43 protein-coding genes, 3 tRNA genes and 1 pseudogene (1 of these 47 running past the window's edge) are annotated in these 57,671 nt (G+C 49.6%); 18 read left to right on the top strand and 29 right to left on the bottom strand.

Translation table 11 applies throughout. The features are described from left to right. From sppA to COW20_11500, 3 genes are all read right to left on the bottom strand, one after another. Window positions 1-282 carry the 5' end (the start) of a signal peptide peptidase SppA gene (gene sppA, locus COW20_11510; protein PIW47813.1) on the bottom strand. The gene continues 621 nt to the left of window position 1, outside the view, so only the first 282 of its 903 coding nucleotides appear in the window; the start codon lies at window positions 280-282; the stop codon falls past the left edge of the window. Between the two features lie 295 nt (window positions 283-577). Beyond that, window positions 578-1,546 (bottom strand): hypothetical protein, encoded by a 969-nt coding sequence (locus COW20_11505; protein ID PIW47794.1) that lies wholly within the window; start codon window positions 1,544-1,546, stop codon window positions 578-580. Between the two features lie 226 nt (window positions 1,547-1,772). Then, window positions 1,773-1,844 (bottom strand) — tRNA-Val (locus COW20_11500). A 224-nt stretch (window positions 1,845-2,068) separates the two neighbouring features. Between COW20_11500 and COW20_11495 the strand changes: the two genes are divergently transcribed. Together COW20_11495 and COW20_11490 are read left to right on the top strand one after the other, a co-directional pair. Then, a complete protein-coding gene (locus COW20_11495; protein ID PIW47793.1) occupies window positions 2,069-2,959 on the top strand; it encodes a hypothetical protein in 891 nt (296 codons plus the stop codon). Window positions 2,960-3,042: 83 nt separating this feature from the next. Continuing rightward, window positions 3,043-3,115, top strand: a tRNA-Arg gene (locus tag COW20_11490). A gap of 117 nt (window positions 3,116-3,232) precedes the next feature. Here COW20_11490 and COW20_11485 read toward each other — a convergent pair. Genes COW20_11485 through COW20_11475 form a run of 3 tightly spaced genes read right to left on the bottom strand, consistent with a single transcriptional unit; the run spans window position 3,233 to window position 7,094 of the window. Beyond that, window positions 3,233-3,808, bottom strand: a complete 576-nt coding sequence (locus tag COW20_11485) for a hypothetical protein (protein PIW47792.1) — start codon at window positions 3,806-3,808, stop codon at window positions 3,233-3,235. A gap of 51 nt (window positions 3,809-3,859) precedes the next feature. Next, on the bottom strand, window positions 3,860-6,316 hold the full coding sequence (locus COW20_11480) for a glycogen phosphorylase (protein ID PIW47791.1): 2,457 nt from the start codon (window positions 6,314-6,316) through the stop codon (window positions 3,860-3,862). Between the two features lie 40 nt (window positions 6,317-6,356). Beyond that, window positions 6,357-7,094 (bottom strand): DNA-binding response regulator, encoded by a 738-nt coding sequence (locus COW20_11475; GenBank protein PIW47790.1) that lies wholly within the window; start codon window positions 7,092-7,094, stop codon window positions 6,357-6,359. A 188-nt stretch (window positions 7,095-7,282) separates the two neighbouring features. Here COW20_11475 and acnA point away from each other — a divergent pair, with 188 nt between their 5' ends. Then, the gene (acnA, locus tag COW20_11470; GenBank protein ID PIW47789.1) at window positions 7,283-9,985 is read left to right on the top strand and encodes an aconitate hydratase AcnA; all 2,703 of its coding nucleotides are present in this window, start codon (window positions 7,283-7,285) and stop codon (window positions 9,983-9,985) included. Window positions 9,986-10,058: 73 nt separating this feature from the next. Here acnA and COW20_11465 read toward each other — a convergent pair whose 3' ends face one another. From COW20_11465 to COW20_11440, 6 genes and pseudogenes are all read right to left on the bottom strand, one after another. After that, complete coding sequence (locus COW20_11465; GenBank protein PIW47788.1) at window positions 10,059-10,517, bottom strand: DUF188 domain-containing protein; 459 nt, start codon at window positions 10,515-10,517, stop codon at window positions 10,059-10,061. A gap of 245 nt (window positions 10,518-10,762) precedes the next feature. Continuing rightward, window positions 10,763-11,143 (bottom strand): annotated as a pseudogene (locus tag COW20_11460) (transporter). A gap of 2 nt (window positions 11,144-11,145) precedes the next feature. Continuing rightward, window positions 11,146-11,592 (bottom strand): hypothetical protein, encoded by a 447-nt coding sequence (locus tag COW20_11455; protein PIW47787.1) that lies wholly within the window; start codon window positions 11,590-11,592, stop codon window positions 11,146-11,148. A 170-nt stretch (window positions 11,593-11,762) separates the two neighbouring features. Next, the gene (locus COW20_11450; GenBank protein ID PIW47786.1) at window positions 11,763-12,083 is read right to left on the bottom strand and encodes a hypothetical protein; all 321 of its coding nucleotides are present in this window, start codon (window positions 12,081-12,083) and stop codon (window positions 11,763-11,765) included. 40 nt (window positions 12,084-12,123) lie between these two features. Next, window positions 12,124-12,825: a Zn-dependent hydrolase gene (locus COW20_11445; protein PIW47785.1), complete on the bottom strand. Its 702-nt coding sequence runs from the start codon at window positions 12,823-12,825 to the stop codon at window positions 12,124-12,126. Window positions 12,826-12,935: 110 nt separating this feature from the next. Further along, entirely contained in the window at window positions 12,936-13,757 is an 822-nt protein-coding gene (locus tag COW20_11440) for a permease (GenBank protein PIW47784.1), read from the bottom strand. A gap of 213 nt (window positions 13,758-13,970) precedes the next feature. On the opposite strand from COW20_11440, the gene COW20_11435 reads away from it, so the two are divergent. After that, window positions 13,971-14,243: a metal-sensitive transcriptional repressor gene (locus COW20_11435; protein PIW47783.1), complete on the top strand. Its 273-nt coding sequence runs from the start codon at window positions 13,971-13,973 to the stop codon at window positions 14,241-14,243. Here COW20_11435 and COW20_11430 read toward each other — a convergent pair. Beyond that, window positions 14,233-14,421, bottom strand: a complete 189-nt coding sequence (locus COW20_11430) for a hypothetical protein (GenBank protein ID PIW47782.1) — start codon at window positions 14,419-14,421, stop codon at window positions 14,233-14,235. The two genes, COW20_11435 and COW20_11430, sit on opposite strands and share 11 nt — an antisense overlap. On the opposite strand from COW20_11430, the gene COW20_11425 reads away from it, so the two are divergent. After that, window positions 14,392-15,690: an asparagine--tRNA ligase gene (locus COW20_11425; protein ID PIW47781.1), complete on the top strand. Its 1,299-nt coding sequence runs from the start codon at window positions 14,392-14,394 to the stop codon at window positions 15,688-15,690. The genes COW20_11430 and COW20_11425 overlap by 30 nt on opposite strands. A gap of 56 nt (window positions 15,691-15,746) precedes the next feature. Here COW20_11425 and COW20_11420 read toward each other — a convergent pair whose 3' ends face one another. Beyond that, window positions 15,747-16,535 carry a bacitracin ABC transporter permease gene (locus tag COW20_11420; GenBank protein ID PIW47780.1) on the bottom strand — a complete coding sequence of 263 codons (789 nt, stop codon included), beginning with the start codon at window positions 16,533-16,535 and terminating at the stop codon, window positions 15,747-15,749. Beyond that, window positions 16,532-17,452 carry a bacitracin ABC transporter ATP-binding protein gene (locus tag COW20_11415; GenBank protein ID PIW47779.1) on the bottom strand — a complete coding sequence of 307 codons (921 nt, stop codon included), beginning with the start codon at window positions 17,450-17,452 and terminating at the stop codon, window positions 16,532-16,534. Before COW20_11415 ends, COW20_11420 begins: the two co-directional genes overlap by 4 nt. Before the next feature lie 118 nt (window positions 17,453-17,570). Between COW20_11415 and COW20_11410 the strand changes: the two genes are divergently transcribed. Beyond that, entirely contained in the window at window positions 17,571-18,695 is a 1,125-nt protein-coding gene (locus tag COW20_11410) for an alkane 1-monooxygenase (GenBank protein ID PIW47778.1), read from the top strand. Here the strand turns inward: COW20_11410 and COW20_11405 are convergent. Continuing rightward, the gene (locus COW20_11405; protein ID PIW47777.1) at window positions 18,619-19,884 is read right to left on the bottom strand and encodes a hypothetical protein; all 1,266 of its coding nucleotides are present in this window, start codon (window positions 19,882-19,884) and stop codon (window positions 18,619-18,621) included. The two genes, COW20_11410 and COW20_11405, sit on opposite strands and share 77 nt — an antisense overlap. A gap of 105 nt (window positions 19,885-19,989) precedes the next feature. Between COW20_11405 and COW20_11400 the strand changes: the two genes are divergently transcribed. Both COW20_11400 and COW20_11395 read left to right on the top strand, forming a co-directional pair. Then, entirely contained in the window at window positions 19,990-21,249 is a 1,260-nt protein-coding gene (locus COW20_11400) for a cell surface protein (protein ID PIW47776.1), read from the top strand. Continuing rightward, entirely contained in the window at window positions 21,137-23,185 is a 2,049-nt protein-coding gene (locus tag COW20_11395) for a hypothetical protein (protein PIW47775.1), read from the top strand. The genes COW20_11400 and COW20_11395 overlap by 113 nt, the downstream gene beginning before the upstream one ends. Here COW20_11395 and COW20_11390 read toward each other — a convergent pair. The 3 genes from COW20_11390 to COW20_11380 all read right to left on the bottom strand — a co-directional run bounded on the left by COW20_11390 (window position 23,182) and on the right by COW20_11380 (window position 25,319). Beyond that, entirely contained in the window at window positions 23,182-24,951 is a 1,770-nt protein-coding gene (locus tag COW20_11390) for a hypothetical protein (protein PIW47774.1), read from the bottom strand. The genes COW20_11395 and COW20_11390 overlap by 4 nt on opposite strands. 14 nt (window positions 24,952-24,965) lie before the next feature. Beyond that, a tRNA-Leu gene (locus tag COW20_11385) sits at window positions 24,966-25,049 on the bottom strand. Further along, a complete protein-coding gene (locus COW20_11380; GenBank protein PIW47773.1) occupies window positions 25,050-25,319 on the bottom strand; it encodes a hypothetical protein in 270 nt (89 codons plus the stop codon). Between the two features lie 756 nt (window positions 25,320-26,075). Here COW20_11380 and COW20_11375 point away from each other — a divergent pair. Beyond that, window positions 26,076-27,488, top strand: a complete 1,413-nt coding sequence (locus COW20_11375; protein PIW47812.1) for a hypothetical protein — start codon at window positions 26,076-26,078, stop codon at window positions 27,486-27,488. Here COW20_11375 and COW20_11370 read toward each other — a convergent pair. Then, window positions 27,477-30,851, bottom strand: a complete 3,375-nt coding sequence (locus COW20_11370) for a hypothetical protein (protein ID PIW47772.1) — start codon at window positions 30,849-30,851, stop codon at window positions 27,477-27,479. The genes COW20_11375 and COW20_11370 overlap by 12 nt on opposite strands. 5 nt (window positions 30,852-30,856) lie before the next feature. Beyond that, window positions 30,857-37,045 (bottom strand): hypothetical protein, encoded by a 6,189-nt coding sequence (locus tag COW20_11365; protein ID PIW47771.1) that lies wholly within the window; start codon window positions 37,043-37,045, stop codon window positions 30,857-30,859. Between the two features lie 353 nt (window positions 37,046-37,398). Here COW20_11365 and COW20_11360 point away from each other — a divergent pair, with 353 nt between their 5' ends. Further along, entirely contained in the window at window positions 37,399-38,265 is an 867-nt protein-coding gene (locus tag COW20_11360; protein ID PIW47770.1) for a hypothetical protein, read from the top strand. 30 nt (window positions 38,266-38,295) lie between these two features. Beyond that, window positions 38,296-39,189, top strand: coding sequence for a hypothetical protein (locus tag COW20_11355; GenBank protein PIW47769.1), 894 nt, complete (start codon window positions 38,296-38,298; stop codon window positions 39,187-39,189). Here COW20_11355 and COW20_11350 read toward each other — a convergent pair. The 3 genes from COW20_11350 to COW20_11340 form a co-directional block, all read right to left on the bottom strand. After that, entirely contained in the window at window positions 39,152-39,514 is a 363-nt protein-coding gene (locus COW20_11350) for a hypothetical protein (protein ID PIW47768.1), read from the bottom strand. The genes COW20_11355 and COW20_11350 overlap by 38 nt on opposite strands. 51 nt (window positions 39,515-39,565) lie before the next feature. Next, on the bottom strand, window positions 39,566-40,150 hold the full coding sequence (locus tag COW20_11345) for a hypothetical protein (protein ID PIW47767.1): 585 nt from the start codon (window positions 40,148-40,150) through the stop codon (window positions 39,566-39,568). Window positions 40,151-40,232: 82 nt separating this feature from the next. Continuing rightward, window positions 40,233-41,447 carry a hypothetical protein gene (locus COW20_11340; GenBank protein PIW47766.1) on the bottom strand — a complete coding sequence of 405 codons (1,215 nt, stop codon included), beginning with the start codon at window positions 41,445-41,447 and terminating at the stop codon, window positions 40,233-40,235. A 148-nt stretch (window positions 41,448-41,595) separates the two neighbouring features. On the opposite strand from COW20_11340, the gene COW20_11335 reads away from it, so the two are divergent. After that, complete coding sequence (locus COW20_11335) at window positions 41,596-42,960, top strand: peptidase S8 (GenBank protein PIW47765.1); 1,365 nt, start codon at window positions 41,596-41,598, stop codon at window positions 42,958-42,960. Between the two features lie 56 nt (window positions 42,961-43,016). Here COW20_11335 and COW20_11330 read toward each other — a convergent pair whose 3' ends face one another. Next, the gene (locus tag COW20_11330) at window positions 43,017-43,547 is read right to left on the bottom strand and encodes a hypothetical protein (protein ID PIW47764.1); all 531 of its coding nucleotides are present in this window, start codon (window positions 43,545-43,547) and stop codon (window positions 43,017-43,019) included. Between the two features lie 78 nt (window positions 43,548-43,625). Between COW20_11330 and COW20_11325 the strand changes: the two genes are divergently transcribed. After that, window positions 43,626-45,050, top strand: a complete 1,425-nt coding sequence (locus COW20_11325; protein ID PIW47811.1) for a 30S ribosomal protein S12 methylthiotransferase RimO — start codon at window positions 43,626-43,628, stop codon at window positions 45,048-45,050. Between the two features lie 17 nt (window positions 45,051-45,067). Here the strand turns inward: COW20_11325 and COW20_11320 are convergent, their stop codons facing one another. Then, window positions 45,068-47,692: a peptidase M43 gene (locus COW20_11320; GenBank protein PIW47763.1), complete on the bottom strand. Its 2,625-nt coding sequence runs from the start codon at window positions 47,690-47,692 to the stop codon at window positions 45,068-45,070. Between the two features lie 168 nt (window positions 47,693-47,860). On the opposite strand from COW20_11320, the gene COW20_11315 reads away from it, so the two are divergent. Both COW20_11315 and COW20_11310 read left to right on the top strand, forming a co-directional pair. Then, window positions 47,861-48,667, top strand: coding sequence for a peptidoglycan editing factor PgeF (locus COW20_11315; GenBank protein PIW47762.1), 807 nt, complete (start codon window positions 47,861-47,863; stop codon window positions 48,665-48,667). Window positions 48,668-48,731: 64 nt separating this feature from the next. Continuing rightward, window positions 48,732-49,286 carry a hypothetical protein gene (locus COW20_11310; GenBank protein ID PIW47761.1) on the top strand — a complete coding sequence of 185 codons (555 nt, stop codon included), beginning with the start codon at window positions 48,732-48,734 and terminating at the stop codon, window positions 49,284-49,286. A 68-nt stretch (window positions 49,287-49,354) separates the two neighbouring features. Here COW20_11310 and COW20_11305 read toward each other — a convergent pair whose 3' ends face one another. Next, entirely contained in the window at window positions 49,355-50,935 is a 1,581-nt protein-coding gene (locus COW20_11305) for a hypothetical protein (protein PIW47760.1), read from the bottom strand. Between the two features lie 162 nt (window positions 50,936-51,097). Between COW20_11305 and COW20_11300 the strand changes: the two genes are divergently transcribed. From COW20_11300 to COW20_11290, 3 genes are all read left to right on the top strand, one after another. Then, entirely contained in the window at window positions 51,098-52,357 is a 1,260-nt protein-coding gene (locus COW20_11300) for an imidazolonepropionase (protein ID PIW47759.1), read from the top strand. A 77-nt stretch (window positions 52,358-52,434) separates the two neighbouring features. Next, complete coding sequence (gene glmS / locus COW20_11295; GenBank protein ID PIW47758.1) at window positions 52,435-54,270, top strand: glutamine--fructose-6-phosphate transaminase (isomerizing); 1,836 nt, start codon at window positions 52,435-52,437, stop codon at window positions 54,268-54,270. Between the two features lie 3 nt (window positions 54,271-54,273). Further along, on the top strand, window positions 54,274-54,822 hold the full coding sequence (locus COW20_11290; protein ID PIW47757.1) for a hypothetical protein: 549 nt from the start codon (window positions 54,274-54,276) through the stop codon (window positions 54,820-54,822). A 9-nt stretch (window positions 54,823-54,831) separates the two neighbouring features. Here the strand turns inward: COW20_11290 and COW20_11285 are convergent, their stop codons facing one another. Further along, window positions 54,832-56,592, bottom strand: coding sequence for a hypothetical protein (locus COW20_11285; GenBank protein ID PIW47756.1), 1,761 nt, complete (start codon window positions 56,590-56,592; stop codon window positions 54,832-54,834). 100 nt (window positions 56,593-56,692) lie between these two features. After that, the gene (locus tag COW20_11280; GenBank protein PIW47755.1) at window positions 56,693-57,631 is read right to left on the bottom strand and encodes a molecular chaperone DnaJ; all 939 of its coding nucleotides are present in this window, start codon (window positions 57,629-57,631) and stop codon (window positions 56,693-56,695) included. Window positions 57,632-57,671: the final 40 nt, after the last annotated feature.

The raw sequence follows: 57,671 nt of genomic DNA, 5'->3' as shown, positions 1-57,671 counted from the left end.
ATCCTGCAAACGCTGGTAAATGGCCTGTGAAGCAGCAGCCGTTCCGCCTGGGCTGTTGATTTTGACCAAGAGACCTTTGACTCCATCTTTTTCGGCCTGTTGAATGGCTGCGACCAGCTTTTCGCCAGACGCTCCCTTGCCGCCTCCGAAGCCACCTTCACTTTGGTGCATAATGGCGCCTTCTACGGTCAGAATACCAATATCCACTTTCTCTGAAAGCAGTTGTTCGGCCAGTTTACTGCCACTTTCAGCTTGGGATTGTGAATGGCTGGGTTTGCGCATGCCAAAGACCCAGTTGCCCACTGCGGTTAGCAGGCAAAATAAAAGCAGGGAAAGCATCATCAGCTTTTCCTGTTTGCGATTTTCAGGTGGCGGGGCGAGAGGGGTTTCAGGAAGTTCAGCATCCACGGCAGATTACGATCCTTTCAAGGGTGTATCATTATACCTTGATTTGAGGAACGAAGAATTTTAGTGTTTTTTTGCTTGGCTTTTTCTGGGGCTGAGTAAAGTTTGTGAGCCCTTGCGAATAAAAAATGCCGAATCTTAAGTGATTCGGCATTTTTAGATCAATGGCTATTTAACGCTGTTTGGCTTCAAGTTTGAGATCCAGCAGCAGGGCGTCGAGCAATTTTTGCGCACGGTAATCGCTATTGTTTTGAATGGCGGCCTGTACCAGTTTCTCGGTGTCTTTCAACTGAGTGGCGTTGAGACTGCGAAGAGCGACCCGGAAACCCGCTTCAGCTGTGCGGTAATTGGCTTCTGTGGGACTGCTGTTCAATTGTTTGAGGGTATTGGCCACAATGCTCTGGGGTTCATTGCCAGGAACAGGGGGCATGGTGGGTTCAGGAAAACCGGGTTGGCCTCCTTTGCGGGCAATTTCAAGTTTGACATCGAGCATCAGACCGCTCAGCAGTTTTTGGGTGCGGTAGGAGCTGCTGCCATCCATGGCCTGGGCCACCAAGGCTTCTGTCGCTTTGAGCTGATCCAGGCTCAAATCACGGATAGCGACCCGGAAACCTGCTTGGCTGGTACGGAAATTGGCTTCAGAAGGATGGCAATCCAGTTGTTTGAGCGAGTTTTGCACAATACTCTGGGGTTCATTGCCGGGAAGAGGGGGCATGGTGGGCTCAGGAAAATTGGGTTTTCCGCCTTTGGTATAGATTTCCATGCGGGTATCTACCAAGGCGCGATCCAGAAATACCTGTGAACGGTAATCGCGGGTCTGGTTGATTTGGTCTTCGAGTTGGGCGACCAGCGCTTCCAGTTCTGAAACGGAAAGGCTGCGAAGGGTGACACGGAAAGCGGCTTGGGTGTCTTTAAAATTGGCTTCGCTGGGGTGGCTGTTTAATTTTTGTAAAGCCCGATCGATGGGGCTGCTGGCTGCAAAAAGAGACATGCTGGCGGGAATTGCACCACGCAGGGGGCTGATTTGCAGGCTGTCTTTGATGGGCAGCGTTTGTGCTGGCTGCGCAATGGGAGCTTGGGGAGCTGTGCTGGTAGGAAGTACCCGGCCCAAAACGGGTGAAGAAACACTTTGAATTTGCATATGAGTTAACCTAGTTTTAAATCTGATCTTAATGTTATTTTAACATTAATTTTATAAAGATCAAGTCCCTAAAAATGACTGAATTCAGGTAAACGGTGGCAAATTTAGCCTGGAAAGTGTTTTTGTGCAAGCAAAAAAGAGCTGAAAATGGCAGAATAAGTGGGTTTTAAAGAGGGGAGTGAATTAATCAGAAAATGGAAAAAAAAGATCAAAAATAAGAGAGAAGTGGGCGATAGAGGACTCGAACCTCTAACCTCCTCGGTGTAAACGAGATGCTCTACCATTGAGCTAACCGCCCAGATAACCAAGTGAAAATCATTTTACCTGTTTCAGATCTCGGGGGCAAGGGTATTGCATTCAGAATCTAGAGAGCGGGCTCACATTTTTGTTGTGGTTTGGGCCCTGTGTTTAAAATCTTTTCCCTCCTATAATGAACGAGAAGTCTGAATCTGAGCATCGTAAAAAGGATGCCGATGCAGAGAGGCTCAACTCAAAAACAACAAAAGAAGTAAGGGACAGGAAATGAAAAAAGGGTTTCAATTTGCTTTATTTACTTGTTTGATGACGGGCAGTCTGGCCGCACCTGCTTTGGCACAGTTTCAACTGCCGATCAAATTGCCTGCGAATTCTCCTCAAGACACCCGCAAAATGGCGAGCATGGATCGCAATATTCAAGAGACCCGCGATAAGCTTCAGAAATGGGATGACTATCTCACGGCGGTGGCAGCCCAACCGCGTAAGGTGCTGGAACGCGTAGGCAATCCTCCCAGCTATGATGATCTGCGGCGCTGGACCTTTACTCCACCCTGGCCTGAAATGAAGGCCCATCCCCAATATGCGGAAGTGTCTCAAAAGATCCGGGATTTGCGCCCGCGCGTGGCCCGTCTTGGGCTTTATGTCGGGGAATGGAAGCGCTGGGAATACGATGGTCAGCAGGTGGGTGAGGCCCAGCTGAAATTTATCAGCTCGATTGAGGATAAATTTAACAGCATGCGCAGCAGCAGTGGGGTTTCAGATAAGCTGGAGAAAAACCTCAAATTTGTGGCCGATACGCTGAAACGCCCGGAAATGGAAAGTGATCCGGTTTTGAAGGTCTTTCGGGATCAGGTGGCCAAACCCCAGTTAGAGGGATTGGTCTGGCACAATGCCGTGGTCAAGATCCATTATCTGGAAGGGGCTCAGAAAAGTCTGCGCGATGATTTCGCCCGCTCCTGGAAAAATTGTGCCAAGCCCTGTAAAGAGCGTATTTGGGGGGAAACCAAACGCCTGGTTCAATATATTGATGAAGTCAAGGCCGCAGGCTTTGATCTCAAGGCCCATCAGATTATGTCTGACCCCCGGGAGCCCTTGTCGCCCACTTGGAATCTGGAGCAGCTCAAGGCTGAATTGAGTAAAATTCTCAAGGCAAAATAAGCGGCCGAAAAGGCATTTTGCTTGTGGACACAGCAGGGCGAGGCTGTGCTAGAATGGGAAACGTACAGGTTTTCCTGTCAAACGTGCTTGTAGCTCAGTGGATAGAGCACCGGTCTCCGGAGCCGGGTGTCGCAGGTTCGACTCCTGCCAGGCACGCTTTTTCATTTTTTGGCGTCCAGCCTCTCCCTTCTGACCCAGCTACGGCTCAGGGCATTTCTTTTTCTGGGTAGCTGAGGGTTTTTTCTGAACAGCTTCAATGGGCCTTACCCCTGCTCAATCAGGTGTTTTAATCGGGTGGGTCTGGGCTGCGATTTCGGCAAAGTGATCATAATGGCTTGGCAGATCAGGGGCCTGGCAGAGAAAGGTCAAAAGATAGGCCTGTTCACTTGTATAAAAAAGAAAGACCTGTACCATTCCCAACTCCATTTCTCCTTTGCGCAAATATCCGGCAATCAGGTACTGATCTTGGCGCCCGAAGGGCTGTGGGCTTGTGGTGTAAAGCTTCCAGTCGGGATAAATCTGGGCATAGGCTGAGGGCAGGTGCTCTGGCAGGAGCGCGAGGGGGGCCCCGATCATGTTTTCCTGACTGATGATCAATTCGGGCAGACCTTGGGATGTTTCTGGCGGGGCAAAGCGGGCCATTTCTGTTTGGCTTCCCCACCACGGGCTGGCTTCTGTTTGCAAACGCCAACCGGCAGGAAGTCTTAAGCTCAGTACCGGTTGCTGAAGCGGAACAAGGGTTTCCTGGGGTTGGGAGCTGGCTTGAGCCCTTGGCGGCTGCGCCAGTGCTGGCAGCAGCAAAAGCAAACCCAGTGGGTAAACGAGAAATTTTCTGAAAAATAGAGACATCAAAAAATACCTTTGTTGGCACAGGGGTTTGAAAGCTGCACTGGAAAAGCTTCAGACGGTGGGCTGAATGTTCCAAACCTCTTTGGCGTATTCTGAAATCGTGCGGTCACTTGAAAATTTGCCCACCCGAGCCACGTTCAGAATGGCCTTTTGGGCCCAGTCACTGCGCTGAAGGTAGTTTTGACCCACCTTTTCCTGGGCGGCGATATACGAGGGGAAATCGGCAAGATGGAAATAGGTGTCCTGGGTAACCAGGGATTCAAACAGCCACTCAAACAGACCGGGTTCTTCAGCACAGAAACGGGTGGAATTAAAGGTGTCCACCACGCGCTGAACCTCGGGCTTTTGGTACCAGCTCCAGGGGTCATAGCTGTTTTGATCACGTAGGGCCTGAATTTCTTCGGCTTTCAGGCCAAAGATAAAGATATTGTCTTCGCCCACTTCTTCGCCAATTTCAATATTGGCACCGTCCAGGGTGCCAATCGTGAGGGCCCCGTTGAGCGCAAATTTCATATTGCCCGTGCCCGAGGCCTCTTTGCCAGCGGTGGAGATTTGCTCACTTAAATCGGCGGCGGGAATAATTTTTTCAGCCAGTGAAACGCGGTAATCGGGAATAAAAACCAGTTTGAGCTGATCGCCCACGCGTTTATCTGTATTGACCACTTCGGCTACCTGGTTGATCAGGCGGATGATCTGTTTGGCGGCCCAATAGCCAGGAGCGGCTTTGCCCGCGAAAATATACGTGCGGGGTACGGTCAGGTCTTTGCCTTCTTCGGTAATGGTCAGGTATTCGTGAATGACATGCATCAGGCAGAGCAGCTGGCGCTTGTATTCGTGCATGCGTTTGATTTGAATATCAAAGAGGGAATCAGGATCCACCAGATAATGTGTGGTATCTTCAATCACGCGGGCCAAACGGCTTTTATTGGCGCGTTTAATCCGCATGAATTCTTCCTGAAAACCGTTGTCAGCCGCATAGGGTTCAAGCTGGCGCAGTTGATCCAGATTTTGAATCCAGCCCTTGCCGATTTTTTCAGTAATCAGGGTGGAGAGCAGGGGGTTGGCCTTGAGCAGCCAGCGACGGGGGGTGACGCCATTGGTTTTATTATTGAATTTTTCAGGCCAAAGCTCATAAAACTCAGGCACCAGCTGGGATTTGATCAGCTCGGTATGCAGGGCCGAGACCCCGTTGACAGAATGAGAACCCAGAATGGCGAGATGGGCCATGCGCACCTGGCGGTAATCGCCTTCGCCTTCAAAGAGCGAAACCTTTTGCCATTTGAGTGGGTTTTCGGGCCACTGTAAATGAATTTGGGTTAAAAAGCGGCGTTCGATTTCCTGAATCAATTGCAAATGGCGGGGCAAAACTTTGGCCATCAGCGAAACCGGCCATTTTTCAAGGGCTTCGGGCATGAGCGTGTGGTTGGTATAGGCCAGGGTGCGGGTGGTGATTTCCCAGGCTTTGTCCCAGGGAATTTGCTGTTCATCGACCAGCAAACGCATCAGTTCGGCTACGGCCAGGGCAGGATGGGTATCATTGAGCTGAATCGCGGCTTTTTCATGCAGGTGAATCAGGCTGCTGTGCTGACGCAGGTGGTTGTTGACAATATCCCGCAGCGCACAGGCCACCAGGAAATATTCCTGCAGCAGACGCAGCTCTTTGCCCGCTTCAATGGAGTCAGAGGGGTAGAGTACCTTGGTGATGGTTTCGCTTGAGATTTTTTGTTCCACGGCCCGGATATAATCGCCCTGGTTGAAGATTTTCATATCAAATTCATGCGAAGAGCGGGCGCTGAAGAGACGCAGGAAATTAACCGTCTGGCCGCCATAGCCCACAATCGGAATATCGTGGGGAACGCCAATCAAGACGCGCCAGTTGACCCACATGGGGTTATAATCGCCATTGCGATCGGCAGCGTGTTCTACCCGGCCATAAACCGGAATAATACAGGCTTCACTGCGGCGCTCGATTTCCCAGGGGGTGCCTTCTTCCATCCAGTGATCGGGTCTTTCTTCCTGGCAGTGGTTGTGAATTTCCTGTTTAAATAGCCCAAACTCATAATTGATGCCGTAGCCATAGCCTGGCAGATTGAGACTGGCCAAAGAATCGAGAAAACAAGCGGCCAGACGCCCCAAGCCCCCGTTGCCCAGGGCCGCATCGGGCTCATAATCGCAAATTTCGCGCAGATCTACGCCCAGATTGCTCAAAGCTGCACGGGTGGGTTCGAGAATATCCAGATTGTAGAGATTGTTCTCAAGAAACTGGCCCATCAAAAATTCCATTGAAAGATAATAGAGCCGTTTGGCTTGTTTTTCCTGGTTGCGGTCTTCGGTGTCCAGCATGCGTTCCACCAGACGATCGCGTACGGCCAGAGACAGGGCCTGGTAAAGATCTCCCCGCGAGAGATTTTTCATGCGGCTGGCAAGTTGATAGCGCACATGGTGGCAAATCGCGGTTTCAAGGGCCTCCGCCGTGTTTTCAAGGGGAGAGCAATCAAGTTTTTTCATCGGGGTATTCCTTGCTGTATCAATGCTGGTTTCGCTGGGCTTAGGGTTCTGCGTGCCACCCGGCACCTTGAGATGAGTTCAGGCGATAGCCAATGCCATAGAGGGTTTCCAGATTGGGAAAACTTTCGCCTTGGGCCTGAACAAGGGTTTGTAGTTTTTTGCGTACCCGCATAATAAAATTATCCACGGTACGGGTAGAACTGTTTTCTTCGTAATCCCAGACATGGTTGAGCAGATACTGTCGTTCAATCACCGTATCTGGGTTTTCACAGAAGACGCGTAAAAGTTTGAATTCGGTACGCGAGAGTTTGATCGGGGTATGGTTGTATTCGGCCTGCCAGGTATTCAGGTAGAGATCCAAAAGATCAATCGAAACTTTTTCGGGGGATGGACTTTCCTGTTTGCCTTCAATCGCCTGTTGACGGCGCAAAGCACTCTGAATTCGCGCGAGCAGTTCATGGCGGTCAAAGGGTTTGGTGATATAGTCATCCGCGCCGCTTTCAAGGCCCGCTACTTTATTTTCGATCTGTTGCTTGGCCGTGAGCAGCAGAATGGGGATCAAGGCATTCTGCTCACGAATTTCGCGGCAGACATCCAGTCCATTTTTTTTGGGCATCATCACGTCTAAGAGTACCAGATCAGGGGCGCATTCATAGTATTTGCGCAGTGCCTCTTCACCATTTTGTACCAAAATGGTTTCGTATTCAGAGCTGTGCAGAATTTTATCTATAAACTGAAGAATAAAGATATCATCATCTGCGACCAGGATTCGAGCCATCTTTTACCACATTCCCCTTGGATTAACCCAAACTATAAATATTATTATATCCTTATTAAGTTCCTTCGGCGTGCTTTTATATTTTAAACCCCTTTCCAGTCGCTTGAATTTCCTACTATTTCGGCCGGATCAGGTCAGATTTGTGTATCATGAATCTGTATTCAGAATCACCAGAAAGGATCCCTCTCATGAGCACACACGATCTCTTGGGAACCCGCACAGCCCTGGAAACGGGCGCCGGAATCTCCTATTATTACAGCCTGTCCAAACTGGCTGACCAAGGCTATTCAGCCATTCATTCCCTGCCCTTTTCAATCAAGGTTTTGCTGGAGTCTGTCCTGCGCAATTGTGATGACTATGTGGTCAGCCGTGAAGATGTCAAAAAACTGGCCACCTACAATGCCGCCCAACCTGTTCAGGAAGAAATTCCCTTTAAACCCGCCCGCGTCATTTTGCAAGATTTTACAGGCGTTCCTGCCGTTGTCGATTTGGCCGCGATGCGTGCCGCCATGGCCCGTATGGGGGGAGATCCTAAAAAAATTAACCCGATTTGCCCCGTGGATCTGGTGATTGACCACTCTGTTCAGGTCGATTATTTTGGTCAAAGCGATTCTTTCAGCAAGAATATTGAAAAAGAAATGGAACGTAACCGCGAGCGCTATGAGTTTTTGCGCTGGGGCCAGCAGGCCCTCGATAATTTTGGCGTGGTGCCGCCTGGTCGCGGGATTGTACACCAGGTGAACCTGGAGTATCTGGCCCGTGGGGTTTGGTCTTCAGCCGAAGGCGACGATACCGTGGCCTATCCCGATTCTCTCGTGGGCACCGATTCTCATACCACCATGATCAATGGTCTGGGCGTTGTGGGTTGGGGGGTCGGCGGGATTGAAGCCGAAGCCGTGATGCTGGGTCAGCCGATTTATATGCTGATTCCTGAAGTGATTGGCTTTAAACTCACAGGCAGTTTGCCTGAGGGCGTGACCGCTACCGATTTGACCTTAACGATTACCCAAATGCTGCGCAAAAAAGGGGTGGTGGGTAAATTTGTTGAGTTTTACGGTTCCGGCTTGAGCAATATTTCTTTGCCTGATCGCGCTACGATTGCCAATATGGCACCTGAATATGGTGCCACCATGGGCTTTTTCCCCATCGATGCTGAAAGCCTGCGCTATCTCTCGCGCAGTGGTCGCAGTGCAGATCTGGTCAGTCTGGTTGAAGCCTATTCCAAGGCCCAGGGGCTTTTCCGTACCGATGAAACCGCAGACCCTGTTTTCACCGATACCCTTGAATTGGATATGTCCACTGTTCAGCCCTCTCTGGCGGGCCCCAAGCGTCCTCAGGACCGTGTGCCCCTCAATCAGATGCAGGAAACCTTCCGTTCGGCCCTGACTTCTACTGTGGCCACCAGTGGTTTCTCACTGAGCGAGGACAAACTGGGCAATACCGGAGTATATGCGGATCAAGGCCAAGAAATCACCATGAAGCATGGCGATGTGGTGATTGCTGCGATTACCAGCTGTACCAATACCTCCAATCCGTCTGTGCTGCTCGCTGCCGGTCTGGTCGCGAAAAAAGCCGTAGCCAAAGGCCTGAAGGTGAAGCCCTATGTGAAAACTTCGCTGGCTCCGGGCTCACGCGTGGTGACAGAATATCTCGACAAAGCCGGTTTGAGCCCCTATCTCAATCAATTGGGCTTTAACCTGGTGGGCTATGGCTGTACGACCTGTATTGGCAATTCTGGCCCCCTGCCCGATGCGGTTGAAAAAGCGATTAAAGACGGTGATTTGATTGCTGCCAGTGTCCTCTCAGGCAACCGTAATTTTGAGGGCCGTGTGCACCAGAGCGTCAAGGCCAATTTCCTGGCTTCTCCTCCTTTGGTGGTGGCCTATGCTTTGGCGGGTACGGTGGATATTGACCTGGTCAAAGAAGCCTTGGGAACCGACAGTGAAGGTCAGCCGGTTTATCTCAAGGATATCTGGCCCAGCAATGCTGAAATTGCGGCCCTTTTGGATGATGCCTTGAATCCTGAGTTGTTTAACCAGATGTACAACGGCATCGCCCAATCCAATCAAGAGTGGAATGCTATTCCTGTCACACCGGGTGATTTATACGCCTGGAACGACAGTTCAACCTATATCCAGGAACCGCCCTTCTTTGTGGGCATGGCGCAAGAGCCAGGGACGATTCAGCCCATCAACGAAGCACGGGTGCTGGTCAAGGTCGGCGATTCGATTACCACCGATCATATCTCTCCTGCTGGTGCAATCAAGGTGGGCACACCTGCTGCCCAATATCTGGTCGGCAACAGTGTTCAGCCCGGTGATTTCAATTCCTACGGCTCGCGCCGTGGCAATGACCGGGTCATGACCCGGGGCACCTTTGCCAATGTTCGTCTGAAAAACCAGATGGCTCCTGGCACAGAAGGGGGTTATACCACCTATCTGCCCAGCAATGAGCAGATGTTTATTTACGAGGCCTCTGAAAAATACCAGCAGGCGGGTACACCCCTGGTGATTCTGGCGGGCAAAGAATATGGCACGGGCTCTTCCCGTGACTGGGCTGCCAAAGGCACTTTCCTGCTCGGTGTGCGGGCCGTGATTGCGGAGTCCTTTGAACGGATTCACCGCTCCAATTTGGTGGGCATGGGTGTGCTGCCCTTGCAGTTCAAAGAGGGTGAAAACCCCAGCAGCCTGGGCCTGGATGGTTCTGAGTTTTTCTCAATTGTGGTTGATGATCAGCTCAAACCCCAGCAGATGGTTCAGGTGACGGCACGTAAAGCCAATGGCGAGAGCGTGAATTTTGACGCCCGCTGCCGGATTGATACCCCTGTGGAAGTCGATTATTATCGCAATGGGGGCATTCTTCAGACGGTTCTGCGTCAGTTTATGAAGTAAACGAATTTTGACTGAAAAGCCGGCCTTCGGGTCGGCTTTTTGTGTGTCCGAAAACCATCAAAACCGCCAAGCACTAGCGGCGCAGGACTTTTTCCAATTGATTGGCAAAGGCCATGCGGTCTTTGTGACTGAAGGGTTTGGGGCCTCCCCGAATTTCTTCGCTGCTGCGCAATTCATCAAAGAGATTGCGCATACTGAGAAAATGGTGAATATTATCGCGGGTATAAAGCGTACCGCGTGGGTTCAGGCAAAGGGCGCCTTTGGCGACCACGTCAGCAGCCAGCGGGATATCTGCACTGATCACCAGCTCCCCAGCCTGCACCCGTTCAGCAATCGCATTGTCTGCAACATCTACTCCGGCTTCGACCTGAAGCGTAGAAATCCAGGGGCTTTGGGGAGTATTGAGGGGCATATTGGCGACCAGAATCAAGGGCCTGCGGTGCCGTTGACAGGCCCGGTAGAGAATTTCTTTCACAGGTTTGGGACAGGCATCGGCGTCTACCCAGATCGGGGGCGCTGAATCTTCAGACATGCTTGGGCTGTTTTCCTTCGAAATGATTCTCTATTTTATCTGTTCAGCCTTGATCTGAATACCTTTCATGGCAAAAGCCCAACACAGACGACCCATCTGTGCTGGGCTTTTGGGGTTCTGATCGGATCGTATTACTCGACCAGGCATTCCTCCTGGCAGAGTTCTTCGGTTTTGTGTTTCTTTTCTACTTCTGAGATTTTTTCGTGTTTGATTTCAAAGAGTGAAATGCGCTGATAGAGCACAAAACCGATCAGCATGGTGACCACAAAGGCCAAGACTGCGGGGTTGAAACTGCCCAGATTGGCCAGGGCAGGGCCAGGACACAGGCCTGCAATCGCCCAACCCGATCCAAAGAGAGCGGCGCCAGCAATCAACTTAAAATCTATTTTATTGCCGCTGGGCAGTGAAAAACTTTCGCTGAGAATGGGATGTTTGCGCTTAAAAATCAGGGGGTAGGTCACAAAGGTCACGGCCAAAGCGCCGCCCATGACCAACGCCAGACTGGGGTCCCAGCGGCCTGCCAGATCCAGGAATCCCTGGACTTTTTGTGGATTCATCATGCCTGAGATGCCCAGGCCAATTGCCAGAACCAAGCCTGAAACAAAGGCGCTTAAATAGATTTTCATGTTTAGAATCTCCCCACTCCGAATACATGTGTCAATAAAAACATCGTGACAAATCCGATTCCCATAAAGGTTGTCACCGAGGCCAGTGAACGGGGAGAACGTCGTGCCAGACCGCAGACACCGTGACCGCTTGTGCAGCCATTGCCCATGGCGGTACCGACCCCGACCAGGAGCCCCCCAATGGCCAGTTGAATCGGATTCAAGCTGAGTACTTTTGCGGTGGCGGCAGGTAGAAACTGTACCATGGCAAAACCGCCGACAATCAGTCCCAGGACAAAGGCAATACGCCAGAAGCGCTCTTGGGGAGTGGGGCATTCTGCTAAGATTCCTTTGGTTATCCCACTGATCCCTGCAATTTTGCCATTAAACAACATTAGCAACGCAGCTGCGCTGCCCACAAGTCCTCCCCCAATCAGGGCCGAAACGGGTGTAAAGTTTTCAATCACCATTGCAGTTTAAACTCCTGTTTTTACTATACCCAGTATAGTATATTTTAAGACCCAACGCAAGCCTTTTGACTTGCTCTAAATTCAGTATATCCAAGCTTTGAGAAAAGGGGAAAAACCTAAAGGGGCGGTAATTACCGCCCCCTTTTTACTTTGAGTTAAATACTCAAAAACTATTTTTCAAGCTCATGGCCGGCGGCATACCAACTGAGCATGCCCCCTTCAAAATTGATCAGATTTTTAAAACCGTTCTCTGCCATGTGATGACAGGCTCTGCCACTGCGTCCACCGCTGCGGCAGATCATGATATATGTGCGGGATTTGTCCATTTTGTCGAAATGATCGGGCAAATCATCCAGCACAATGCGTTGTACACCGGGAATGGTTCCGATTTCCCATTCATCGGGGCGGCGTACGTCGATCCACTCATAATCAGACTTTTTTTCCTGATAGAGTTCGTAAATATCCTTGAGAAACATTTGATGAAAAGACATTGCAGTGATACTCCTGTTTATTTCTGTAACTGGGTGAGCGCTAAGTATTCAATGCAGCCAGATTGCCGCATTTCAGATTGGCGGGAACCGATTCCATAATTTTAGCAGGCTGGGGAAGTTTAAGATTGTTCATAATTTCAATGAACTCTTCGCGGCTTTTCTTGGCCAAACGGGGGTTCAGGCGTTTTTCTTCGCCGATACTGCTTACTTCCAGACCAATATAATTGTGGGCAGGATAGACCAGGGTTTCATCGGGCAGACTGAAGAGTTTTTGAGTAACGGAATCATAGAGTTTGCCCGCATCGCCCTGTTGAAAGTCGGTGCGTCCGCAGCCCCGGATCAGAAGGGTGTCTCCGGTAAACACTTTTCCATCCACCAGGTAGGAAACACAGCCATCAGTATGTCCGGGGGTTGAAATGACCTTAATTTCAGACTTTCCGAGCTGTAAAACATAGCCATCATCCGCTTGAATATCCGCACAGGGAGCGCCGCCATACTGTGAAACCACAGATTGTGCACCTGGAAAGGTCTGCTTGAGATCGGTGACTCCTGTGATATGGTCGGCGTGCACATGGGTTTCCAGCAGGTATTTGAGTTTGAGTCCCAATTCCTGCAGAACCTTGGCATCGCGTTCTGATTTTTCATGCACGCTGTCGATCAAGGCCGCTTCGCGGGTCTCTTCATCGGCAATCAGATAAGTATAGGTCCAGCTTTCAGCATCAAACATTTGTCTGAATATCATCTTCACTTACTCCTCATGTATTTAATTTAAGACGCATTGCAGTTGGAATCATTTTACAGAACTATGAGGCGGAAAAATTAATTTTTTCCGCCCCTACTCGGCCTTGTGATTTAATGGCCGCCGCTTATGCCGGTATTGAGCAGAACGAAAATACCCATCACCAGTACAAACCAACCAAAGGCAGGTTTGAGTTTCTCACTGGAGACAAATTTTGAAACCCAGGTTCCCAGCAAGGCACCTACTATGGTAAAGACTGAGAAGCCTCCCAGGAACATCCAATCGAGCTGACGATCTCCGCCCAGGTCTCCCATGAAACCGAACAAAGATTTAATACTGATCACGAGCAGAGAGGTGGCGACTGCTTCTTTCATATCCAGCCCAGCGAAGATCACCAGGACTGGAATGACCAGAAAACCGCCGCCTGCGCCGACCAGACCAGTGAGAATCCCGACGATCAGGCCTTCGGCAGAAACCATCACGATTTTCTTCAGCTCTGAAACTTCGCCATGACCCGTATCTTCTTTTTCTTTTTTGGATTTGATCATGGAGAAAGAGGCCAGTACCATCATGATGGCGAAGAGGCCCATAATGGCCATATCCTTGGTAATGTCCACTGAACCCAAATGAAAGAGATGTTTGGGGATGGCGGGTACGATAAATTTACGGGAACTGAAAACCCCAATCATGGCGGGAATGGAGAAGATAATTCCGACTTTAAAATTGACGAGGCGGGCTTTGATATACCCTGCCATGCCAAAAATACTGGTTAAACCGACAATAAAGAGTGAATAGGCGGTCGCTAGAACGGGGGGCGTTTTGAAGAGATAGACCAAAATCGGGACGGTTAAAATTGAGCCGCCTCCGCCAATCAGACCGAGCACGCCGCCCATGAAAACGGCGGCTACATAGCCAAAGATTTGTATGAGTTCCACGCTGATATTCCTTTTCTTGAGAAGTTATAAAACACAGAAAATTAAGTGTTTGTGTTTTTGGATTTGATTATATTATACCCCGTATGGTATGTAAGATCAATTCTTTTTTAGAATATTACTGCAGCTATTTTTAAAACAATAATTTTTAAAACAATTGTGATACCCTGTATCGTATGCTTTAATTAAAGTTATTCCTTGAGAGAAAGGCTGGCCGTGCTGAATATGGATAACCCCAATATTGAACTGATTCATCGCCTAAATCGCGCCCAAGGGCAAATTGAAGCGATTAAAAAAACCCTGGCTTCTGGTGATGATAAGGATTGTCTGAAAACTTTACGTTTGCTGAAAGCGGCCAATAATGCCCTGAAAAAATTTGGTGAAGCCTATGTCGCTCAGCATTTACATGAGTGTATCCGCTCCAAGGTTTCGCCTGAAGAAATGGAAAAAGGCCTGCAAGAAGTCGTCTATTCGGCATTCACGCTTTAAAAGCTTTCTTTTCGAGACCCCTTTCTGCCTGGAAAGGGGTCTTTTTTTTATGGGCAAGCATTGGGTTCTTGATTGATAAGATGGCCTGAATACCGGCTTTCACGGTATGATGATCTGTGCTTAAATTTGAAATTCTGAGGAGCATACCATGACGGTCACCACGATCGACCAAATTCATAAATACCCTGACCAGACGGTCACCCTGCGGGGTTGGCTCTATAATAAACGCGAGAGCGGTAAACTCGTCTTTTTGATTCTACGTGATGGCACTGGTTTTATTCAGTGTGTTGCCTTTAAAAAAGAGTTAGATGAAGCTGTTTGGGAAGCCGCAAAAACTGCGACCCAGGAATCTTCTCTGATCATTACGGGTTCTGTTCGCCAGGATGACCGTGCCCCCTATTGTGGTTATGAAATGGGCATTCAAGGCATTGAAATCGTCAGCAAGGTAGAAGGTGAATACCCGATCAGTCTGAAAGAACATGGCCCTGATTTTCTTTTGGAACATCGCCATCTCTGGCTGCGTACACCGTCTCAAATGGCTGTCATGCGGATTCGTGCTGAAGTTTTGTCTGCCAGTCGTGATTTCTTTGATGAGCGTGGCTTTACCAGTGTGGATGCGCCAATCATTACGGCCAATGCCTGTGAAGGGACAACCAATCTCTTTGAAATTGATTATTTTGAGGATAAGGCCTATCTTTCGCAAACCGGACAATTGTATATGGAAGCCGCTGCCTTGGCTTTGGGCAAGGTCTATTGTCTGGGGCCAGCTTTTCGGGCTGAAAAATCCAAAACCCGTAAGCATTTGACTGAATTCTGGATGATTGAGCCTGAAGTGGCTTATCTGACCTTTGAAGAGAATTTGGCCATGCAGGAAGAATACGTGGCCTATGTGGTGCAACGTGTTTTGCAGAAGCGAGGTCAGGAACTGAAAATTCTGGAGCGCGATCTTTCAAAACTTGAAAGTATTACCGCCCCTTTTCCCAAAATCTCCTATGACGATGCCGTGAAACTGTTGCAGGAAAAGGGTTCTGAAATTCAATGGGGTGATGATTTGGGCGCTCCCGATGAGACGATTCTGGGCGACCATTTTGAAAAGCCCGTATTTGTTCACCGCTTTCCGAGTGCGATCAAAGCCTTTTATATGAAACCCGATCCCGAGCGGCCTGAAGTGGCTTTGGGAGCAGATTTAATCGCGCCTGATGGCTATGGTGAAATTATTGGCGGCGGCCAGCGCATTGATGATTACGATCTGCTGGTTCAGCGTATTCAGGAACATGATTTGCCGATGGATGCCTTTAGCTGGTACCTTGATTTGCGCAAATATGGTTCTGTGCCGCATGGCGGCTTTGGCTTGGGCATTGAACGCCTGACTGCCTGGATCTCAGGCGTTGAGCATGTGCGTGAAACCAGTCCTTTCCCCCGCACGATTTACCGTATTCAACCCTAGTCTTTCTATTTATAAAGGCCTGGCAGCATCTGTTGCCAGGTTTTTTGCTGGCTGCTTCAGTTTTGATCTGTCCATTGCCACCAGCCAGCGGTTCCGAGCCCTCCCCCCAGCACGGTGCCAACAAAGATCAGAACACTCCAGAGGTTGGCAGGCGGTATGGCACTGCCTGCAACCCCACTCACAAGCGCTGGAAAAGCCCAGGGAAAATAAGGCATCAGGCCGGGGGCGCCGACCGCTATCAATTGGGTCATGACCAGGGTCAGAATCACATAGCTGATGGCGAGCAGATAGCCCCTGCCAAAACTGGCGAACCAAGCCACGGGCGTGCAGAGCAGAAGCGTGAGCAGGCTGGCCTTTGCATAGATCTGCCCCGTTTCAAGGGGCCTTGCTGTAGACCAGCCGGGGATTTGAAAGGCGAGACCCGCCAGCAGGGCGACCCCCCACAGGGTCAGGGCCAATAGGCTCCCCCAAAAAGCGCAAGCAAGTAATTTTGCCAGCACGATTGTCGCGCGGGGCGTTGGCAGGGCGAGAAGATCTTTCAGGGTGCGATCAGAAATTTCGCGTCCAAAAACCCAGCTGGTGATAATGCCAAATCCGAGCGTGCCCAGGGAAAGAATGATTTGAATCAAGAGGCTCAAGAAAGAGGGCCAATCGGCTTTTCCCAAGAGCGAAGCTTTGGCTTCCAGGGTCGAAGAGCGTCCTGCAATTTCTGGATAACGAGCGATCAGAACCAGTAGCGCGAGCATCAGCGCGATCAAGGCGAAGGCCAGCAGGCTGAGCATAAAAATTTTGGCTTTGCGGATTTTTAAGCCCTCTGTCCACAGGGCTGCGTAAAGTATGTTCATGCTGTGCTCCAGCGTTGAATCATACGCAAAAAATAGGCTTCCAGATCTTCTTCTTCCAGATTCAGCCGTGAAGGGGGGCAATCTGCTTGAACCAGCCAGCTATTGAGCATTTCGGCCTGTTCAAGAGCGAGGGGGTCACTGATTTCCAGCTCTCCCGTTGGGTTCAGGAGTGCTGAAAATCCTTTGCTGGCAAGAAGGGCACGGGCTCTTTCGGGCTCTCTGACACGAATAACCAGTTTACGTGTCTGAAAAGGTGTTCCCGTGTGGAGATTGAATTCCTGTAGCAGCTGTCCCTGGTGAATCATGCCGATGCGGGTTGCAAACTTGGCAATCTCGCCCAAGAGATGACTTGAAATCAAGACAGTGACTCCTTGCTCGTAAGCCAGTTGATGTAAGAGCTGGCGAATTTCAACCATTCCGGCAGGATCCAGTCCATTGCTGGGTTCATCCAGAATCAGAATTTCAGGTTGGTGAATCAGGGCCTTGGCAATTCCCAGGCGTTGGGCATTGCCCAGGGAAAGGTGTCGGGCCAGTTGATTCCGATAGGGGGTCAGGTTCAACTGGGCGATCACGGCCTCTACGGCGTGTGCATCGGAGATTCCTCTCAACCGTCGGCTGATTTCGAGATTATCCCTGACACTCAGTTCAGGATAGGCGGCAGGCGTCTCAACCAGATAGCCGATTTTTTGCCACAGCTCATTTTGACTGGCTTTCACCGGGAGACCTTTCAAGAATGCGGAGCCTGAAGTGGGGCGAATCAGGCCCAAAAGAATGCGAATCAAGGTGGTTTTGCCTGCCCCATTTAAACCCAGGAAGCCGTAAATTTCTCCTTTTTCAACAGACATGGAAACCTTGTCTACGGCCTGAAGTTTTCCGTAGCGTTTGCACAATTGGTGGGTTTCGATCACGGGTGCCATCTTGTTTTCTTTGCGAGAGGGTATTTGGTTTCTATTTTAGCGCAGATTAAATGCTTGAGTTAAAAGCAATTTTTTAGGCTTTCAAGGCGATAATTGGAGAAAGCAATGGGGGGTGTCTATGCAAATATCCTTAAAATCGAACCGATCGCTTGCGCCATTATCTTTTGGGGTGGGTTATATTATTCCCTTGCTGGTGGTGTGGGGAGCCCAACAGGGAGGCGTGGCTCAGTTTGCCGTTCCCTTGTTTGTCTTTGGTCTGATTCCTGTTTTGGATTTGATTTTGGGCCATTATCTGCACAATCCCAGCCCGGAAGAGAGCGAAGCCCTGCTTAATAGCCTCAGTTTCCGGCTGATGACCTGGCTACAGGTTCCGATCCAATATGCTCTGATTCTTGGGGGAGCCTGGTTACTGAGCCACCGTGACTGGCCACTTTGGGAACAGATCGGCTTTACGCTGTCTGTGGGTATTTGTACCGGTGGCTTGGGCATTACCCTGGCCCATGAACTGATTCACAAGGTCAATCGTTGGGAGCGTTTTTTAGGTCAGGCTTTGCTTTTGCCTGTCTGCTACCTGCATTTTTATATCGAACATCTCTATGGGCATCACCGCCGAGTCGCTACTCCAGAAGATCCTGCCAGCGCCCGTTTGGGAGAAACCGTCTATCGTTTTTATTTCCGTTCAGTTTTGGGCTCCTGGAAAAGTGCCTGGGGAATTGAAGGGCAGCGCTTAAAGAAACGCGAACAGTCGGTTTGGAGCGTCAAGAACCGCATGTTGCAGTATTTTGTTTACTCAGGCGGTTTGGGCCTGGGGCTGACACTGCTCTGGGGCTGGACTGCTCTGTTTTTTTATCTGGGTCAGAGCCTTGTTGCGTTCAGTCTGCTTGAGGCTGTTAATTATGTGGAGCACTATGGTTTGGAGCGTCAGCAGATACGGGAGGGTGTTTATGAAGGGGTCAATATCCGACACTCCTGGAATGCCAATTTTTTATTGACCAATTGCCTTTTGTTTATGTTGCAGCGCCATTCCGATCACCATGCCCATCAGTCCCGGCGTTATCCTGTTCTGCGCCAGTTTGAAGAAAGCCCCCAATTGCCGGCAGGTTATGCAGGCATGCTTTTATTGGCTTTGATTCCCCCTCTCTGGAAAGGGGTGATGGATCCCCGTGTCAGGGCCTATCGCCAGCAGGTTTCAGGAATTGCCCCAGAAAAATCAGGCCCCAGCCCACTGGGATCAGCAGGCTGAAAGCAAAAATCAGCACAGGCAGCAGGGGTAAGGGAGGCAGTAACCAGCCGCCCATGCCTTGAAGCAGAATTAAAATTTCACTGCTGCCAAAACCTGCCAGATACAGCAGAATGCCGGTGCTGACACTGGGGTGGGTCTGAAGCCCCTTTTCCTGTAAGAGCCAGGCCAGCAAACCGGCGCTGACACAGCCCAAGAGCACCAGGTGAAGATAAAAAATCACCAAAGCACGCTGGTGGTAAACCAGATCCGCGAAATAGGGCAGGGCTGTCAGGGCCTGAAGCAGCAATTTAAGATTAAAACAAAACCAGGTCAGCGTTAGCAGATAACGGGGCCAGAAATCCAGACTTTTCCAGAGATCTTGGCTGCGCAACCCCCACCGCCACAAAAGCACCAGTGAGAAACATTGCAGCAGGGCCGAGAGCCCGGATAAACCCCAGACCCAAGCCGGTGGGTGGGCCCAAAGTGCTGAAAGCCCATAGGCGGGGATAACGCTGAGAAAAAGGGTGAAAAAAGCAAGGCGGGGCAGCTGATTTGACGTGTCTTGCCCCCTGAGTTCCAGATATTTTAAAAACAGAGCCGCCAGGGCAAAAACGAACCAGCCATTGTACTGAAAATGCAGATAGAAATAGATGGCGAGGAAATAGATCGGGCTTTGATTCAGTTTCAGGGCCATAATCGGCCCCAAGCTCCAGGGGCCGAGAGAAGAAAGAACCATCAGCCAAAGGCTGGCCACCAGCATCCAACGTGCCAAAGAGCGTTCTGTGCGGGTCTGTCGGATTAGACGGGCAGCTTGGGCGTAGGAGACAAACAGAAAGAGCGTTGAAAAACCAATCGAAACGGCGGCATAGCCTTGAAAAGGAAAACTCAAGAGCATGCCCAGAACACAGAGCTGAGCACCCCAAAACAATCGCTTCCAGGACTTTTCCTGAGCTTGCCAGTGGGGCACAAAGGCGCGCATCAAAGCCAGCATCAGCAGGGCATGTACCCATCCCAATAACGCCACATGGGAATGGGCATGCAGAAAAAATTTAAAATTGAAGCCCGGAATCCCTTGAATAAACTGCCAGCGTAAGAGCAACCCCAGAATTTGAATGCTGAGAAAAAAACCGAGAGAGGTTAGAACCCCGTGTCGGGGCCAGGGGATTATGTGTAAATTAAAAGCATGCGTTTTTTCTTGTAAAGACTCCATTTTAGTATCTTACCTGCTTTGATCAGTGGCTGGTGAAAATAACCTCCTTCCTGCTGGGGGGATATGCTAGAATCAAGCCATTGAACTTCATACAGGTAAATTTCCATGCATGCCTTTCCCCTTGTTCTGCTGGGCCTTTTCTTGCTGTTGGCTTGCACCCCTACAGGCTCTCTTGCTCCCTCGGCCAAGCCTTCTGTTCTGCCTGCTGCACGGCCCTCGGCTGCTGCAATCGCTGTGCCCACCCCTTTGCCTTTGCCTTCGGTGCCTGCTGTCTTTCCTTCCGCGAAACCCGAAGCTTCGCCAGAACCTGATGCTTCGCCCGAACCCCCCTCTGCCTCTGAAACACCTCAAGCTGAGCCCAGTTCCGAGCCGATTGCGCAGACTCCTGGAGAAGGGGTTTTGGTTTGGTCTTTTGAAACGGGCGGTGCGATTTACGCCAGTCCGACAGGTGATGCCCAGGGTGTGGTCTATGTCGGCAGCAATGACTCTACACTTTATGCCCTGAAACCGGATGGCAGTTTGCGTTGGAAATATCCGACCTTCACAGCTTTGGCCGGTCGGCCTCTGGTGGGGCCCAATGGTTTGGTTTATTTCAGCAGCCGTGAAGGTTTTCTCTTTGCCTTAGACAGCAATGGCCGTTTGCGCTGGAAGTTTGCGACCGATGGTGCGATCAAGGCCAGCCCTGCTCTGGGGACTGACGGCACGATCTATGTGGGCACGGTGACGGGGGCTTTTCATGCGATTGCATCCGATGGCACTGAAAAATGGAATTATTACGCAGATGAAGAAATTTTGGGAACCGCTGCTCTTGATGCGAGTGGCCATGTCTATTTTACAGCGGCAGATGGTTCTCTTCATGCCTTGAATACCGATGGTACCAAACGTTGGGTCTTTTATGCCGGAGACGCAATCTGGTCGAGTCCGGCTTTGGGGCCCAATGGCATGATTTATGTAGGCAGCATGGACAATCAGCTCTATGCGCTGAATGCCTTTGGGCAGAAACAGTGGACCTTTACCACTGAGAATGAACTGATCGGCAGTCCTGTCACCGCCCCCGACGGGACGATTTACGTGCCCAGTGCGGATCGCAAGTTGTATGCGCTGAATCCACAAGGCAAAGAACTCTGGCGTTTTGAAGCCCTGGATGCTTTAGAATCCAGTTTGGCTTTGGACAAGCAGGGCCATCTTTATTTTGGCAGTACGGATGCCACGGTTTATGCGCTGAATGCGCAAGGCCAAGAACTTTGGCGCTATGCGCTGCCCGATAGTATTTATTCCAGCCCTTGGGTCAGTCCAGAGGGCACTGTCTATATTGGCTGCAATGATAAAAAACTTTACGCCTTCCGGGCTCCTAAACCGCAATAAGCTGAAATCAGAGGTCTTGCGCTTGAAAAAGCCGGTTGTAGTCAGTTTGGTGCAAATCACCGAAGATATGCTGCAGTTTGTGAATCTTCCCTATGCGATCGGTTTGCTGCAAGCCTATGCGCAGACCCATGCTTCAGATCCTGGTCGCTATTTATTCACCTTGCCGATTTTTGAGCGGGGCCCTTTGGCACAAAGGGTACGTGAACTGTCTCTGGCAGATATTGTGGGCTTCAGTCTCTATGTTTGGAATGCAGAATATTCACTGGCCCTGGCGCGCGCTTTGAAATTGGCAAAACCCGAGGTGCTGGTGGTCGTGGGAGGCCCCCATGTGCCCGATCAGCCGGATCTTTTTTTACAGCAAAACCCGTGGGTCGATCTCTGTGTGCATGGAGAGGGGGAAGAAACCTTTCTGCAGATTTTGGAAAACTATCCAGCTCTTGAACACACACAAATTCAAGGCCTCAGTTACCGATTCGACAAGCACTTGATCCAAACAGAGCTGCGCTCCCGCAGCCGAAATTTGGATCGGATGGTCTCGCCCTTTCTCAAGGGGGTTTTTGAGCCCTTGTTTTATCAATACCCCGATTACCGTTGGGTGACCGTTTGGGAAACCAACCGGGGCTGCCCTTTTTCCTGTGCTTTTTGTGATTGGGGGTCTGCCACCAAAAGCAAGGTGCTTTCTTTTGCGCTGGAGCGCTTGCAGGCTGAACTGGAGTGGTTTGCCCGCCAAAAAATAGAGGTTATTTTTTGTGCCGATGCCAATTTTGGTATTTTTCCCCGAGATCTTCAAATCGCAGAAGCAATGGCAGAGTTGCGCAAGAAAACAGGTTACCCTCATTTGTTTTATACACAAACTGCGAAGAATGCGCCGGATCGCGTCTTTGAAACGCAAAGCGTACTGTTTGAGGCGGGTTTGCATGCGGGCACTACGCTTTCTCTACAAACGGTTTCGGAGCCCGCACTCAGTGCGATTCTCAGGGAGAATATTTCCCTGAAAGCGTATCAGGAGCTTCAAACCCGTTTTCATCAGGCGGGAATGCCCACCTATACCGATGTCTTGGTGGGGTTGCCAGGCGAAACCCTTGCTTCTTTTCGCGAGGGCGTGGGGCGCATGATTGCCAGTGGTCAGCACCGTGAGATGCGCTTTTATAATGTGTTTATCCTGCCCAATGCTGAGTTGGCTGCACCCGCTTATCGCGAACAGCATCAGATTGTTTCTGTCAGATTGCCCTATCGTACGCCGCTGAGTCGGGTTCAGCCTCCTGTTGAAGGGCTTCAGGAATGGCAGGAAATGATCGTGGCTACACGGAGTTTTTCAGACGCAGATTGGCTTCAGATGCGGGTTTTTGCCTGGATGACCCAAATTCTTTATTTCAGCAAGGCTTTGCAAATGCCGATCATGTTGATGCACCAAGCGGGATTGGCTTCTTATCAGACGATTTTGCAGGCCTTTTGTGAGCTTCAGAGCTTCTCAGAAACGCCGTTTTTTGCTTCGCTGAATCAGTTTCTCAAGGCCCAGGCTGAGGAAATTTTAGCAGGCAAGAGAGAGTTCTGTCAGGGACAAGAATCTCCTCAAGGGCCCTGGGTTTGGATGTCGCCTGATTATTTTACGCTGGTGTATTTATTAAAAAGTGAGAAATTAGCGCAGTTTTATGCTGAAAGCGAAGATCTTTTGGTCTCACTGGCTCAGTCTGATCCGCGCTTGCCCAGACAGGCCTTAAAAGAAAGCCTTGAACTCAGTCAGGCTTTACTCATGACCCCATTGCCTGGCCATGCCGGTTTTGCGCGCAATCTGCATTGGAATATCTGGGAGGTTTATCAGGCTGGTCTGAGTGGTCAGCAGGTGCCTTTGCGTTCGGGGCTTTGGTTCTTTGAGGCCCAGGCAGGCACAAAGGGTTTGCAGACACGCGAAACCCTTTTAAGTACCTCGTTTTAAGCTTCATCGATAAATACATCCGGCTGGCCATAAATTTCCTGGTAGAGCTTATCGCTCGCCAAGAGGTTTAAATGGCTGCCTTGGGCGCGTATTTTGCCCTGAGAGAGTAAAACCACGCGATCGGCTCGCTGCAGTGTGCTGACCCGGTGGGTAACCAGCAAGACCATCAAATCGGGCATCAGGCGGTAAAGAGATTGCCAGAGCCGCGATTCTGTTTCGGCGTCCAGAGCAGAGGTACAATCATCGAGAATCAGAATTCGGGGGCTGCCCGCCAAGGCTCGGGCAATTGCGATGCGTTGTTTTTGCCCGCCTGAAAGACGCACACCGTGTTGTCCCACACGGGTTTCAAGCCCCTCTGGAAAAAGTGCGAGATCCTGTTCCAATTGCGCGACTTGAATGGCTGCTTGCAGTTTCTGAGGGGAGATTTCACGGCCAAAGCGGATATTGTTGGCAATGGTTTCAGAAAAAAGACTGGGAATTTGGCTGACATAGCCTACTTTCTGGCGCAGTTCCTGCAAATCGTAGCGAGAGAGTTCTTGTCCATTCAGCAATAGTTTGCCTGTTTGAGGCTGAATAATGCGGGGAATAAGATTGAGCAAAAGAGTTTTTCCGCTGCCCACAGGGCCTGCCAGGGCCAGGGTTTCGCCGGAATGGGTCGCCAAAGAAATCTTTGCAAGCCCTTGGCCTGTCGCAAACTGATAATCAATATTTTCAAAGCTTAATGCAAATTTGCCGGTGGGAAAGGGCAGGGCGTCGGCCTGCGGCAGAATATCAGGGGGAAAGGCTTCCATTTCACGCACTCTTTCGACTGAAACGCCTGCCGTACGTCCTTTGATAAAAAATTGTCCCAGGTCTACCATGGGCCAGATCAACATAAAAATATAGGAGTTGAAGGCAATCAGAGAGCCCAGGCTCATGGCTTTGTGAATCACCAGCCAACCCCCAATACCAATCATAATCAAGAGGCCCAATTCAGAAAAACGGCTGTAGCTCAGCTGGAGCAGAGAAGAGACCTTGACCAGGGCAATTTCTTTCTGCATCTGTTGTTTGACAACCTCAGAAAAGCTTGCAATCTGCCGTTCACCTTGGTCATAGGCTTTTACGACCCGAATCCCTTCAAGGGTGCTGGTGAGAAAACTGTTAAGGGCAGAAATGGCTTTCTGGCTGTGGCGTGAAAAAGCTTGGGTACGGCGTGAAGAATGAATATAGAAAATGCTGACAAAACCCAGCGGCACAGTCGTCAGCAAGGTCAGCCCGAGATGCAACTGCGACATAAACCAGACACAGCCCACAATCATCAACAGAGCTTCGTAGAGTCTGAATATACCACTGCAGGCAAACCAACCCAGTTTATTCTCGCTGATATCGTCAATCAAACGGGTAGAAACATCGCCTGTGCGAAAATGGTAAAAGAAGGATTGGCCTTGTGTGACAATTTTACGCGCCAGACGCATGCGAAAATCGTGTTCAAAACGAAAATTGGTCATGCCACGGGTACTTTGCACGGCCACGTAGAGAATGAAATGCGCCAGGCCCAGGCCTAGAATCCATAAGGATTTTTCAAGCAGCCAGGCTTCCTGAAGTGAATTTTTTTGCAGTTCGTCGATAATCTGACGTACCAACATGGGAACCCAGGCATCAAAGAGTACCACCAGGGGAGTGGTGAAAATCAGAAAAAGCAGACGTGGGCTGAGGGGTTTCCAAAAAGGCCAAAGCCATTGAAGGGCTGAGGATAAAGAGGCTGTCTCTGAGGATGTGTTTGACATGGGTGAAGTTAAAGTGCCGAGGAAGGGAGTCGAACCCTTACGCCCTTGCGAGCGCTAGTACCTGAAACTAGTGCGTCTGCCAATTCCGCCACCTCGGCTCAGGTGAAAACAAGTATACCAGTCTCTTTCCGAAAATGTAAATCAGATCCCTGGAAAAACATCTGAGAATAAGCAATTTGAGCGCTGTACCGCTTCTCTTTGTTATTTAGTTTTAAGCCCTTGTTAATCAGGATTAATTTACGATTAATTGGAACATTCATAGCAGAGAGAAGGTCTATAAGAGTGATACGGGAAGGTAGATTTTTTGTTCTGTTCGTGCGGGAGCCTGCCCATGTGAAGCCAATAGGGAGGCGAGAATGAAGTTTCATAAGTTGACAGTACCCTTGCTTTTAAGTATTTCTTTGGGAATGCTTTCTGCTTGTTCCGAAAAGTCAGTGATTCAACCTGCTTTAAGCTTAGATCCTCAAGTTTCTTCCGGCAGTCAGACTTTGTCCAAATCTGCCCAAACGCGTTTTGTGCGTTTCCAGGTGGATCCTTCGCAGGCTGGCTTTGCTGTGAAGCAAACCGCCCAAGCCAATTATATTAAGCTGACAGCTGTGAATGGCGCTCAGACTGTTTATGACTCCCGTGCAGATGCTCAGGGGTTTGTTCAGGTTGTGAATGCTGCCACACCTTTTTCTTTAGGTGCCCAGATTCCCGATGGCAATAATTGGGTGGTCACGGTGGGGTTCTATAGCAATAAAACCTCCCCTCCAATTCTGGAGCTAAAAAATGCCTTCCATGTGCCTTTGACAGGGGCTGTTTCGGTGAGTATGCAAACCCATTTGACTGGCGCCATTGTTGAAGAACTGCACAAAATGAGTTCAACAATACTCAATACAGCACTTGATTTGAATGCCTATCAATCCTTTGTGAATGGCTTAACAGGCGCCACGGTCACCAATAATGTTTTAAGCTTTACCCGTTTGACGTCTTTGAACCCTGCGACGCCGCAGGCACTTTCACCACGGGCTTTGGCACTTGAGATCAACAAAGGCACGATAGCGGCTGTTAACAATACCACAGGTTCAGGTCTGACCCCCACGAATTACCAGCTTACTCCCTTTGCCTTTGCGCGTTATGTGATGACCTCTGGTACCTATGGGGCTGATCAGGCAGTCGCTCTGAACGCCAATAATGGCTGGGCTTTTTTCAATGATGCTTTAGACGGCAATACCGCCAGTGAAAAAGTCTATGGTCTGTCTGCCAGCACAACCCTTGATGCGGCTTCGGGCTTGAAAAACTTCACGGCTAATTTTAACCCTGTCACGGGGCATCAAATTATGAGTCCTGAAATTGTTTTGGGGGCTACCAACCCCACGGGCAATTCCGAAAAAGCCTCTCTGTTTTATTTGGATATTGAACAGGTGGGAAGCAGCAATACTGGTCGGGTGCATGCCTTGGATCAAAGCAATGCCACCGAGATTTGGTCCTATACCTTTCCTTTTTCGATCAATAACTATGGTTCTTCCGATAAAGTGCATGCTCCGCTCTTGCTCTGGCGTGATCAGGGAGTCAATCCAAGTTGCAAATGTGATGATGAAGACTTTGTGTACACCTATATCAATGCAGACAGTACCCACAGTGGGATTTATGCTTTGAAACAGGCCCGGGCAGGTGGTGCTGGAACAGCAGCCGACGGCACAACGGGTTCCCAAGTCTGGTTCTATAATCTTGCAAATAACAGTATTACCGTCAGTGGCGGCGCTGTTTCTAAAGATGGCAGTAAACTTTATTTTGTTACCAATAGCAGCACAGCCAGTGATCTGATTATTTTAAATCGCAGTGACGGCAGTTTGGTGCAAACAGTCAGCCTGGGTTCCGGCGCAAGGGTATCCCCTGTGATTGGTACAGATGGAACGGTTTACGTTTTATCTACCAGCACCTCGAACAGCCGTCTCAAAGCTTTTAACCCTGATGGAAGCGTCAAATGGACAACGGATGTGAATTTTGGAAATGTGCCTTTTTCCCATGCCCCGATTGTGGATCGCCAAAATAACAAAGATGTGATTTATCTGATCTCCAACAAGGATCAAACCACTCCATCAGCTCAAAATGCTTTTATTTACGCCTATTGGGAAGACGGGACCGCCAAATGGACCAGTCCTTTCCGTGTGACCACCTCAACAGAGAATAAGGTGTATGCAGGGCTTTTGGTTGGTGCTGAGCTTGATGGCAGCCGATTGCTGTATACAGGTTTGAGTAATGCCAAACTCTATGCTATTCGCGATAAGGGTACACAAGGCCAATTGGAATGGGAAACCTCTCCTGGTGGAACACTCTGGAACGGTTTGAATCTGCGCAATGGCTTGCTTTATGTCTCGACTGTGGATGGGGGCGATCGTCAGTTTGTCTTGATGCACGCTTTAAAGGTTTCGACACCCAATGTTCCCGCCAGTGCGCCTTGGCCCAAAACAGGGGGCAATTTGCGCAATTCAGGTGTTTCACATACGGTTGATCCTGAAGCGAGCAATCTGCGCGCGAATTCAGTTTCCTGAAACAGGGAGCGAATTCAAGAGTTTTAAGCCGTGCAGTGCTTGAAATGAATCGGGATTAAAGCCCAGGGCCTCTTGAAAGAGGGCTTGGGCTTTTTCATATTTGTGCAGAATCAGGCAGAGATTTCCAAAATTGACACTGACCGCTTCACAGGGCGCAAGCTCTTTTAACTCCTGATAACACGCTTCTGCTTCGTCAAAGCGTTGCATCAAGGTCAAGACCCGTGCTTTTTGAAAGCGCAGATCTACCCGATCTTCATGTGTTTGAGGCTTCAGGCTGTTTAAAATCTCAAGCCCGGTTTCAAAATTTTTACTCTCAATTTCTGCGCGTGCCAGATAAAAACGTGCGCCATGGTGTGTTGGTGTTTGCTCCAGGCAACCCTTGAGATAAAAACGTGCCTGTTCTGGCTGGCTGAGGCGCAGACAGATCTTTCCGGCTTCAAACAGAATGGCAGGCTGTTCTGCTTGCCAGCGTAAGGATTCCTGTAATTCTTTGAGTGCTTCTTCATTCAGGTTGAGAGAACTCAAACATTTACCTGAAATTCCGTGTAAAAAAGCGCGCTCATGGGGAAGATCCGTCAGCAAGAGGTGTTTTTGTGCTTTGTCCAAGGCTTCTTGAAAATACATTTTTTCAAACAGCACGCTGATATATTCCAGCACAAAACCTGAGGACGCATTCCGTCTTTGGGCCTGTTCATAGGCCACCAGAGTCAGACGATCCTGCTTGAGTCCGATATAGCTGCGGGCCAGCAGAATATAAGGCCAGAATTTATCTTTGCAACTGTCCAAAGACTGGTTCAGCACTTCAACGGCTGATTTGAAATAACCCAGATTGAGATAGAGCTCCCCCAATAACCAGAGACTGTTTTCATGGACTGTTCCAAAGCTTTGAATATTGCGCAGGAGTTGGAGTGCTTCCGTGAGTTTGTTTTCCTGATACAGGCGAGAAGCACAAAAATGTAAGGTAATACGGCTGGTTTCAATTTGCAGCAATGCCCGAATTTTTTCATCCAATTGTTCTGTTTTTGCGCGATGCACAGCCCAAAAGGCCGCTTGAAAACGTTTGAATTTTTCAGGCACGGGCAGGGGTTGAAGATTTTTGAAATCTTGAAGCCATGGGCGTAATTTTTCCCGACTTAAAAGACTGCGTTTGTGAATATCCCAGTACGTTAGCTCGTTGATAATATTTTTGAGTTGAACTGAAATATGGGGAATAGAGTTTTCCCATTTCAGAAAACGTTTGCGGCCAAAGGAAAGAAAAATTTCAGGAAAAATACCCGTCAAAGCTGCCATCAGCGTGATGCCCAAAGCGTAGCTATCACTGGTCTGGTTGACCTGATGCTGGTTTTCCTGTTCGGGAGGGGCATAGGGGAAAGTCGCAATCGGTTGGTAGGGTTGAAAATCAGGGGGAATAGCCAGGAAGGAATCCAGGTCGAAGAGTTTGATATCTCCTGTTTCAGTCAAGAGAATATTGCCGGGTTTGATATCCCCATGCACCAGGGGGGGATCGAGGGCTTGTAAATGTATGATGACAGAGGCGACGGTGATCAGGATTTGCCAAACAGTCTGTTCCGGCGCAGCTCCTTTTCTTTCCAGATAATCTTGAAGGGTTTCTCCTTTTTGCCAGGGATAAATCAAATAACCATAGGGTTCAACAAGAAAAACGTCTTGAATGTTTTGAATATAATCGTGCTGTATTTTAAGCAGATATTCATATTTATACAAAAAATCCTGGCGTTTAGCTGCTGGAATGAACTGTTCTTTCAGCAAAACCTCTACACCCTCTTCTGTTTGGGCGCGGTAGACGGAATTGAAATTTTCAAGATCTGGGTTTCGGTGTTTCAGACATTCCAGAATGGTATAGCCTTGAATCTGATCTCCGACCTCAAGACCGAGAGGGAGCATACAACGTTGGCACCAGGCTTGTTCTGGTGAGTTGCGGTGACCTTTGCGGCAAAGAATGGTTTCAGCTGTTTGAGCGGTTTCTGTGTGAAAGCGTGCCCGCGTACCTGAACTTAACGTTCCCTGCCGATATTTTTTTGCCTGTTCGGGCAGGCCTTGCTTTTCAAACAATTCAGCGAGAGCCTGTTTAAAGCGGGGATTGTGGCGCTGTTGCCAGGCTTTTTTATAGGCCGCTTCTGCCAGGTTAAATTGGGACATTCTTTCCTGGCAGGAACCCAAGAGGTACCAGGCTTCGGGATAATAGGGAGCAATCGCAATTGCGCGCAGCAGGTCTGATGCCGCTTTTTCTATTTTTTGATTGAGAATATGGCCCTGCGCTTTTTCATAGTAAAAGCAGGCCCGCTCTTCACTTCTTAAGGCTTGGTCAATCAGGCGTAAAAAGGTCGGGTAGTCTTGGCTTCTCAGACAAAGTGCCTGAAAACGATAGGCTTGTGAAAACAAAAGATGCTGGCGACAGGCCTGTTCAAAAGAGGGGAGCGCGTTTTGGAGTTTTCCAGCCTGAAACAGGGCGTAGCCCTCTGCAAAGAGTTGGCTTGATTTTTGTAAGGTTTGACGTGCCTGATCTGAACTGTAGCAGGCAGGCAGGTTTTTGATTCTGCGTGGATCAGGAGCTGTTTCAAAATCTTCCAGCCAACGTCTGAATTCTGTACTGAGCAAGACTTTTACTGCCTGAATGGATAGGGGCTCAGGGTACCACTCCACAGGTGAAGAACCTGTGATGCTTTCCAAAAGCAGGGCCCGAAGTGCTGAGCGCATCAGATGAAAATGATAGGCTTCGGGAGCTTTTTCCTGTCGGTTGCGGGCACTGTGGTAGCCCAGAAAATAGCGTGGGTAAAGCAGTTCCTGAGATTCAAAAACACAGTATTCCCATTCGAGAAAACGCCATTGACCCTGGGCGTCTTTTCCGGTGAGGAGAGAAGTTAAACTGGGGTTGAGCAGTTTTCTTTCCTGCAGTTGAATTCCCAGGCTTTGCAGGCTTTGAAAGAGTCCCACTAAATCTTCGGGGGCTAAAATACCGGTTTGGTCAAGCTGGGATCTTAAGGGCGTTTGTACAATAGGCCACAGATCTTCAGTATAACGGGTATGCAAAAACTGTAAATTTTCTGCTTGCCAATGGCCATAGTCGAGAATGGCCTGCCCTCTTTCTGCAAGCATGGGGTTGAGTGTTTGATAGATCTTTTCGCGGGTTTTGGCTTGAAAGTATTCAAGCGTTTCTGCAATCAGACCTGTATCTGAACCGTTTGTAACACGGTAAAAATAGCGGTCATGCCGACGTTGTGATTCAAGAATTTTCCAGGCGCCCAAGTACGTACCGGGGGGCAAGGCAAAAATCCAACCGCAGGTCACGCAAACACGGGCATCGGCAAGAACCGAATGCCCGTGCGGACAGTTTTTATCCTGCATAGCCTCTAGATAGACTTATAGTAAGCCATAAACGAGGTCTGTTGAACTTCGACCTGTTTGCGGATACGATCCCAATTCAAGAAAAGTTTGCTTGAGATCAAATCGTTGAACTGGTCATTGGTGGCAGCGCTGATAAAGATACTCTTGAACAGGCCATATTTGAAGACATCCTTGTATTCAGGGTTATCCAAAATACGCTTGAGTTCTTGAGTAAACTCATTTTCTTTGCTGCCTCCGGTACGGCCTTCACCGACCGCCAGATAATTTTCATAATTGATCTGGCTGATGGTACCTGATTTTAAGGGCTGTCCCAAAGAGGTCACCACCGGTTGGTCGACGGTAATGGTGCTTGCTCCAGCAACCGCATTGGCTGTCAGGGTGCGCGTAATCCCGTTGATATTCACCTTGGTGCCGTTTGTGAATTTGGCTGCTTGTGCAGCTGTAATCGGTGCATCCAGGCTAATGGTGGTGGTACCCGCATTGGTATTGGAAATAGTGAATTGGGTGGCCGGTGAGGTATCTCCAAAACCAATGGTTTCTGTAACCGGGCGGGTATTGGCGACATCCACCTTGGGAGGGAAGCCCGTAACATCATATTCTTCCCATTCCAGGGTGACCTTCATGCCTGCGCCCATCGACATGGCCACAGAGCGGTTCAGGTACATTTGAATATCCTGGGTGCCCAAACCATTGCCCACGCCGATCACATCCCCGACTTTCGGTTCTGTGGAAAGGGGGGCGTCTAAGGTGACAGTGGTGCCCGAGATATCAGCAATAATACGCCGTTCTCCGTTAATGGTTACCTTTTGACCAATGCTCAATCCAAAGGCGTCTGTTACCGTCAGCGTGGGGGTGGCGGCTGTTGCATTTGAAGCCGTAATCCCCTGGAAGAGCCCTACGAAATAATTGAGGTCATTGGTGACAATCGGGTTGAGCTGTGTATCTTCCTCAAAGAGGGCAATGGGCCAATCACCGGCACCATCGGTATAGTTGAAAACACCGCCTACACCGGTAGTGGAGTAGGATTGTTTCAAGGTACTGGGAATCAGCTGTTCTCCGCTTTCTACTTGTACTTTTACCGATTTGAGACGGCGGGGGCGTGGATTGCCATCATCATCCTGGGCGATCAGGTTGAGAGCCACCTGAGCATCGGGTTGTACATAGCCATGAGGAGAATCAAAGAGTTCCGGCGCAATTCGGTTGTTTTCCACGGCTGTGGTACGCGGATCATCGCCAGCAAGGCGACCCACGCGGTCATAGTCAGAAGAAATACCAATACTGGCCAATTGACCCGGTTGTTGGGTGCCCAAGGCGTCATAGTCGATTTTGACATTGCTGCCGTGGGGATCGGGGTTGCCGGCAGCATCGGTGACTTGAACGGTATATTGACCGGTCTTCGCACGGATTTGCAAATCGGCATGAACCAAATCTGAGACGGTGGCTGCACTGCCTAAAGTATTGCCGATCGCCCCCCCATCGTTGCGGATCAAGAAAATGGTTTGAGGTCTTGTGGTTGTATTTTTATAAACCACGCGGTATTCTGTCGGGTCGGTCCCCAGGGTGACAATATTCTTGGGGTTTTCCATGATAAAGCCCTCGGCATCATCGACATGGAGCAAAACCCCATTGGGCCAGGTATCAGGCTCAGCTTCACCAGAGGCAAAAACGCCCCCGGCTTGCCCAAGCAGTGTTTTGGCACTGGCCAGACTGATCGATCCATCCAGATTGCCATCCACTCCGTCCAGTACGCTACGGAAGCTCATGTACTTGCTGCCTGTACGGGTGACTGTTTCTGCACCATAGGCATTGAAGGTAAAGGAGGTGGCTATGGGGTCGGCCGGGTTATCCGGATCGTCAAAATCAGGATAGGGGGCGGTATAGTCGAGCAGGGGCAAGGGAATGACATGGGGATCAATATTGCCCAAGGCATTTTTCTCGTTTAGGATCAATGTACCGCCTCGGTTCACCTCTTGCCCCATATCGAGAATAATACTTGAGTTGTTGAAGTTCATGGTGGCAATTGCCGTATTATTGCCCAAGGCATTGACGGCATTGGTCACATTGCTGGAACTTACCACATTTTCTGCGTATTTGGTCTCTCCATTCAGGCCTGGAAAGCCCAACCATACTGCTTGCGTGGTTGTGCGTTGGGTATTGTACATTTTGGCATTTTGCTCAACATACCCCAGGGTCACATTGGCAAAAGACGGCATATTGGCATTGGAAACGTAGGTATGGTCACCGGTATAGGTTCCTGCCATATTGGATTTGCGACCATCGAAGTTCAGTGCGGCCATGCCATCGTTATTAAAGTTTTTGGGCCCGCCCAGAAGGGTGGAGTTGCCGGTGGGGGTATTGGCTCCGCCTGCAGCATCTACTGAATTATCGAGATCTTCACGGTAATAGTAGAAATTACTGGGCAAGGAACCCACATAGCTTTCTCCGAATCTACGCCCTTCGGTATCTCCTGGCACCAGATTCAGGTCGGGCACATAGTCAAAGAGATTGTAGTCGTCATTGGCCATGGGCAAGCGATCGTGTTGGTTGACATAGGCTTCAAAACTTCCTGCTCCGGCGTAAGTTGTATTATAGGCCGCATTGAAGGTCGCATTGTTGGCATTGTCAAAGTTACTGACTTGGCCATTTTTGGTGGCTCCGCCGCCTGTTGTATAAACACGCTGCGAAGAGAGTACATCGTTGGCATTGAGCGGATCATAATAGCCCTTGCCAAACTGGTCATAAATATTTCCACCTGCGTCTACGCGGTAACGGGGAACCGTGGTATAACCAGGAACCGTACGTACATACATATCTGCCGAGGTGATATTGATCGACATGTCCCGGCGCTCAATCGAGCCCAAGTTCATGAGCAGATTGTTTTCATTGCGCAGAACATTGACGTCTGAAGTGGGAATGGTGAGATTGAAATCCAGGCGTGGTGTTCCGGCAGGATCGCTGGATTTAATCGCTGCCCCAATTCGGTCAATCGTATTTGTAAAGTCGGTATCAGGTGGATTTGTCAGAGAGTTGGGCACAGGACTGAAAATGGGCGGTGGGGTGGAATTCAGACTGTAGTAGTCGGGGGTAATCACCGCACCCGGATTGGCTGTGCGCAGAGGATCCAAATAGGGGACGGTCGATGTTTGTGGGGCTTCCCCCTGCATGACCTCATCCATTTGGGTATCGGCGCGCTGAGCCGCTGTTGCGGCAGAATAGACCCCTGCATCGGCAAACGTGAGCGGATCTGCATCGGCAAACTGGTAAGCTTCACTGGGGTTGCTGGCCGTGGCACAGGTGTCACCTGGCAAGGTTACTGCTACGAAGTCATGGGCTTCGGCAACGCCATTGGTGAGCAAATTAAAGTTGGTGCTTGAAACCGCAGCATTGCCTGTGGTGCCCCAGCCATCAATCTGGGCCTGAAGCGGATCCGATTGAAGATTCAAACGGCGGCTGTTGAGATCCACAAAGTATTCGCCACTGAGGGTTGAATTTGCGCCCAGATCCAATTCAGCAAACTCCCAGGGGCTGCGCACGATATCGTTGCGATCAGCCGCCGTATGCTGAATATTGTATTGATCATTGAATTGGGTAAATTGGTAAATCCCAGGAATATATTTATTGATGACTTCGTCCGGGCTATTGGCCTGAAGTACGGTGGGGTCCCCATTTTGAATGATGGGGGGCACATTGCCGGCATTGTATTTGCCCTGGGTCCAGGTTCCCAAGGTGCCGTCATAGGTGACCAATTGCACGTCTTCGATTTTCATTTCAAAGCCATTCAGGTCACCGTCGAAATAGACATTGATTACGACTTGGTTTGAACTGGGGCCCTGTACCACTTCGGCGCTTACCTTTTCTGTGGAACCAGAGAAATAGGCATCGGTTGAGAGATTCGCAACCAGATCTGATTGTCCCAGCAGCACTGGGCCCGCCCCCATGGGGGAGTTGCTCAGATAGGTAAAAGGGGGCATGGCATGGGCAAAGGTGTTTGTCCCATAAGCTTTGCCAACAAAGTCACTGTCTGGGGGATAACTGGTCCAGTCGTGGTTGCTGTAATCCTGAGGAGGCTTGGGGATTGGGTCATCGCCGGGGGATGCGAATTGTTTGTAGTTCTGGTGAATGCGGAAGGCGTATTTCATATTCACCATGGTGGCATTGGTAATGCTGATATCACTGCAGGCATCCAAGGTGAAACTGATCAGGGGCTCGGTGGCCCCAATCACGTCGGGCATTTTGATAGAGACGACATCGGTGACGGCAGGGCTGTTGACCACAATCCCCTCTTTGGCAAATTTGGGAATGGTGGCGGCAGCATCAGAGAAGAGACTGACCGTGACTCCTGCAGAACCTGCTGTAACAGGATTGGAGGGCCCCCCATTGATGGGAATGACGGTAAAGCCTGTGCTGGAGGGGTTGGCATCGACCTGGTAAATAAAACCCGGTTGGCTGCTGAATCTCACGTAGTCACCATTGGCAATGCCTGAAAGATCGTCATCAACCGTAATTTCAGAGGGGGCATTGCCGGTTCCGGTATCTGAACGGGTCGTGGAAGTATTCCACATGATCTGGGAAATCGTGGTTGAAATGCCCTGGGGTTGCAGGGTAATCGTATTGCCTGCACCAAAGAGCTGACGGGTAGCCGTTGAAACGGTAATCGGATTGGCGACGGTGCCGAAGTCATTGGCACCATAGGTATTGGTGGTGGGGTAAGAAGCGCCGGTGACTGTGCCAGAGGTATAGAGTTTGGGGGGGGGATATTCATTTTCGGCAGTATTGTCTTTCCAGGCCTGACCACCGGTATTGTGAATGCCATCGACTGAATAGGAGACTGCGCCGCTCTGGGTGCCTGGAATATAGGTATAGGCACTGTAATCAAAACCATTATTGGCAATACGATCACGGCTGATTGCAGTGGGGGCATCTAAAATTTGAGGTTCAGTACCGTTCAAGACTTTTAAACTGTCATAAAAGGGGTGGGTGGGTGGAATATCATAGACCATTTTGTATTCGGTGGGCACGGTGGTTCCATCCGGGCGGGTGTCTACACTGACCACTTCAAGCGCCATCGGCAGATCATCGAATTCCCAGCCAAAATTGACACTGTCTTTGCCGACCACGTTGAAATTGGCAGAGGAGGATGCCCCCCCTACCAATTTGGTCAGAACGCCGCTGCTGTTATTTGAACCTGCGGGAGAATCTGTCCAGATTTTATTCAAAACATAGTCAATGGCTGTAATGGTGACGGTAACGGGCGTAGAGCCATTTTTGGTGACTGTAATACTGTCCCCAACTAAAAAGGGCGCTGCATTATCAACTTCAATGGGGTTTCCTCCAGGTGGAGAACCTGTACCATTCCCGGTACTGATATTCGCTGTGGCGTAAATTGCACTGGAGTCGCCCCCGGTATTGATGGTATCACTGGCATGGCTATAATCTACGCCGCCGGGGCGAATTCCCGACATATTGACAGCGGGGTAACCCGGATAATTGGCGGCTGCTCCTGTATAAACAGGGAAACGATCACCTGCTTTCATGGGAGGATATTGCGGTTTATTGGGTTGCAGGGCCGTGACGTTTACCTGCAGGGTATTGTTGTTATCGGTTGTGGCATAGGTCGCATTGATACGATCCAGATCCCAGCCCCAGAGATAGGAGACGGTTGACCAGAAGGCCCCATTTTCAGTATAGGATTTTTCGAGAATCTCACCGGGTTGTTGCCAGAAGGTACGGTTGACGGTTTTGTCGCTTTCGTCAATCGCTTTAGAGCCAAAGAAGGGGTTCCAGGAATAGTTGCGGATTTTATCGTAGTCATCGTCGGGGGTAATGCCAGCAGCCCCAGTGGGGTAGCCTCCTGTATCGGGCGTGGAGTTGATATTGGCCAAACCATTTAATGCAGAACTGGTGCCAAAATATTCGGGCTCCTGTGAAACTTTGCGGAAAGCGGATTTATTATCAATAAAACGACGGTAGAGGGTGTTGAGTTTTTCTGTCAGTTCGTTGAGTTTGGTTTGCAGATCTGCCATTTTGGCCTGGTGATATTCCAGGCCTTCACGCAGTTCTTTTTCGCGCTGTCCTTGATCGGACTGCTGTTCGATCGTGCGCTGAAACCGATTGACATCATAGTTTTCTAACCGGTATTGGTTATTATCCGTCAGAAAATTATTATACAGTTGTCCAGAAAAAATGCTGGTCATGGTGTTTCAACTAACCCCTTGGTGGTAAAACTCAACAATGAAAAATCTTATTTAAAACAGAACTTTCTACTCAAATCTTCGTTGTGAAGATAACTATCCACGTCCACATATCCTGATCTAAGCTGTTGTTCTTGACCCTTGAAATGATTTTTTGACGTAAATTTAATTCTTAAAAAATATATTTAATCCTTATTTAATGAATAAAGTGCAGGCATTCCAGTCTTGAGGATCTGGTTTTTTGTAAAATTTTTTAAGCACGATCCAAAAGCTTGTATTATAATGATCGGGGATATACTGTCCTTTCTTCAATCTATCAACCACGATTAACTTTTATCAACGAAGGGAAGAGCTGAATGGCTGACGATTTTGATGCGGATGACGAACTGGAGGAATCTGGTGATTACGCAGCAGAGGAAGAACAGGATCCCTATGTAGAGATCAGTGAACTTCGTCAGAAACTGAATCTGTTGCAAAAAACCAAAGAGGCACAACGTGCCCGTTACAAAAAAGAGATGCAGGTGATTGTGCAGGCTCTTTTGACCAAACACCGTGAATTGCAGAAAGAGAATCACTTTTTGCAACAACAACTGAATCAGATTATGGGAGAAAGTGGGGATCAGGAAGATTTTCTTTCAGATCTCAAACAAACCATTGCTGACCAGAAAAAAGAAGTTTCCGTGCTGAAACGTCTGGTTCAACAGTATGAAGGCCAGAACAGTGAGTTTCAGCAGGACATTGCTGAATTGGATACGCTCCGTGACATGATTCTTGAAAAGGATCAGTTTATTCGGGACCTTGAAAACAAAAATGAAGAATTTGTTTATCAACTTGAAGCCAAAGATGGCATTATTTCACGCATTTCTACCCAAGTAGCAAATCTGGAAGCCGATGTTTACGCGCTTCAAAAACGCATGCGTTCTACGGGCAATCAGCAAACGACTGAATATCTCGACGAATTGAATGCAATGAAACAGAAATTGGCTGATCTCGAAGAAAAGAAAAACCATTACGAACAACTGGCCCGTCAGGCCTATGAAGAGCGCCAGGCGGCAAAAGCTGCAGCTGCAACTGCAGCTCAGGCAGATTCCTCTGCCCTTAAAGAAGATGCTGCCGCTGATGCCCAGTATGAAGAGGCTATGGACATGTTGCTGGAAGAATTGCAGGAAAATCTCTCAACCTATGATGAGATTTCTTCACAATTTTCCAAAGCACGTGTTTGATTTTCAAGCTGAATTGAAGTCTCTTCCCGCGTGATTATTTATGTTTTATTGGTGTGGCTTTGTGCCACACTCTTTTTTTGGGTGCTTGAAATTGTCGGCTTTTCTTGGTTGCCCCACCCCCAGGATTATCTTGCTGAGTTGATTCAGGCCCAACCTGAACTGGCACAGTCGGTGGGTCAAAATTTGGGTCAGAATCCCCAGGTGATGCATGCGCTTTTGCTCTTTGGGTTGGGGATTTGTCTTTTGGTGACAGGTTATATTCTTGAATGGAAAATCAAACCCATTCAAAATCTTTACCGTTTTTTACAGAAGATTTATCCGGTTTGGTATCGCCGCTGGCCAGCTTCTTTGCGGGAAATACTGCTGAGTGCTGTTTGTTGGGGCTTGGGGGCTGGGGTAATCCTTGTTTTGGGACTGATGGGTGCTCCAGGTTTAAAACTGCTTTATATCAGTGTGTGTTGGAGTGGTTTTATGTTGGGGGTCATGATTTTACCCATTCTTCACTACCGGGTTGTGCAAGCAGAAGATCGTCCCGAGAAACCGCCCCAGGCCTTGATACATAATCTGGTTCCCGAGTTTCCTTTGCGCCATTCTTTGTTGATTGGGCAAATTTATCTGCGACTTTTACTTCCGCTATTTTGTCTCTTTACCTTGGTGATTCCCCCTTTGGGATTGGGCTATTTGCATCTTTTTGCGCAAGATTACGCCTTACTTTTTGGCTCTCTTTTAATCGGCTTGGGCCTGGCTTGGCTCTTAATGCGCCCGTCGCATTTAGAACCCAACGCTTTTCGGGACAATCTCTTTCAATTGGGGGGCCGTTTGATTTTGGCCGGTGGACTTTTGTTCTTTGGCCTTTACTCTGAAAATGCAGTTGTACTCAGTCTTTTCAGCGTTTTTGCAGGCCTTTTTGCTGGGATTTATTAGCACAATTGTTTAAGCCGGGATTTTCTGTTGCCAGCGCAGGATTACAGCCTGTTTTTAATTCGATCTCATTGCTAAAGCCGTCCCCATCACTGTCGAGCAAAGCCCAGGTTTTCATGGCTTTTTGCAGGGTATGGGCCTGTGGGTTGAGTTTTGCGAGATCCTGTCCCAGTTGATTCAAGGCGCTGGGAGCATGGCAGAGAGTGCATCGGTACGCATTTTGATAGCTGTATCTGACTTGATCGAGATAGCCCGAATGACTTTCGCTGGTTGGGGTCAAGACCCACAGCAGGCCACCGACAAATAAGAAACTGTAAATATATTTCATGGGCTTATTGTAGCATAAGCGTTTCTGATGAATACGTTGCTGGCCTGTGTTTTATTGATAGGGAGGGCCCAAAACCCAGGTGACCATGCTGTAACGCTTGCCGGAGAGCACAGGTTTGACCTGGTGGGGAAGATAGGCTGGAAACATGACCACCATGCCCTGAGACAAGGGAATGGGCTCTTCATCGGCCCCCATTAATTCTCCGCCTTCAAAATCCTTGGGATCGGAAAGCAGGGTGACCACACTGAGTTTGCGCGTAGAATGAACCCCTTGACCGAGATCCGTATGCATGCGGTAAAAGCCATTGAGAGGATATTCCAAAATCTGTAAATTGGGAAATCCCAAGAGCCGGAATTTAAAGGTTTCCTGGTTGATTTCCTTCACCAATTGGTGAATGCGTGCAAAGACCCATTCGTTTTCAGGCAGATGATCGACATATTTGCTCATGGTATAGCGAATACTGAAGTCTCTGACTTCTTTGTGCTCGCCGGTCGCTTGCATGGTTTCCCCATATTTTTGATAGGAACAGGGGAGTTCAATTAATTTTTGGCATTCTTCGGGGCTAAAAACCTTTTCGCAGGAGACAGGAGTCATCAAATAGTCGTTGATCGGAAGGTTAAGACTTAAGTTTTGCATGACGCACTGCCTTTAAACAGCCCGAAAGGCTGTTTTTTCTTCAAGATTAAGCCCGAAGGCCAGAGACTGTCAAGTCTGAGGCTCAAGGCTTCAGTTTTAAACTGGCTTGAAACCAAAAAGAATCTTTTCCATACCAGGCCATGGGGGAATTTTCTGTAGGAAATTCAAAGCTGGAAAGTTCCTGGTTTTGGTTGGTGAGTTTGAGTTTCAGGCCACCGGGAGCCAGTGAAAAATAACGCGTTTGAATCGGTAATTGCCAATATTCAGCGCTTTGGTGGTTTAAAGGAACACTCCATAGCAGGGTTTCTTTTTGCCAGACTTCAAGCCGTGGGGCCTCTACTGGGCGTAAGATTCGAAGGGCTTGAATTTCCAGACGGTGGGTATAGAGGGGGGCCTGCAGATAATTTTCTGAAGAAGCGGGCAGACCCGAGACATGTTGATGCACGGCGTAGTCAGGATCTGCGAAAATATCGCCAGGCCACACAGGGCCATCGTTTTGATCATCATGAACCCAAGGGGCAGAAGCCGCATTCAACCAGGTATAATCATTGGCTCCGAATTCACCAAAGCGTCGATAGGGGGTGCCGGGGCCGGTCTGGTTGCGACGTTGCCAGAGTTCGTCAAAGGGCAAAAGGCGATAGTTACAGATTTTTTGAAAGCTGTCAGGGCCTTGGGGAACGGCTGCCTGTTCTGCCGCTTGGTAGAGAATACCGCTGCCTTCAGGACGGGTTGAGTACAGACCATAATTGCCGTGCCCCCCTGGGGGAATCAGGATGCGGGGGCTTTGGCCTGCGAGGGGCAAGGGGCCTTCAATCGGGGTGGAGCGAGATTTTAAGCGGGCTGCAGCATAGGCATGAAAATCAAAATGGGCCTGGGTTTCGAGCAAAAGCAAACGCCCTCGGGGAGAACCGTCTTTGTGAATCACCAGGAGCAAATCTTCAAGATCGTTTTCATGGCTGCTGAGGGGGTTGTCAAAACCGGGTTCCCAGTCACGGGGATGAAAAATCCCATAATAGATAAAAAGCAAATTTTCAGTTTCTGCCACATGGTAATAGACGGCAGCCTGAAGTGGAAATTTTTGCAGATTTTCCCAATTATTCCAACCATCAAAATCCCCATCGAAATCAAAGCGGGTGATATAGTCAGCTTTTGGTAAACGGGGATCGGTTTGCTGGTAAATCACGGGAGCCCAATACAAGGCTTGTTCTTCGGCCGGTGACGAAGCCGGGAAGACGGGTTGCATGAATTGAAAAAAGCCCAGGATCCAGGCTAAAAAGATTAAAAATGGCGTCAACATGCCTTCATTATAGTGAGGGATCTTCTCACGTTAAAAATAATGTTGTTAAATAAAAATTAAAAAAATATTAAATTTTTTAATTGACTTAATCTTATTTTAACAATATAATAATTTTTAGCTAAGATTTTTTCAGGAGATTTATCGCCACATGATCCGAAATTCTATTCGTTTTACAAGTGTTCTTCTTGCCAGCGGCAGTTTGCTGACTGCATTGTCAGCTTGTCAGTCCGGTCTTGCACCGGCTGTTACTTCCCAGCAATTGGCCGCCCGTGTTGGCGCGGCGTCTGCTGTGTCTTCTGCCCAGGTTAACCGTACTCCACTTAAAGCATCACTTTACGCATCAACCTCAGCTATTCCTGGAGAAATCATAGTCAGATTTAAACCCGGGGTGAGTGTCAGCTCAACCCAGTCAGTGCTTAGCACTTTGCGTCTGAGTTCTGTTCAAACGTTAGGCTTACCTCACCTCGGTATTCAACTTGTAAAGGCGCCCGCTGCCAATACGGCTCAAGCGATTGATGCCCTGCGCAAAAATCCTTCCGTACTCTATGCTGAACCCAATGGCATTATCAGCCTCAGCCCTGAGCAAGCCGTTCCTTACCAGATCTCCCGTGAAGGGGATGCGCCCGGTTTCCCCAACGATGAAATGTTTGAAAAGCAATATGCTCACAAATTGACCAGCTCTCAAAAAGGGTGGGAAATTCAAAAAGGGAACCCCGATCTGCTGCTCGCGATTGTGGACACTGGCGTGGATCTGAAACACCCTGACCTGGCTGCTAAACTGGTCAAAGGTTATGATTTCGTAGACAAAGATGAAGATCCCAACGATGGTCAGGGGCACGGCACCCATTGCGCAGGCATTTCTGCAGCGATCACCAATAACCAGATTGGTGTTGCCGGTTATGCACCTGGCGTCAAGGTTTTGCCCGTACGCGTGCTGGATAACCGTGGTTCAGGCTCTTGGGCCGATGTGGCTTCAGGCATTATGTGGGCTGCAGACAATGGCGCCAAAGTCATTAGCTTGAGTTTGGGTGGCGGTTCTGATTCCCAACTGGTGGGAGACGCTGTAAAACACGCCATTTCTAAGGATGCTGTTGTGGTGGCTGCGATGGGTAATTCCGGTCGTGAACAAAAATCCTATCCCGCTGCCTATCCTGGGGTGGTGGCTGTCGGTGCGACCGACAGCAATGATACCCGTGCCAATTTCTCACAGTATGGCCCTTGGATTTCGGTCAGTGCTCCTGGCGTTGGCATCCTCTCTACTTTCCCGACCTATGCAAGTGGCATGCCCAGCAAGGATTACGGCTCTATCAGTGGCACTTCCATGGCCACCCCCGCTGTGGCTGGTTTGGCAGCCCTGGTTCGCAGCCAGTGGCCTGATCTGAAGCAGGAACAAGTCAAGGCTCATCTTGAAGCCACTACCGATGATCGTGGCGATGTCGGTTTTGACAAATACTATGGACATGGCCGTATCAATGTACTCAAAGCTTTGAGTACTGCCCCTGTCCGCCGTTAAGCAATAATCTCCACACACACACTGTTACCCCGGTTTCGACCGGGGTTTTTTTCTGGCTATTTCAGCCAATCTTCTACAATTGCCACGCGTCTTTGAACCTCTTGACTCTGGGCTGAATGGCCATACCCCGAATCCGGTTCCAGGTCAGAGAGCAGATCAAATTCTCCAGTGAGTTCTGCATGGCGGGATTCCAGTTTGAGCCGTAGGGAAAGATTGTCAAATTCGTTGTCTTCTGGCTCATAAAGATCTGACCAGGGCAAACTGCGGTGAAATTGTTTGATCAGCTGTGCTTTTTTAAGTGGCAGGCAGATCACGCGGGGTTGACGTCGCTGCTCCGGCCGCACGGGAAGGTTTTCAAATGGCCCCAGCAGTTCAATCTGCTGCGCTTGGGCATCAAAGCGAATCAGCCAGACATCAGCAGGGGGGGCACAAGGTGCTGGCAGGTTCAGGAATTGACGCAACCCCTGCATGAGCAACCCTTCTTTCGCCTGGGGAGTCAGTGAACGCCAGCGATGCGAGAATATGGCGAGAGGGGGTGACCAAAAAATCAAGCGGCGATCTGGAAGCCAATTTTCAATAGGTGGCATGCTGAGACTTTTCTTTTGAGTATAGCATCTTATTTTCGCTTTCCTTTTCTCTCTTTCTTGCCTCTGCCCTCTGCTATAATGCAGGCTATGGTTAAAATTAAATCTCCCTCTTCTGCAATTAAAAAAGTCGGTTTTGTCAGTCTGGGTTGTCCCAAGGCCTTGGTCGACAGTGAGCGTATTCTGACCCAACTGCGGGCCGAAGGCTATGAAGTGGCACCCAGTTATGAGGAAGCCCATGCCGTGATCGTCAATACCTGTGGTTTTATTACCCCTGCGGTTGAAGAATCGCTGGAAGCCATTGGCGAAGCCATGGATGCAACGGGTAAAGTGATTGTGACCGGTTGCCTGGGCGAACGCCCTGAAACGGTACGTGAACGCTATCCGATGGTGCATGCGATTACAGGCTCGATGGCCGATGATGCAGTTTTACATGCCATTCATGAGCTGATTCCCCCGGATCAGAACCCGCATACGGCTTTGGTGCCTGAAGCGGGAATTAAACTGACGCCTCGCCATTTCAGTTATCTGAAAATTGCAGAAGGATGTAACCATACCTGTAGCTTTTGTATTATTCCCAAATTGCGGGGCAAGCAGGTTTCCCGCGACAGCAAAGATATTTTGGGCGAAGCCTGGCGCTTGCTGCGCAGTGGTACACGTGAACTCTTGGTGATTGCACAAGATACCAGCGCCTATGGCGTGGATCTTCGCCACCGCAGCACGGCCTTTCAAGGGCGGGAGATTCCCGCTCATTTGGTTGATTTGGCGACACAATTGGGAGAAACCGGTGCTTGGGTGCGGTTGCACTATGTTTACCCTTATCCCTTTGTCGATAAACTGGTGGAACTGATGGCCGCAGGCAAACTTTTGCCCTATCTGGATGTGCCCTTTCAGCACGCCAGCCCAGCGGTGCTGAAACGCATGCGGCGACCGGGTGCGGCACAGCAATTGGAGTACGTGCGCCGCTGGCGTCAGATTTGTCCTGAAATTGTGCTGCGCTCAACCTTTATTGTTGGCTTTCCGGGGGAGACTGAAGAAGATTTTCAATTGCTGCTTGATTTTCTCCAGGAAGCCCGTTTAGATCGGGTGGGTTGTTTTACCTATTCTGAGGTTGAAGAAGCTGATGCTACCCATTTCTCAGATTTGGTGCCTGAAGAAGTGAAACAGGAACGCTATGAGCGTTTTATGGCGCTTCAGCAGGCGATTTCAGCTGAAAAACTGGCTGCCCGCATTGGCTCCGAAATGGATGTGGTGATCGACGATTATAATGAGGAACCCGGCCAATTGATTGGGCGCAGTTGGGCCGATGCCCCTGAAATTGACGGACAGGTTTTCTGTGTGCATGGTGATCTGGCGGAGACCCCAGAAGCCCGTGCCCTGCCTGCAGGTTCGATCAAGATCGGAGATCGCGTGCGTGTGCGCATTGAGGCCTCTGATGATTACGACCTTTTTGGCGAAGTCGTGGGCCTGGCTCCCTGGAAAATTGAATTGGCAGGCGGGCGTTAGCTGCCCGCCTGATCTGTCTAACGCGCGATGCTGGCTTTGATCGTGGTATCCATGATGGCACGCGATTCGTCTAAATGCGCACGTGTCAAGGCATCCAGTTTGACTCCTGAAACCTTCAAGGCCTGATCAATTCCCTGACGCAACTGGATTAAATCCTGACGGGCCAAGGTGCGGGCATCTGCAGATAAGAACAAATTCCTGTTTAAATAAATCTGTTTGAGCTGTTCAAGGTGGATTCTTTGTAAATTGCGCCGGAAACTGACAATATTTTGACCTTGTTTGAGCTCTTTCCAAATGCTGTCACGCAGAAAACTGAAGTGCTGTTCCAGCGTAAAGCGGGCTTCTCCCTTTTTAAACAGCAGTTCATTGTCCTGAATCCGGTTCAAAAGTGGAGAGCTGAGTAAATAGCCCAAGACTCGACTGTGCAAGGATTTGACGATTTGATGCAGAGGCAGATCCAGGCTTGAATCCAGCAAACTGTCTTCAAAATCCCATTGGCGTTCGGGGCCCATTTTGCTCAGCAGTTCGGGGCTGAATTGAAACGCTTCCTGGTTAAACAACTGCGTTGCAACCAGCTCCAATGCTTCGCGCTGTTTGGCTGCGGGTACAACTTCCAGGGGTACGCGGGCCTGGGGATCTCCGATATGGTTGCGGTGGGTGTAGATGCCGCCTACATATTTGACAATGCCCTGTACAGAGACAAAGTATTCACTGAGAGCCATCGAAAAAACCTGACGCAGGCGTGGATAGCGTTCGCCGGGTTTTTCAAATTCTTTTTCCAGTTTGCTGAACAGCTCCTGGGCCAATTCCAGGCGTTGGCGTTGAAAAAGCAGGGGATCTGCCCCCAGATCCCAAAAATTGGCCAAGGGATCTACTGACAAGGGGCCGCCATAGACATCTTCATCGGTTCCATAGGCCAGTTCGGGTTGACTGGAGCGGGCTGCAATCTTTTCGAGCTGGCCCTTTTCGCTGAGATCGCTGTCTTTGGTGAATTGGCGGTAGGCGTATTCAATCGCCCAGTAATCGTAGGGCCCCAGGGTGGTTTGGTAGTATTCTCCCTGTTTAACACCCTTGGGGGCGAGATTGACGGGCACATAATCCATGACAGAACTGGTCAGGCCCTTGCTGCGGGTTTGATTGAGCAAATGCAGATCGGAGGCCTTGTGCAGGGTGCTGGCCTTAAAGTTATGGCGCAGACCCAAGGTATGCCCAACTTCATGGGCCACCAGCGCAATAATAGCATCGTGAATAAATTGAGCGGAAGCGGCCGGTGAGAGACTTCCGCGTGCGGCCATCAGCTGGCGACCAAAGCTCAGTTCATGTGCCAGCCCCTGAGAATACTCACAGCGCTGCTGGCTGTTTTTGCGGGCCTTGGTTTGGTTTTGGGCTTTGGGGGCCTCAGCCAAAGGGGTGGCCCAAAAATCGTATTCGTTATACATGGCACGGATAAAATCCGCACTGATGCGCACATCGGCATCATAGACCTCGCCTGTCAGAGGGTGAGCACGCGAGGGGCCCACAGCATAACTGGCACCTGGATTCACCATCCAACGGATGGTATTGTAACGGGCGTCAGCGGGATCCCAGTCGGCGTCATCAGGCATTTGCTTGACCTGAATGGCGTCTTTGAAACCAATTTTTTCAAAGGCAGTGTTCCAGAGCAAAACGCCTTCTCGAACGGCATCGCGATATTCTGTGGGAATGGTATTCTCGAGCCAGAACACAATCGGCTCGCGGGGGGGAGAGAGGGGCAGCCGGGGATCTGCTTTTTCAAGATTCCAGCGGTTAATATAGCGGACATAGGGATCCTCTTTGGAGAATTGGTTATAGTCCCAATACATGGTGGTAAAGTGTCCCACGCGATCATCAGCCAAACGCGGCTGATAGCTGGTTTCAGGTAGTTTGCTGAGACTGTAATGCATCAGATGCCGAAAACCACGGTCATCGGCCAGGGTGGGGGTGGGGAAATCTGTGCCCTCCCCCAGATAATTCAAGAGCACTTCAATCTCATTGTTCTCAGGAAAGGATTTGATTTTCTGTAAATAACTGTTGCGTTCGTCTAAACGATAGCTGGCCAGACCTTCGCGTTGCAGCATTTGAAAAAAACGGCCGGTATTGGCCAAATCGCTGACGAAGAGCTCGGCGGCGTCCACCAGCAAGGCGCCTTTTTCAGGATGCGGAGGGCCGATCACCTGTGTCGATCCCAGCAGGGCATCACTGACCCCGCGTGGAATGGCCCGCTGAATGGCGGTGTTCTGATCGGCGCGGTAATTGTAGTTTTTGACCAGAAGCTGAATGGTTTTTCCGACCTTGTGAAAATAAACGGGCAAGGTATTTTCCTGAGAGGAAGAATCAAAAAATGCGCCGTCTCCGGCTTCGCGGGTAATACTGAGCAAAAAAACCTGATCCAGCTGAGCGGGTTGAATTTCGAGCAGGATTTTGTGATCGCTTTCTTTGAGATAAAACGTAAACAGTCCCGGCAAGGCAGTAAAACCCTTGATGGTTTTTTCAAAACTGGGAGCATTTTCTTCTCCCGCTTGATTTGGGCTGGCTTGGGCGGAAACTTGGCAAGCAGGGCTTAGCCAAAGACTCAGGCTTAAGAGCGGCAAAAGCGTCAGCAGAGAAAGACGGCGTTGCAACATGGAACGATTTACCTCTGTCAATCACGAATTGCATGCATTTTACCATCAAGAACTTATCTTTCTGGGCTTTGTTTGAGTGCAAACCCACCACCGGGCTTGCGGCGGAGCATTGCTTTGTACTCTGTGAGATACTGGAGGCATGCAGTATGCTGTTTCAGGAGGCTTTTCATGACCCATCCGCTGTTTTTACAAAACCCTGCCTGGCTGAATATTTCCGGTCTGCGCCATGGCTTTTCAACCCGAGCCGGGGGTGTGAGCGAAGCGCCTTATGCATCACTCAATCTCAAATATCCCACGGGTCAGGAAACAGAAGCCTATGAGGCTGTGCTTGAAAACCGCCGCCGTTTGGGGGCTGGCTTGAGCATGAATATCGAGCGTCTGGTGGCTTGTCGGCAGTGTCATGGGGCAGGGCTTTATACCGTAAAAGCTGAAGATGCGGGGCGGGGGGCTTTCAGCCAGGAAGAAGGCATTGCGGATACCGATGGGCTGATCACTGCCGAGACAGACCTTCCGCTTTTGATTCAGGTTGCGGATTGCTTGCCGATTCTTTTGGTTGAGCCTGTGGCGCATGTGATCGGAGCCGTTCATGCCGGTTGGCGGGGAACCCAGGCCCAGATTCTCAGGCGGGTGATTGAGCGTATGCAAGCTGAGTTTGGTGCCCAGGCCGATCGGATTCAAGTGGCAATTGGTCCAGGCATTGGCTTTGAACAATTTGAAGTGGGCACTGAGGTGGCTGAGGCGTTTGCGGATCATGTGGATATTCGTGATCCACAAGTGGCGCGTGTCAAAGGCGAAAAAGTCCATCTTGATTTGGTAGAAATTAACAGACGTCAGGCTTTGAGAGCGGGTATTCAGCCCGAAACACTGTTCAGTTTGAATCGTTGTACAGTCAGTGAGCCTGAACTGTTTTTCTCTTTCCGACGGGATCAGGGGCTTACTGGGCGTTTGGGAGGCTTGATTGCCTGGGCTGATTGATGCCGAAGAGAAATTGTGATCGGGGCTATCAACAATCTTGAAAACTTATGGTATTCTGGAACACATGAGAAAATTTCAGTGGAAATCCTTGTCCCTCAGTCTGATTCTGGTCGCTTCCCAGGTGTTTGCCGTTCAGGCAGCGCCCGCAAGCGAAATTTTTGCAAGCACGCAAACCTTTGGTCTGAGTTCTTTGGACAAGCAGGAATTGGCTCAATTTGATAAACGCCGCCAGGAAACCCTGGTTGAAATGAAAAAAGATCCTGCAAAGGCTTTTTTGCTTTCAGCACTTTATCCGGGCTTGGGGCAACTGTATGTCGGCAATGACAATCCCCGCAGTTTCTGGATTATGGGGGGAGGCACCTTGATTTTGGCCGGAGGCCTGATGGGGTTTGCCTTGCTTTCCAATCGCCCTGAAGAAGCTTCAAGCTTAGGCAATACCATGATTACGTTAAGCATGTTGGGTTACCATCTCTGGAATGTACGTGATGCCTATATGGTAGCCACCGAATACAACTATGGCTTAGAAAACAAATACCGCATCAGCGAGTTTTTAGAGCCTTTTTCACTGAGTTACAGTCTCGACAAGACACCTGTTCTGAGCTACCAGCTTTCGCTTTAAGTTCTTTTCCAACCTCTATTTCAAGACAGGGTTTGTTTTTACCAGCCCTCTGTTTGGCTTGGCCTGTTTTAGGCCTGGCTTTGCTGGTCGGGTAAGCTGAGTCTGAAGCAACTGCCTTTTCCGGGCGTGCTCTTGACTGTGATCTTGCCTTTGTGAAGTTGTGTCAGATGCCTGACCAGCGCCAGCCCCAGACCTGTTCCTCCAGCTTGGCGGCTGATGCCGCTTTCAAGCTGTACAAAGGGTTCGAAAATTGTTTCCAGATCATCGGGCTTGATGCCAATGCCGGTATCCTCAATTTCAATCACAATTTCACCCGAGTCCTGCCGTTTTATACGCAAGACAATTTGTCCACCGGGCCAAGTGAATTTAATCGCATTCGAAAGCAAATTGACCAAAATTTGCTTGAGACGTAAGGGGTCTGCTTCCAATTGAATATCTTTTGTTTCTGGCTCATAGCGTAATGTTTGCCGTTTGTGCACAGCCATCTGTTTGACCAGGCGCAGGCTCTTTTCGCAGAGTAAATGCAGATTGATGTTTTCTGTTTTTAGGGATAAATGCCCAGCGCCAATTTTGGCAAGATCGAGAATATCGTTGATCAATGAGAGCAGGTGTTGGCCACTGTCATGGATGGTTTCTAGGTATTGCAGATTTTGTGAGTTTTTTTCTTTTTCCTGCATCAGTTCGGTTAAACCCAGAATGGCGGTCAGGGGGGTGCGCAATTCATGGCTCATATTCGCAAGAAATTCATCTTTGATGCGCAGCGCATGCGAGAGCTCCTGATTGGTCTTTTGCAGTTGAGTTTGAATGCCTTTTCTTTGCGTGATTTCAGTTTTCAGTTCATGCGTGCGTTCCTGCACCCTTTCTTCAAGGTGCAGGTTCAGCTCCAGCAGCTCTATTTCAGCTTGTTTACGCCGTGTGATGTCTTCTGTAATGGCAATCATGCCTGTGGCTTGCTGGTTTTGATCGTAAAGGGGGGCAATATTCAAGCTGAGATAAATTTCTTCACCTTTGCGATTTTTGCGAATCACCTCAACTCCTTGAAAAATTTTCCCCTGCAGCACCTGGCTGCGTAAAAACTGAAATTCAGATTGATTTTCAGCTTGCACGATCGGTAAGATTTTTCCCATGGCTTCTTCGCTGCTGAACCCGAAAATTTTTTCTGCGGCAGGGTTCCAACTGGTGACAAAGCCCTGGGCTGTAATGGAATAAATGGGCAGGGGAGAAGCTTGGATAATCGCAGTGAGTAGTTTCTGGCTCAGATCAGGTTGCTGGCTGCTCATCTGCAGTGCAGATTGGGGGGGGAGGGGTTCAAGGCTTCCCAAAATGCCTTGATGCCCTTTCAAAAGTGTGAGGGTTAAGCGGCTTTGAAAGCCAGGCTTGAGGGCGGGTTCCCATGTGAAATCCAGTGATTGAGGAAAAGGGCCCGTGTGCAGTAGGGTATAAAGTTTTTCAAAATCTTCTGGAGCAAGATGAACCTTCAGCAGTTCTTCAGAAGCAGGCAGTTCTTCGTCAAGCCCGAGGCGATGGTAAAGGGGAGCGCTCAGGAAAACCAGACTTGCTTCCGGTGGAGGGGTCCAAAGCAGAGTCATCATGGGCATCTGTTTGAGCAGTTGCAAAGTAGATGCTGTGCCTGATTCTTTCTGCTGCATTCTTTTTTTCAAGGGGGTTCCTGACTGTTTGTCTGGTTTTATGCTTAAGTGCCCATGTGAATAAGCAGTTTAATCCTATCTTTGCAAAAAGACAAACCCAGGATTGCTTGAGATATGTTAGCTTGACACCAGAGCGAGTTGAACGCAAGGGAGTACGAAGTGATGACAGCATCTGATTTGAATTCTGATTATTTTCTGACAGATATTGGTGAGCTGGTCACCCTGTATATTCCCGAACACCAGGGGCCGATTTTGCCTTCTCAAATGGATCAGATTGAAATTCTACAGGATGCTTTTTTGCGGATTGAAAAAGGTCTGATTGCAGATTATGGCACGATGAATCTGTTTTCCAACCCAAAGGGTGTGCCTGCCTACTCTGTGAAGGGAAGGGCTGTGATACCCGGTCTGGTGGATCCCCATACCCATCTGGTCTTTGCAGGGACCCGTGAACATGAGTTGACCGAGCGGATTCGGACGGCTCGCAACCAACCGAAGGGCACGCGCATGTCGGGGGGGATTAATTATACGGTGGCGCGTACCCGCGCCTCCTCTTTTGAAGAACTCTTGGAAGAGGCTTTGCAGCGTTTGGATCGCATGTTGGCCCATGGCACCACCACTGCAGAAGCAAAGAGCGGTTATGGCCTTTCCTTGGCACATGAATTGCGGATTTTACAGGTGATCGCAGCGGCAGATCAGGCGCATCCCATTGATTTGGTCTCGACCTTTATGGGAGCGCATGCTGTTCCACATGATCACCCCCATGCGGAGTATGTTGATGAGGTGGTCGCGATGATTCCTGCTGTGGCAGCGCAGGGACTGGCAGAGTTTTGCGACGTCTTTTGTGAAGCAGGTTTTTTTACGCCTGAAGATACGCGCCGAATTTTATTAAAAGCGCGTGAGCAGGGCTTGAAACTGAAACTTCACGCGGATGAGCTTGCGGCTTCGGGGGGCAGCCTTTTGGCGGGGGAATTGGGGGCGGTTTCGGCTGACCATTTACAGTTTGCGCCGCTTGAGGGGCTCCAGGCCATGAAAGCAGCAGGTACAATTCCTGTGCTTTTACCTGGAACAGCCTTTTATTTAGGGCTCCCCTACGCAGATACGCTCGCCATGCGTGAACTGGATTTGCCCTTGGCTTTGTCTACGGATTTGAATCCGGGGGGGTGTTACTGTGAGTCGCAATTGTTTATGTGTGTTTTAGCCTGTACCCAAATGGGGATGCTGCCAATTGAGGCTTTGGCGGGTGTGACCTTGAATGCGGCTTACGCTATCGATCGCGGGGAACAGGCGGGTATGATTGCTCCTGGCCGGGCTGCTGATCTGGTGGTTTTAGAGGCTGCCAATCATGGGGCCATTCCCTACCATTTTGGCGTGAATCTGGTGCACAGTGTGTATAAGCGAGGCTTGAAAGTCTGGCAGGCTTAGCCCCTGGCTTATAGTAGTATTCGCTCTCTGGTCTTTTGGATTATACTGCATGCAGCCATTTGCAAAGGAACAGAGCTATGTGCGGAATTATTGGATATATTGGTCACGAAGAAGTCATCGATATTTTGATTGAGGGCCTTCAAAGGCTTGAGTACCGTGGATATGATTCCGCAGGTGTTGCCGTTTACCATCCTGAAACGGGTCTGACGATCCAACGTGAGGTGGGTAAGCTGGGGAATTTGATTAAAAAAGTTGCAGTGCATCCTTTGCCGGGCCATATCGGGATTGGCCATACCCGTTGGGCCACCCATGGCCGTCCGACAGAATTCAATGCGCACCCACATACCGATTCTCAAAAGCGTTTGGTGGTGGTGCACAATGGCATTATTGAAAACTATCTCGACCTCAAGCAGTTTCTGAGTGAAAAAGGCCATCAGTTCGATTCTGAAACAGATACCGAAGTGATTGCGCATTTGGTGGAATACCATTACCGGGGGGATCTCAAGCTGGCGGTTCAGAAGACCATTGCCCAGCTTGAAGGCAGTTATGCGATCTGTGTGATGCATATTGATCAGCCCGATTATTTGATGGCAGCCAAGAAAAACAGTCCCCTGCTTTTGGGCAAAGGGCGCGATGCCAATTTTATTGCCTCAGATGTTCCTGCGATTTTGCGGCATACCCGCGATATTATTTACCTTGAAGATGAACAGATGGCGCTGGTTGCGGCAGATCGGATTGAAATCTACGATTTGCAGGGCAAGAGCCTGCCCTATGAAGTGCATACCATTGACTGGAATATTGTGGCCGCTGAAAAAATGGGCTATGACCATTTTATGCTCAAGGAAATTCACGAGCAACCCACAGCTTTTGGGCAAACCCTGGCGGGTCGTTTGTCAGAGTCTCATCAGTGCCTGTATCTCGATGAACTGAATCTCAACCAAGATCAGTTGCGTGGCATTCGCAGAATTTACCTGGTGGCCTGTGGCACGGCTTATTATGCGGGTCTGGTGGGCAAATATCTTTTGGAATCCCTGGCGCGTATTCCCGTTGAGGTGGATTTGGCTTCTGAATTCCGTTACCGCGATCCGATCCTGGATGACGACACCCTGGTCGTGGCCATCAGCCAGTCGGGTGAAACAGCGGATACCTTGGCTGCGATTCGCATGGCCAAGGAGATGGGGGCACGTACCTTGGGGGTGGTCAATGTCAAAGGCAGTGCGATTACCCGCTCAGTTGACGGCACCCTGTATATTCATGCAGGCCCTGAGATCAGTGTGGCTTCGACCAAGGCCTTTATTGCGATGCTGGCAGCAATGCAGCTTTTGGCCCTGCAGTTTGCCCATGCCCGAGGCCGGATGGAAACAGCGGCCTTGGTTGCTTATATGCGCGAATTGCGCAAGCTGCCCCGGATTATGGAAGAAACTCTGAAGATGGTAGAACCCCAGGTTCAGGAAACCGCAACGCGTCTTTTGCGTTACCACCATTGTCTGTATTTGGGGCGTGGGATTAATTTCCCGATTGCCTTGGAAGGCGCGCTGAAGCTGAAAGAAGTATCGTATATTCATGCCGAAGGGTATGCTGCTGGGGAGCTGAAACATGGCCCGATTGCCCTGATTGACCCGCTGATGCCCGTCATTGCCCTGGTCACTGCAGGCAGCTCCTATGACAAGGTGATCAGCAATCTCAAAGAGGTTCGCGCCCGTGAAGGCCAGGTCATTGCCATCGCCACAGAGGGGGATGAACGGATTCGGGAAGTGACCGATGATGTGATCTATGTGCCCCTGGTTTCTGAATTGCTTTCCCCTGTGATCAATGTTTTGCCTTTGCAGCTACTGGCCTATTATGTCGCTCTGCGTCGGGGCTATGATGTAGATCAGCCCCGCAATCTGGCCAAGTCTGTGACGGTAGAATAGCGGGTGAGGTTTTCGCTGGCCTTTGGCTTTTTGCTTTTCCTGCTGATAGCCGCCTTGCCACTGCAGGCTCAGGAGCCGCCCCCGCCTGATGTGCAAGTCGCTTCTGAACCCGTTGTTTCGCAATGGTATTGGGGCCCGGTTTTTAGCCATGACGGTCTGGGCTACGATCGCCTTTTGAACCAGCCCCTCGCAGGAGAAAATTGGTGGGGTCTGTCTGTTTTACATCGCATGGATCCCTGGTTTGGCACGGGGGGCAGCTTGCTTTTTGCTCAGGCCGACAATTCTGTGGCCCTGCAGTTGGATGCCCGCTGGTATTGGCCTTTGCCTCTGGTGGAACCTTATCTGGGGGCGCAATTCAGCTATTTGACCCGTCAAAATGGCGGTTTTTCATTGGCTTTGCGTCCAGGTGTTCAGCTTCAGTTTTTGCCTCAGCTTTACGCTGATGTTTTTGGGCTTTTGCGCTATGATGTTTTTTCAGCTCTTTTTAATAGCGAAAACCGAGGCGATCAATTGTATTTTGGGCTGGGTTTTGCACTGCTTTACAGGCTGTAATCGAAGGCTTTATTTGAGAAAACGCCGGATCCGAATCACCAGTTCAGAGGGTGAAAAGGGCTTGTAGAGATAGTCACTGGCACCGAGCTCAAAGCCTCTGGCAATATGTTCTTCGCCTTTGAGAGAGGTGAGCATGACCACGGGCAACTCATCAAATTCACGTTGTTTGCGAATCATTTCCAAAACCTCGAACCCGTCAATGCCAGGCATTTTGACGTCCATAATCACCAGCGAAACAGGTTTGGAAGCCAAAATATCCAAAATCTGATTGCCATCGCTGAGTTGTGTGACCTGAAAACCTTGTTTTGACATGACAAAGCGCAGCATTTGCAAGATCAGGGGATCGTCATCCAACAAAAGAATATGCGGTTGACTTTCACTGGTGATGTCTTCTGCCCGGCAGCGCACAGGGGAGCTGCCTGGTGTTTGAGCTTCTTTCATCAATTGCCAGGCATCCAAGAGGGCTTCTTCAAAGATCATATCGGGTTTGACCTGGGTCAAACCGGCAGAAAAAGCGGGAAGATACTCAGGATTGTTCAAAAAAGGCTGATCTTGCTCCAGGCCATGCTGGAGTTTTTCGAGGGCAATCAAAGCGCCTGCCATGGGAGTATGGGGAAACAGTAAAATAAAGCGATCGGGGGACCAACGGGAAATATGATCGGTTTTACGTAAGGCACCTTGAAGTTTCTGAGCGAAGGATTTGAGCCATTGACTGGCCAGATAGGGGCCCTGTTCTTTTTCGACCAGTTTGAAACGTTCAAGTTTAAGCACAGCCATGGATAAGGGTGCTTTGAGACGACTGATCAGATTTTGCAATTGTTCGAACTGATGGCTGATGCCCAAAGGAGAAGGCAAGCCCGTGAGAAAATCCTGGCGGCGATGATGGGACAAATGGCGTTGACGCAAGAGGCTTTTACGTAAAAGGCGGGGCAGAAAACGGGGCAGCCATTTTAATTCCAGAACCTGATCGACACGTTCGGGCAGACCTTCCAATTCGGTAGTGCTAAAATCACTGGTTACAGCCAGAATATCCGCATTGTCCATTTTATTGAGGGCTTCAGGGGTTGGAAAGGTTTGACTTTCAGTGGGGTCCCACTGAAAAACTACCAGGGCAGGAGGTGTAATCATGGCCGTTTGAATGGCTTCCTGCCAGGTAATACAGACTTGCCAGTAGAGGCCAGGAAGGGTACAGAACATCAGAATCTGTTCCACAAAGGGCATAGAGGAAGCCACAATCAGCCCGACCTCTTCCGGTTCATAGGCGACAAGATTGCTTTGAATGCCCGCCATGACCTGTTCGATTTGTTTTTCAGGATTTAAACCTTCAATTTCACTCAGTGTGTTGAGTAAAACCTGATTGTCAAAAATTTGAGCCCCCTTGCGCAGGGTGGGCTTGAGTTTTGCAAAGGCTTTCAACTGGTATTCTGGGGGGGTCCAGAGGCGAGGCAAAAGAAAAGTCAAACCCTGGCGGATACGACGTAATAATTCGGGTTCTAAGCCTGATTTTAAGAGCTGTTCGATGACCCGACTGAGAAAATCCAGATAGATCGGTAATTCCTCTTCTGAGGGCAGGGGAATGGCTGCAGAGAGCGAAAGCGCACCTGCCAGTTGGGGGTGAACCCTGAGCTGCTCCAAAATTTTATAGGCAGCTTGAACTGCTTTTTGGTAGTCACGCATATCGCGGTGGATATGTTGCAGCGATTGGTGCGCAACAGCCAGGCGCTCCAGATAAATATCGCTCAGCTCAGGATCCAAGTGGGAATTACTCATAAATTACTCTGTATCTGCATATGGTCATTTATGACAGTTTACATGCAAACTTAGTTTTTGGGTTTGTTAAGCAGAGCTTTGATTTGTGTTTGATTTGTGTTTATTTTTTTCGCAGTGCTGCCAGTTTTTCGAAGAGTTCTTTTTCTTCTGCACTGAGTTCTTCGGGCAGGCGGACTTCCAGATTGACAAATAAATCACCGCGTTGGGTATTGTTTTTATACACAGGCAGTCCTTTTTCCCGAAGGCGCATGCGGGTCCCATTTTGTGTACCGGGTCGAATTTTAAGTCTGAGAGAGCCTTCAAGGGTTCTAATTTCAAGCTCGCCCCCTAAAATAGCGGTATAGAGGTCCAAATCCAATTTTAGATGCAGATCGGCTTCTTTGCGCTCCAGGCTGGGGTGTGATCGAACCCGGAAGGTCACGTAGAGATCTCCCTTTTCTGTGCCGGGGCCCCCTTCGCCGCCTTGATTGCGCACCCGGATGGTTTGACCATCAGGCACCCCGGCAGGGATCGTCAGGCGAATCTGACGCCCATCAATCGTCAGGGTGCGTTTGTGGTCGTGGAGCAGATCTTCAAGTGTGAGCTGCACTTCGGTTTCATAGTCCTGGCCCTTTGCCGGGCGCCGGTTTTGGCCTGGACGGGGCCCTCCCCCTGCGAAAGGATTGCCTCCGCCCGCAAACGGGTTATTGCCAAACATGGAACCAAACACCGAATGAAAAAAGTCTGAAAACCCGTCGCCAAAATCCGTATTATAGGTATATTGCTGACCTTGCCCCTGGTGTCGGCGCATTTGTTCGATCTGATCGGCATGCTGCCATTGTTCGCCATAGGTATCATATTTCTTGCGTTTGTCAGGATCTGAAAGTACTTCGTTGGCTTCGTTTACCTGTTTGAATTTTCGCGAGGCACCTTCATTGTTGGGGTTGACATCGGGATGGTATTTTCGCGCCAGTTTGCGATAGGCTTTTTTGATTTCATCGGCACTGGCTTTTTTATCCAGCCCCAGGGTTTGGTAATAGTCAATAAAACCTGTACGCATTTTATCCTCCAGGAGACAGGTCGTTTAATCGGTGAATCCA

The sequence above is a fragment of the bacterium (Candidatus Blackallbacteria) CG13_big_fil_rev_8_21_14_2_50_49_14 genome (assembly GCA_002783405.1).
GTDB lineage: Bacteria > Cyanobacteriota > Sericytochromatia > UBA7694 > UBA7694.
Note: the sequence above shows the minus strand (reverse complement) of the source record. Positions and strands in the feature narration are given on the sequence as shown.

Excerpts from the sequence above, each read along its gene's own strand:
- COW20_11505 (PIW47794.1), bottom strand. The coding sequence starts at position 1,546 with ATGCAAATTCAAAGTGTTTCTTCACCCGTTTTGGGCCGGGTACTTCCT.
- COW20_11495 (PIW47793.1), top strand. The coding sequence starts at position 2,069 with ATGAAAAAAGGGTTTCAATTTGCTTTATTTACTTGTTTGATGACGGGC.
- COW20_11485 (PIW47792.1), bottom strand. The coding sequence starts at position 3,808 with ATGTCTCTATTTTTCAGAAAATTTCTCGTTTACCCACTGGGTTTGCTT.
- COW20_11480 (PIW47791.1), bottom strand. The coding sequence starts at position 6,316 with ATGAAAAAACTTGATTGCTCTCCCCTTGAAAACACGGCGGAGGCCCTT.
- COW20_11475 (PIW47790.1), bottom strand. The coding sequence starts at position 7,094 with ATGGCTCGAATCCTGGTCGCAGATGATGATATCTTTATTCTTCAGTTT.
- acnA (PIW47789.1), top strand. The coding sequence starts at position 7,283 with ATGAGCACACACGATCTCTTGGGAACCCGCACAGCCCTGGAAACGGGC.
- COW20_11465 (PIW47788.1), bottom strand. The coding sequence starts at position 10,517 with ATGTCTGAAGATTCAGCGCCCCCGATCTGGGTAGACGCCGATGCCTGT.
- COW20_11455 (PIW47787.1), bottom strand. The coding sequence starts at position 11,592 with ATGGTGATTGAAAACTTTACACCCGTTTCGGCCCTGATTGGGGGAGGA.
- COW20_11450 (PIW47786.1), bottom strand. The coding sequence starts at position 12,083 with ATGTCTTTTCATCAAATGTTTCTCAAGGATATTTACGAACTCTATCAG.
- COW20_11445 (PIW47785.1), bottom strand. The coding sequence starts at position 12,825 with ATGATATTCAGACAAATGTTTGATGCTGAAAGCTGGACCTATACTTAT.
- COW20_11425 (PIW47781.1), top strand. The coding sequence starts at position 14,392 with ATGACGGTCACCACGATCGACCAAATTCATAAATACCCTGACCAGACG.
- COW20_11430 (PIW47782.1), bottom strand. The coding sequence starts at position 14,421 with ATGAATTTGGTCGATCGTGGTGACCGTCATGGTATGCTCCTCAGAATT.
- COW20_11420 (PIW47780.1), bottom strand. The coding sequence starts at position 16,535 with ATGAACATACTTTACGCAGCCCTGTGGACAGAGGGCTTAAAAATCCGC.
- COW20_11415 (PIW47779.1), bottom strand. The coding sequence starts at position 17,452 with ATGGCACCCGTGATCGAAACCCACCAATTGTGCAAACGCTACGGAAAA.
- COW20_11410 (PIW47778.1), top strand. The coding sequence starts at position 17,571 with ATGCAAATATCCTTAAAATCGAACCGATCGCTTGCGCCATTATCTTTT.
- COW20_11405 (PIW47777.1), bottom strand. The coding sequence starts at position 19,884 with ATGGAGTCTTTACAAGAAAAAACGCATGCTTTTAATTTACACATAATC.
- COW20_11400 (PIW47776.1), top strand. The coding sequence starts at position 19,990 with ATGCATGCCTTTCCCCTTGTTCTGCTGGGCCTTTTCTTGCTGTTGGCT.
- COW20_11395 (PIW47775.1), top strand. The coding sequence starts at position 21,137 with ATGCGCTGCCCGATAGTATTTATTCCAGCCCTTGGGTCAGTCCAGAGG.
- COW20_11390 (PIW47774.1), bottom strand. The coding sequence starts at position 24,951 with ATGTCAAACACATCCTCAGAGACAGCCTCTTTATCCTCAGCCCTTCAA.
- COW20_11380 (PIW47773.1), bottom strand. The coding sequence starts at position 25,319 with ATGAAACTTCATTCTCGCCTCCCTATTGGCTTCACATGGGCAGGCTCC.
- COW20_11375 (PIW47812.1), top strand. The coding sequence starts at position 26,076 with ATGACCTCTGGTACCTATGGGGCTGATCAGGCAGTCGCTCTGAACGCC.
- COW20_11370 (PIW47772.1), bottom strand. The coding sequence starts at position 30,851 with ATGCAGGATAAAAACTGTCCGCACGGGCATTCGGTTCTTGCCGATGCC.
- COW20_11365 (PIW47771.1), bottom strand. The coding sequence starts at position 37,045 with ATGACCAGCATTTTTTCTGGACAACTGTATAATAATTTTCTGACGGAT.
- COW20_11360 (PIW47770.1), top strand. The coding sequence starts at position 37,399 with ATGGCTGACGATTTTGATGCGGATGACGAACTGGAGGAATCTGGTGAT.
- COW20_11350 (PIW47768.1), bottom strand. The coding sequence starts at position 39,514 with ATGAAATATATTTACAGTTTCTTATTTGTCGGTGGCCTGCTGTGGGTC.
- COW20_11345 (PIW47767.1), bottom strand. The coding sequence starts at position 40,150 with ATGCAAAACTTAAGTCTTAACCTTCCGATCAACGACTATTTGATGACT.
- COW20_11340 (PIW47766.1), bottom strand. The coding sequence starts at position 41,447 with ATGTTGACGCCATTTTTAATCTTTTTAGCCTGGATCCTGGGCTTTTTT.
- COW20_11335 (PIW47765.1), top strand. The coding sequence starts at position 41,596 with ATGATCCGAAATTCTATTCGTTTTACAAGTGTTCTTCTTGCCAGCGGC.
- COW20_11330 (PIW47764.1), bottom strand. The coding sequence starts at position 43,547 with ATGCCACCTATTGAAAATTGGCTTCCAGATCGCCGCTTGATTTTTTGG.
- COW20_11325 (PIW47811.1), top strand. The coding sequence starts at position 43,626 with ATGCAGGCTATGGTTAAAATTAAATCTCCCTCTTCTGCAATTAAAAAA.
- COW20_11320 (PIW47763.1), bottom strand. The coding sequence starts at position 47,692 with ATGTTGCAACGCCGTCTTTCTCTGCTGACGCTTTTGCCGCTCTTAAGC.
- COW20_11315 (PIW47762.1), top strand. The coding sequence starts at position 47,861 with ATGACCCATCCGCTGTTTTTACAAAACCCTGCCTGGCTGAATATTTCC.
- COW20_11310 (PIW47761.1), top strand. The coding sequence starts at position 48,732 with ATGAGAAAATTTCAGTGGAAATCCTTGTCCCTCAGTCTGATTCTGGTC.
- COW20_11305 (PIW47760.1), bottom strand. The coding sequence starts at position 50,935 with ATGCAGCAGAAAGAATCAGGCACAGCATCTACTTTGCAACTGCTCAAA.
- COW20_11300 (PIW47759.1), top strand. The coding sequence starts at position 51,098 with ATGACAGCATCTGATTTGAATTCTGATTATTTTCTGACAGATATTGGT.
- glmS (PIW47758.1), top strand. The coding sequence starts at position 52,435 with ATGTGCGGAATTATTGGATATATTGGTCACGAAGAAGTCATCGATATT.
- COW20_11285 (PIW47756.1), bottom strand. The coding sequence starts at position 56,592 with ATGAGTAATTCCCACTTGGATCCTGAGCTGAGCGATATTTATCTGGAG.
- COW20_11280 (PIW47755.1), bottom strand. The coding sequence starts at position 57,631 with ATGCGTACAGGTTTTATTGACTATTACCAAACCCTGGGGCTGGATAAA.